54 protein-coding genes, 1 tRNA gene and 1 riboswitch (2 of these 56 cut by a window edge) are annotated in these 56,167 nt (G+C 67.3%); of the genes, 31 read left to right on the top strand and 24 right to left on the bottom strand.

Going from position 1 to position 56,167, the window contains the following annotated elements:
* Nucleotides 1-333: the 3' portion of a MarR family winged helix-turn-helix transcriptional regulator gene (locus tag IU452_RS11215; RefSeq protein ID WP_195108867.1), read on the top strand. 120 nt of this gene lie to the left of the window's left edge; only the last 333 of its 453 coding nucleotides appear in the window; its start codon lies beyond the left edge, outside the window; the stop codon is at nucleotides 331-333.
* Nucleotides 334-342: 9 nt separating this feature from the next.
* Here the strand turns inward: IU452_RS11215 and IU452_RS11220 are convergent, their stop codons facing one another.
* Complete coding sequence (locus IU452_RS11220; protein ID WP_195109030.1) at nucleotides 343-1,101, bottom strand: HAD-IIA family hydrolase; 759 nt, start codon at nucleotides 1,099-1,101, stop codon at nucleotides 343-345.
* Between the two features lie 187 nt (nucleotides 1,102-1,288).
* Between IU452_RS11220 and fgd the strand changes: the two genes are divergently transcribed.
* A complete protein-coding gene (fgd, locus tag IU452_RS11225) occupies nucleotides 1,289-2,326 on the top strand; it encodes a glucose-6-phosphate dehydrogenase (coenzyme-F420) (protein WP_195108868.1) in 1,038 nt (345 codons plus the stop codon).
* Between the two features lie 33 nt (nucleotides 2,327-2,359).
* On the opposite strand, the gene IU452_RS11230 is transcribed toward fgd, so the two are convergent.
* Nucleotides 2,360-3,691, bottom strand: a complete 1,332-nt coding sequence (locus tag IU452_RS11230; protein ID WP_195108869.1) for a lipase family protein — start codon at nucleotides 3,689-3,691, stop codon at nucleotides 2,360-2,362.
* 284 nt (nucleotides 3,692-3,975) lie between these two features.
* Between IU452_RS11230 and IU452_RS11235 the strand changes: the two genes are divergently transcribed.
* Nucleotides 3,976-4,617, top strand: a complete 642-nt coding sequence (locus IU452_RS11235; protein ID WP_195108870.1) for a TetR/AcrR family transcriptional regulator — start codon at nucleotides 3,976-3,978, stop codon at nucleotides 4,615-4,617.
* A gap of 19 nt (nucleotides 4,618-4,636) precedes the next feature.
* Here IU452_RS11235 and IU452_RS11240 read toward each other — a convergent pair whose 3' ends face one another.
* The 3 genes from IU452_RS11240 to IU452_RS11250 are packed head-to-tail and all read right to left on the bottom strand — an operon-like array spanning nucleotide 4,637 to nucleotide 6,198.
* Nucleotides 4,637-5,083, bottom strand: coding sequence for an SgcJ/EcaC family oxidoreductase (locus IU452_RS11240; RefSeq protein WP_195108871.1), 447 nt, complete (start codon nucleotides 5,081-5,083; stop codon nucleotides 4,637-4,639).
* Between the two features lie 34 nt (nucleotides 5,084-5,117).
* On the bottom strand, nucleotides 5,118-5,321 hold the full coding sequence (locus IU452_RS11245) for a DUF397 domain-containing protein (protein ID WP_195108872.1): 204 nt from the start codon (nucleotides 5,319-5,321) through the stop codon (nucleotides 5,118-5,120).
* Nucleotides 5,311-6,198, bottom strand: a complete 888-nt coding sequence (locus tag IU452_RS11250; RefSeq protein ID WP_195108873.1) for a helix-turn-helix domain-containing protein — start codon at nucleotides 6,196-6,198, stop codon at nucleotides 5,311-5,313. Before IU452_RS11250 ends, IU452_RS11245 begins: the two co-directional genes overlap by 11 nt.
* 578 nt (nucleotides 6,199-6,776) lie before the next feature.
* On the opposite strand from IU452_RS11250, the gene IU452_RS11255 reads away from it, so the two are divergent.
* The 6 genes from IU452_RS11255 (at nucleotide 6,777) to IU452_RS11280 (ending at nucleotide 10,752) form a co-directional block, all read left to right on the top strand.
* Entirely contained in the window at nucleotides 6,777-7,043 is a 267-nt protein-coding gene (locus IU452_RS11255; RefSeq protein WP_195108874.1) for a hypothetical protein, read from the top strand.
* A complete protein-coding gene (locus IU452_RS39470; RefSeq protein ID WP_195108875.1) occupies nucleotides 7,040-7,468 on the top strand; it encodes a DUF3558 family protein in 429 nt (142 codons plus the stop codon). The genes IU452_RS11255 and IU452_RS39470 overlap by 4 nt, the downstream gene beginning before the upstream one ends.
* Before the next feature lie 139 nt (nucleotides 7,469-7,607).
* Nucleotides 7,608-8,006 carry a hypothetical protein gene (locus tag IU452_RS11265; RefSeq protein WP_195108876.1) on the top strand — a complete coding sequence of 133 codons (399 nt, stop codon included), beginning with the start codon at nucleotides 7,608-7,610 and terminating at the stop codon, nucleotides 8,004-8,006.
* Complete coding sequence (locus IU452_RS11270; RefSeq protein WP_195108877.1) at nucleotides 8,003-8,665, top strand: DUF3558 domain-containing protein; 663 nt, start codon at nucleotides 8,003-8,005, stop codon at nucleotides 8,663-8,665. Before IU452_RS11265 ends, IU452_RS11270 begins: the two co-directional genes overlap by 4 nt.
* Nucleotides 8,666-8,680: 15 nt before the next feature.
* Entirely contained in the window at nucleotides 8,681-10,036 is a 1,356-nt protein-coding gene (locus tag IU452_RS11275) for a hypothetical protein (RefSeq protein WP_195108878.1), read from the top strand.
* Nucleotides 10,036-10,752: an ESX secretion-associated protein EspG gene (locus tag IU452_RS11280; RefSeq protein WP_195108879.1), complete on the top strand. Its 717-nt coding sequence runs from the start codon at nucleotides 10,036-10,038 to the stop codon at nucleotides 10,750-10,752. Before IU452_RS11275 ends, IU452_RS11280 begins: the two co-directional genes overlap by 1 nt.
* 11 nt (nucleotides 10,753-10,763) lie before the next feature.
* Here IU452_RS11280 and IU452_RS11285 read toward each other — a convergent pair whose 3' ends face one another.
* Entirely contained in the window at nucleotides 10,764-12,035 is a 1,272-nt protein-coding gene (locus IU452_RS11285) for a lipase family protein (protein WP_195108880.1), read from the bottom strand.
* Between the two features lie 97 nt (nucleotides 12,036-12,132).
* Nucleotides 12,133-12,642 carry a nitroreductase family deazaflavin-dependent oxidoreductase gene (locus tag IU452_RS11290; RefSeq protein ID WP_195108881.1) on the bottom strand — a complete coding sequence of 170 codons (510 nt, stop codon included), beginning with the start codon at nucleotides 12,640-12,642 and terminating at the stop codon, nucleotides 12,133-12,135.
* A gap of 108 nt (nucleotides 12,643-12,750) precedes the next feature.
* Here IU452_RS11290 and pta point away from each other — a divergent pair, with 108 nt between their 5' ends.
* Nucleotides 12,751-14,829: a phosphate acetyltransferase gene (gene pta, locus IU452_RS11295; protein WP_195108882.1), complete on the top strand. Its 2,079-nt coding sequence runs from the start codon at nucleotides 12,751-12,753 to the stop codon at nucleotides 14,827-14,829.
* 100 nt (nucleotides 14,830-14,929) lie between these two features.
* A complete protein-coding gene (locus tag IU452_RS11300; RefSeq protein WP_195108883.1) occupies nucleotides 14,930-16,129 on the top strand; it encodes an acetate kinase in 1,200 nt (399 codons plus the stop codon).
* 141 nt (nucleotides 16,130-16,270) lie between these two features.
* Here IU452_RS11300 and IU452_RS38100 read toward each other — a convergent pair whose 3' ends face one another.
* Genes IU452_RS38100 through IU452_RS11320 form a run of 3 tightly spaced genes read right to left on the bottom strand, consistent with a single transcriptional unit; the run spans nucleotide 16,271 to nucleotide 21,026 of the window.
* Entirely contained in the window at nucleotides 16,271-18,712 is a 2,442-nt protein-coding gene (locus IU452_RS38100; protein WP_228817133.1) for a tetratricopeptide repeat protein, read from the bottom strand.
* A 5-nt stretch (nucleotides 18,713-18,717) separates the two neighbouring features.
* On the bottom strand, nucleotides 18,718-19,695 hold the full coding sequence (locus IU452_RS11315) for a glutamate ABC transporter substrate-binding protein (RefSeq protein WP_195108884.1): 978 nt from the start codon (nucleotides 19,693-19,695) through the stop codon (nucleotides 18,718-18,720).
* Entirely contained in the window at nucleotides 19,692-21,026 is a 1,335-nt protein-coding gene (locus IU452_RS11320) for a hypothetical protein (protein ID WP_195108885.1), read from the bottom strand. Before IU452_RS11320 ends, IU452_RS11315 begins: the two co-directional genes overlap by 4 nt.
* A gap of 154 nt (nucleotides 21,027-21,180) precedes the next feature.
* Between IU452_RS11320 and IU452_RS11325 the strand changes: the two genes are divergently transcribed.
* Both IU452_RS11325 and IU452_RS11330 read left to right on the top strand, forming a co-directional pair.
* Nucleotides 21,181-21,843 carry an NUDIX hydrolase gene (locus tag IU452_RS11325; RefSeq protein WP_195108886.1) on the top strand — a complete coding sequence of 221 codons (663 nt, stop codon included), beginning with the start codon at nucleotides 21,181-21,183 and terminating at the stop codon, nucleotides 21,841-21,843.
* 3 nt (nucleotides 21,844-21,846) lie between these two features.
* A complete protein-coding gene (locus IU452_RS11330; RefSeq protein WP_195108887.1) occupies nucleotides 21,847-24,042 on the top strand; it encodes a molybdopterin-dependent oxidoreductase in 2,196 nt (731 codons plus the stop codon).
* 232 nt (nucleotides 24,043-24,274) lie between these two features.
* Here the strand turns inward: IU452_RS11330 and thiE are convergent, their stop codons facing one another.
* A complete protein-coding gene (thiE, locus tag IU452_RS11335) occupies nucleotides 24,275-24,979 on the bottom strand; it encodes a thiamine phosphate synthase (protein WP_195108888.1) in 705 nt (234 codons plus the stop codon).
* 119 nt (nucleotides 24,980-25,098) lie between these two features.
* On the opposite strand from thiE, the gene thiO reads away from it, so the two are divergent.
* From thiO to IU452_RS11365, 6 genes are all read left to right on the top strand, one after another.
* Complete coding sequence (gene thiO, locus IU452_RS11340) at nucleotides 25,099-26,190, top strand: glycine oxidase ThiO (protein ID WP_195108889.1); 1,092 nt, start codon at nucleotides 25,099-25,101, stop codon at nucleotides 26,188-26,190.
* 112 nt (nucleotides 26,191-26,302) lie between these two features.
* On the top strand, nucleotides 26,303-26,515 hold the full coding sequence (thiS, locus tag IU452_RS11345) for a sulfur carrier protein ThiS (protein WP_195108890.1): 213 nt from the start codon (nucleotides 26,303-26,305) through the stop codon (nucleotides 26,513-26,515).
* A gap of 4 nt (nucleotides 26,516-26,519) precedes the next feature.
* Complete coding sequence (locus IU452_RS11350) at nucleotides 26,520-27,272, top strand: thiazole synthase (RefSeq protein WP_195108891.1); 753 nt, start codon at nucleotides 26,520-26,522, stop codon at nucleotides 27,270-27,272.
* 140 nt (nucleotides 27,273-27,412) lie between these two features.
* On the top strand, nucleotides 27,413-28,342 hold the full coding sequence (locus tag IU452_RS11355; RefSeq protein WP_195108892.1) for an ABC transporter ATP-binding protein: 930 nt from the start codon (nucleotides 27,413-27,415) through the stop codon (nucleotides 28,340-28,342).
* Nucleotides 28,342-29,160, top strand: coding sequence for an ABC transporter permease subunit (locus tag IU452_RS11360; protein WP_195108893.1), 819 nt, complete (start codon nucleotides 28,342-28,344; stop codon nucleotides 29,158-29,160). Before IU452_RS11355 ends, IU452_RS11360 begins: the two co-directional genes overlap by 1 nt.
* Before the next feature lie 634 nt (nucleotides 29,161-29,794).
* Complete coding sequence (locus IU452_RS11365) at nucleotides 29,795-30,559, top strand: adenylate/guanylate cyclase domain-containing protein (protein WP_195109032.1); 765 nt, start codon at nucleotides 29,795-29,797, stop codon at nucleotides 30,557-30,559.
* A 3-nt stretch (nucleotides 30,560-30,562) separates the two neighbouring features.
* On the opposite strand, the gene IU452_RS11370 is transcribed toward IU452_RS11365, so the two are convergent.
* Entirely contained in the window at nucleotides 30,563-30,721 is a 159-nt protein-coding gene (locus tag IU452_RS11370) for a hypothetical protein (protein ID WP_195108894.1), read from the bottom strand.
* 178 nt (nucleotides 30,722-30,899) lie between these two features.
* Between IU452_RS11370 and IU452_RS11375 the strand changes: the two genes are divergently transcribed.
* The 8 genes from IU452_RS11375 (at nucleotide 30,900) to IU452_RS11410 (ending at nucleotide 40,114) form a co-directional block, all read left to right on the top strand.
* Nucleotides 30,900-32,615 (top strand): acyclic terpene utilization AtuA family protein, encoded by a 1,716-nt coding sequence (locus IU452_RS11375; protein WP_195108895.1) that lies wholly within the window; start codon nucleotides 30,900-30,902, stop codon nucleotides 32,613-32,615.
* Nucleotides 32,615-33,763 (top strand): acyl-CoA dehydrogenase family protein, encoded by a 1,149-nt coding sequence (locus tag IU452_RS11380; RefSeq protein ID WP_195108896.1) that lies wholly within the window; start codon nucleotides 32,615-32,617, stop codon nucleotides 33,761-33,763. The genes IU452_RS11375 and IU452_RS11380 overlap by 1 nt, the downstream gene beginning before the upstream one ends.
* Nucleotides 33,760-35,364: an acyl-CoA carboxylase subunit beta gene (locus IU452_RS11385; RefSeq protein WP_195108897.1), complete on the top strand. Its 1,605-nt coding sequence runs from the start codon at nucleotides 33,760-33,762 to the stop codon at nucleotides 35,362-35,364. Before IU452_RS11380 ends, IU452_RS11385 begins: the two co-directional genes overlap by 4 nt.
* A gap of 14 nt (nucleotides 35,365-35,378) precedes the next feature.
* A complete protein-coding gene (locus IU452_RS11390; protein ID WP_195108898.1) occupies nucleotides 35,379-37,373 on the top strand; it encodes an acetyl/propionyl/methylcrotonyl-CoA carboxylase subunit alpha in 1,995 nt (664 codons plus the stop codon).
* Between the two features lie 3 nt (nucleotides 37,374-37,376).
* Entirely contained in the window at nucleotides 37,377-38,537 is a 1,161-nt protein-coding gene (locus IU452_RS11395; RefSeq protein ID WP_195108899.1) for an acyl-CoA dehydrogenase family protein, read from the top strand.
* A gap of 16 nt (nucleotides 38,538-38,553) precedes the next feature.
* Complete coding sequence (locus IU452_RS11400) at nucleotides 38,554-39,336, top strand: enoyl-CoA hydratase family protein (RefSeq protein ID WP_195108900.1); 783 nt, start codon at nucleotides 38,554-38,556, stop codon at nucleotides 39,334-39,336.
* Between the two features lie 6 nt (nucleotides 39,337-39,342).
* On the top strand, nucleotides 39,343-39,963 hold the full coding sequence (locus tag IU452_RS11405; RefSeq protein WP_195108901.1) for a TetR/AcrR family transcriptional regulator: 621 nt from the start codon (nucleotides 39,343-39,345) through the stop codon (nucleotides 39,961-39,963).
* Between the two features lie 78 nt (nucleotides 39,964-40,041).
* A tRNA-Glu gene (locus IU452_RS11410) sits at nucleotides 40,042-40,114 on the top strand.
* Nucleotides 40,115-40,144: 30 nt separating this feature from the next.
* On the opposite strand, the gene IU452_RS11415 is transcribed toward IU452_RS11410, so the two are convergent.
* From IU452_RS11415 to IU452_RS11440, 7 genes are all read right to left on the bottom strand, one after another.
* Nucleotides 40,145-40,297 carry a hypothetical protein gene (locus IU452_RS11415; protein WP_195108902.1) on the bottom strand — a complete coding sequence of 51 codons (153 nt, stop codon included), beginning with the start codon at nucleotides 40,295-40,297 and terminating at the stop codon, nucleotides 40,145-40,147.
* Between the two features lie 115 nt (nucleotides 40,298-40,412).
* A complete protein-coding gene (locus IU452_RS11420) occupies nucleotides 40,413-42,311 on the bottom strand; it encodes an ArnT family glycosyltransferase (protein ID WP_195108903.1) in 1,899 nt (632 codons plus the stop codon).
* Nucleotides 42,308-43,555: a bifunctional glycosyltransferase family 2/GtrA family protein gene (locus tag IU452_RS11425; RefSeq protein ID WP_195108904.1), complete on the bottom strand. Its 1,248-nt coding sequence runs from the start codon at nucleotides 43,553-43,555 to the stop codon at nucleotides 42,308-42,310. Before IU452_RS11425 ends, IU452_RS11420 begins: the two co-directional genes overlap by 4 nt.
* A 188-nt stretch (nucleotides 43,556-43,743) precedes the next feature.
* Nucleotides 43,744-44,247, bottom strand: a complete 504-nt coding sequence (locus IU452_RS11430; protein ID WP_195108905.1) for a nitroreductase/quinone reductase family protein — start codon at nucleotides 44,245-44,247, stop codon at nucleotides 43,744-43,746.
* Between the two features lie 34 nt (nucleotides 44,248-44,281).
* Nucleotides 44,282-45,127, bottom strand: coding sequence for a bifunctional hydroxymethylpyrimidine kinase/phosphomethylpyrimidine kinase (gene thiD / locus IU452_RS11435; protein ID WP_195108906.1), 846 nt, complete (start codon nucleotides 45,125-45,127; stop codon nucleotides 44,282-44,284).
* A 103-nt stretch (nucleotides 45,128-45,230) separates the two neighbouring features.
* Nucleotides 45,231-45,515, bottom strand: coding sequence for a hypothetical protein (locus IU452_RS38105; RefSeq protein ID WP_228817135.1), 285 nt, complete (start codon nucleotides 45,513-45,515; stop codon nucleotides 45,231-45,233).
* Nucleotides 45,509-46,315, bottom strand: a complete 807-nt coding sequence (locus IU452_RS11440) for an epoxide hydrolase family protein (RefSeq protein WP_228817137.1) — start codon at nucleotides 46,313-46,315, stop codon at nucleotides 45,509-45,511. The genes IU452_RS38105 and IU452_RS11440 overlap by 7 nt, the downstream gene beginning before the upstream one ends.
* 87 nt (nucleotides 46,316-46,402) lie before the next feature.
* Between IU452_RS11440 and IU452_RS11445 the strand changes: the two genes are divergently transcribed.
* Nucleotides 46,403-47,047, top strand: a complete 645-nt coding sequence (locus IU452_RS11445; RefSeq protein WP_195108907.1) for a TetR/AcrR family transcriptional regulator — start codon at nucleotides 46,403-46,405, stop codon at nucleotides 47,045-47,047.
* 56 nt (nucleotides 47,048-47,103) lie between these two features.
* Nucleotides 47,104-47,511 (top strand): VOC family protein, encoded by a 408-nt coding sequence (locus IU452_RS11450; protein WP_195108908.1) that lies wholly within the window; start codon nucleotides 47,104-47,106, stop codon nucleotides 47,509-47,511.
* Between the two features lie 74 nt (nucleotides 47,512-47,585).
* Here the strand turns inward: IU452_RS11450 and thiC are convergent, their stop codons facing one another.
* Together thiC and IU452_RS11460 are read right to left on the bottom strand one after the other, a co-directional pair.
* On the bottom strand, nucleotides 47,586-49,238 hold the full coding sequence (gene thiC / locus IU452_RS11455) for a phosphomethylpyrimidine synthase ThiC (RefSeq protein WP_195108909.1): 1,653 nt from the start codon (nucleotides 49,236-49,238) through the stop codon (nucleotides 47,586-47,588).
* A riboswitch (TPP riboswitch) is annotated at nucleotides 49,234-49,360 on the bottom strand. Its footprint overlaps the gene before it by 5 nt.
* A gap of 30 nt (nucleotides 49,361-49,390) precedes the next feature.
* Entirely contained in the window at nucleotides 49,391-50,782 is a 1,392-nt protein-coding gene (locus IU452_RS11460) for a lipase family protein (RefSeq protein WP_195108910.1), read from the bottom strand.
* Nucleotides 50,783-50,878: 96 nt separating this feature from the next.
* On the opposite strand from IU452_RS11460, the gene IU452_RS11465 reads away from it, so the two are divergent.
* A complete protein-coding gene (locus IU452_RS11465) occupies nucleotides 50,879-51,562 on the top strand; it encodes a TetR/AcrR family transcriptional regulator (RefSeq protein WP_195108911.1) in 684 nt (227 codons plus the stop codon).
* Here the strand turns inward: IU452_RS11465 and fahA are convergent.
* The 3 genes from fahA to IU452_RS11480 form a co-directional block, all read right to left on the bottom strand.
* Nucleotides 51,517-52,794 (bottom strand): fumarylacetoacetase, encoded by a 1,278-nt coding sequence (gene fahA, locus IU452_RS11470; protein ID WP_195108912.1) that lies wholly within the window; start codon nucleotides 52,792-52,794, stop codon nucleotides 51,517-51,519. The two genes, IU452_RS11465 and fahA, sit on opposite strands and share 46 nt — an antisense overlap.
* Nucleotides 52,791-53,999 carry a homogentisate 1,2-dioxygenase gene (locus IU452_RS11475; protein WP_195108913.1) on the bottom strand — a complete coding sequence of 403 codons (1,209 nt, stop codon included), beginning with the start codon at nucleotides 53,997-53,999 and terminating at the stop codon, nucleotides 52,791-52,793. Before IU452_RS11475 ends, fahA begins: the two co-directional genes overlap by 4 nt.
* Before the next feature lie 255 nt (nucleotides 54,000-54,254).
* Complete coding sequence (locus IU452_RS11480) at nucleotides 54,255-54,881, bottom strand: TetR/AcrR family transcriptional regulator (protein WP_195108914.1); 627 nt, start codon at nucleotides 54,879-54,881, stop codon at nucleotides 54,255-54,257.
* A gap of 295 nt (nucleotides 54,882-55,176) precedes the next feature.
* Here IU452_RS11480 and IU452_RS11485 point away from each other — a divergent pair, with 295 nt between their 5' ends.
* Nucleotides 55,177-56,167: the 5' portion of an acyl-CoA dehydrogenase gene (locus IU452_RS11485; protein WP_195108915.1), read on the top strand. 836 nt of this gene lie beyond the right edge of the window; the window shows 991 of its 1,827 coding nt (coding positions 1-991); it begins with the start codon at nucleotides 55,177-55,179; its stop codon lies off the right edge, out of view.

Consider the following 56,167-nt stretch of genomic DNA (forward strand, 5'->3'; position numbering starts at 1 on the left):
GCCTGGTGGCAGGTGCTCGGCGCGGTCCTGCACGAGCCCCTGCCGGTCGCCGGTATCGCCCGCGAGATGGGCATCACCCGCCAGAGCGTGCAACGCATCGCGGACCTGTTGGTGGACAAGGGATTGGCCGAATACCGCCCGAACCCGGCCCACCGCCGCGCCAAACTAGTCGCCGTCACCGATGCCGGTCTCGCGGCGGTTCGTCGCATCACACCCAGGCACGCGGTGATCGCCGAACGCCTTGCGGCAGAACTGGGTACCGCGAAGCTCGCGCAGATCGTCGACGCTCTGACCACCCTCTCCGCGGCACTCGACGCGATCGACAGCGATTAGGGCCCGTGCTCAGACGGTGAACGGATTGCTGGTCCGGCCCACCAGATCCGCCACCGAATCAATCACCAGCGTGGGCCGATAGGGGTACTGCTCCACCGACGCCCGCGTCGAAATACCCGAGGTGACCAGGATGGTGCGCATCCCCGCCTCGAGCCCGGAGATGACGTCGGTGTCCATGCGGTCACCGATCATCACCGTCGACTGGGAGTGCGCGCCGATCCGGCGCAGCGCCGACCTCATCATCAGCGGGTTCGGCTTGCCGACGTAATACGGATCCTTGCCGGTCGCCCGGGTGATGAGTGCGGCCACCGACCCCGTCGCGGGCAACAGCCCCTCGCGCGAGGGACCGGTCGCATCCGGATTCGTGGCAATGAAGTTGGCCCCCCGATCGACCAGGCGGATGGCGGTGGTGATCGCCTCGAACGAGTAGGTGCGCGTCTCGCCGAGCACCACGTAATCCGGATCGCTGTCGGTGAGCACGTACCCGATCTCGTGCAGGGCGGTGGTGAGGCCGGATTCTCCGACGACGTAGGCGGTCCCGCCCGGCTTCTGGTCGTTCAGGAAGGTTGCCGTCGCCAGCGCCGAGGTCCAGATCGACTCCGGTGGGATGTCCAGTCCGGTGTGTCGCAGGCGAGCCTGCAGGTCGCGTGGGGTGCGGATGGAGTTGTTGGTCAGCACGAGGAACGGGATGTCGTTGGACTGAAGTTCGGCCAGGAATTTGTCGGCCCCCGGCACCAGGTGGTCCTCATGCACCAGCACCCCGTCCATATCGGTCAGGTAGGACAGGATCGGCTCTTCGTCGGCAGTCACCAGCCAATTGTGAGCTATCAGCCTTCCTGATGTGGACAAGTCGGAAGCTTGCTTGCGCGGACTAAGGTCGAAGACGGCCGCAGCGGGGCGAAATACTTGGTCGCCGCCCAGCGCTGCACTCGGTCGACGGGGCACGACCCCCACCATGCAGGCGACAGCGAACAGGAGTGGCGCAGTGAGTGATCTCAAGCTCGGGTACAAGGCGTCGGCGGAGCAGTTCGGGCCTCGTGAGCTCGTCGAGCTCGGGGTCCTCGTCGAGGAGCACGGGCTCGACAGCGCCTCGGTCAGCGATCATTTCCAGCCGTGGCGGCACAAGGGCGGGCATGCGCCGTTCTCCCTGGCGTGGATGACTGCCGTCGGCGAGCGGACCAAGCGAATCCAGCTGGGCACCTCAGTGCTGACGCCCACCTTCCGCTACAACCCGGCCGTGATCGCACAGGCCTTCGCGACCATGGGATTGCTGTATCCCGGCCGGGTCATGCTCGGCGTCGGCACCGGCGAGGCGCTGAACGAGATCGCCACCGGCTACCAGGGCGAATGGCCGGAGTTCAAGGAGCGGTTCGCCCGCCTGCGCGAGGCGGTGGAGCTGATGCGCGCCCTGTGGACCGGTGAGCGCACCGATTTCGACGGGCAGTACTACCACACCGTCGGCGCCTCGATCTACGACGTGCCCAAGGACGGTATCCCGATCTACATCGCCGCCGGCGGTCCGCTGGTGGCCAAGTACGCGGGCCGCGCGGGCGACGGGTTCATCTGTACCTCCGGCAAGGGCATGGACCTGTACACCGAGAAGCTGATGCCCGCGGTGAAGGAGGGCGCGGAGAAGGCGGGCCGCAGCGTCGACGACATCGATCGCATGATCGAGATCAAGATCTCCTACGACACCGATCCCGAACTGGCGCTGGAGAATACGCGCTTCTGGGCGCCGCTGTCGCTGACCCCGGAGCAGAAGCATTCGATCACCGACCCGATCGAGATGGAGGCCGCCGCCGACGCCCTGCCGATCGAGCAGATCGCCAAGCGATGGATCGTGGCCAGCGATCCGGACGAGGCCGTCGCGCAGATCAAGCCCTATATCGACGCGGGCTTGAACCACCTGGTCTTCCACGCTCCCGGCCACGACCAGCGGCGCTTCCTGGATCTGTTCCAGCGCGATCTGGCCCCCCGCCTGCGCGCGCTGTGAGTCGGCGGGCCGCCGCCCATCCCCGGCGGCGGCCTACCGGCCCAGGGATTGGCCGAGCATCATCTGAATAGCGGTCCTGGCGAAGTCGGGCAGTGCCGTCAGGTTGGCGGCATCGGCCAGAGTCGAGGGGACCGTGGTGGTCCGGCACCCTTCGGGCTGTATCGGTTGTCCGGACAGGGCCTTGTCCAGCCAGGCGAACATGCCGCCCGCGCCGGTCAGCATGACGAGAGTGTGGTCACTGAGCAGATCGGGCAGGGCATCGCGGACGTAGGTGATCGACGCCCCGTCGGCGCAGTAGTTGCCGACCATGGCGTCGACCGGGGCGATCGGGCTGACCTCGTCGTTGAGACCGTTGAAGACGTACAGCGGCATGGTCGGGGTGGCGACGGTGCCGCGCGCCCGTTCCGCAATGTGTTCGTGGATGACCGGATCGGCGAGGATCTGCGCCATCGGCACGGTCACCATGTCGTCCACCCGGCGGAACATATTCTTCAGGACGGTCTCACCGACACATTCCCGCCCGGCGCCCGCGACGACGGCCCGCCCGAGCGGAGTCAGATATCCGTCCAACCGGGAGGCGAACTCCTCGGAATCCTTCGCCAGGGCCGCCATGCCGATCGGCAGCAGTCCGCCCAGCAGTCGTCCGTTCGCCGTGTGCAAGGCCGCCGCGAGGTCGGCCACCGGTCCGCCGATCGCCGCGCCGGTGATGTTCAGCTCCGGCGCATACTGCTGCTGCAATTCCGCGGCCCAGTCGGTGGTGATACCGCCGCCGGAGTAACCGCCCATCGCGACTGTGGTTGCGGTGCCGGGCAATCCGAGCGGGGCGAAGTTCTCTGCGGCCCGAATCCCGTCGAGCGCCGTGTAGCCCATCACCCGCGGCGTGAGGAAGTGATTATCGATACCGCTGGCGTCCGGGATCGAGACGGCATAGCCTTTCGCCAGGGCCGAGGCGGTGAGGACGAATTCTATCGACGGAAGCGCCCACGCGGATTCCTTGGCGGCGTTGAAGATATCCATCGGGTTGCTGTTGAGCAGCGAGTAGGACGGCATGCACGCGCGCTGCATGGAGTCGTAGGCCATGTGATACGACAGCAGCGCACGGGATTTCGGCGCACCCTCGGGAATCATGACCGTGGTGACCGAGGCATAGGGCGACCCGTCGGAATCGGTTGTGCGGTACAGCAACTGCCAGCTCTGCGCATGAACCGGAAAGAGGTCCAGCGCTTTGACCACGACCGGTCGGCTCCGCAAAATCGTTCCGGGAGTGGTGTTTTCGTAGCCCTCGGGCGGTGTGTAGAACGGATCGTCGTCGCCCTCGGCGATGGCGGAAGCCGATGGCTCCGCCGAGACCTTCGGCGCCGTCATCCCCCCTGCTACGACGGTCAAACTGAGCGCCAACACCATTGTCACCCAACCCCATCGGCGACCGGATACACCCCTCATTGCCTGTCCCCATCTCTTCCGCTCACCGTTGAACACTCAGTGCGCAAGGCATCGGGTCGAGTCGTGTCCGCCCCCGATTCGTGCAGAACTCCCATCGCCTCGAAGCTTGTGACCCGAGACACATCGACGCTAAGTTCCAAGTCGTTGCACTGTCAAGTCATTGACTTGGTAGTCGGGATGCTGCTACCGGGATTAGCCTGAGCCGCATGGCATCGCAGTCTCCCCGACCGGCGCGGCGCAGCCAGGCAGAACGGCGTGCCGCGACTCGTACGGCACTGCTGGACGCGACCATCACCAGCCTGTGCGAGGTCGGCTACACCGCCACCACCACCCGTGGCGTTGCCGAACGCGCCGGAGTCAGCCAAGGCGCACAGCAACATCATTTCCCGTCCAAGGCCGCGCTGGTCGACGCCGCGCTGGCCCGCTTGGCTCAGCAACTGGCCGAGGATGCCCTGCTGCAACTGACACCCGACGGCGGCACCGAAATCGAGAGATGCCAACAACTCCTGGACTTCCTGTGGCAGTTGCACAACCTGCCGATCGCCCCCGCGGTCATGGAACTGTTCGTACTCACCCGCACCGATCCAGAAATCCGCGACCGCATGTCCACCACCCTCGAAACCGCTTTGAACCTGATGCATTCCGTTGCCGCCCAACGGGTACCGGAGTTGTCGGCTCGACCCGGCTTCCCCCAGTGGCTTCTGCTGGCCGTCGCGGCCATGCGGGGGATGGTGATCCTCGAGCCCGTAGCCCCTTCGAACCCCGGGCTCTCTTGGGAACAGGCACGATCACAACTGATGTCCGCCCTCACGGGCCTGAATGAGAGCCGTCGGTACGAGAGTCGGTAACGCGAGGATCGGTTGCTCGTTACTCGGTGTGGATCGGAGTTGTCTGGGCCAGGGCGATTTTCCAGCCGTCGGGGGTTCGTGTGGTCACGTACGTGAGGGCGCCGGTGGCGGCTGGGAGCGGGTCGGCGTCCGGGCGTCGGTCGTGGACTGTTTTGAGGCAGCTGACGAGGACGGCGTCGGAGGTCAGCGGGCGTATGTCGATGATCTCGACGCTGGTGCGGACATCTCTGAGCGGGCTGCCGAGGGCGGCGCTCATCGCAGACTCGAAGGCATCGCGCCCGAACAGGCGGCGGCCATAGAAGTTCACGATCACCGTCGCCTCGGTGTGCAGGCCCGGGAGTACGGCGGGCTCGGTCTGAGACCGGTCGGCTAAGGCGATCAGGTCACGAATGGCGTGCTCATCCTCGGCCGACAGCAAGGTCTTTCCGTCGGACGCGGCCGTCCCAGGAGTGTTGATCGAAGTCATGCAACGCAGTATTCGACCTGAACCTCAGTCGAGGTCAACACCGCGATGCGAATGCCGTCGCGCTCGCAAGGAAGGCATCCCACTCACCCGGGGTGAAGATCAGCGCGGGACCTGCGGGGTTCTTGGAGTCACGCACGCCAACCATGCCGCGATCGAGGAACGCCACCTCTACACAGTCTTGGCCCCCACCGCTGCGGCTGCTCTTGAACCAGCGAGCTTCGGATAGGTCAACGTTCACGCTCGAACTCCCTTGCTACCTCACGCAACAGGTCCCGGCTCGGCCGAGTATCCAAGGCGGCACGCTGAATTGTCGCGTACGCCTCACGGTACTTGTCTACATCAGCACCGTCCTCGAAGTACATCGCGCCGGTGAAGGCCTCTGCGTAGACCAAGGTCGGCTCCAGAGGTTCGCCCCTCTTGTTCTGGCCGAAGCTCAGGATCGTGAACGGGCCGGTCGACATTCCAACCGGCAGCCCGGCCCGAAAGGGGAGTATTCGTATATCGATGTTGGGCCTCGTGCTCAGGTCGGCAAGGTGGCGATCTTGGGCAGCCATCAACGTCTTCGACCCCACTACGGTCCGAATGGCAGACTCGTGGAAGATGACGGCCAGCGATGCGGGCCGAATCTTGTGCAAGATGACACCCTGTCGCCTCACTCGCAGTTCAACCCGTTTGTCCAACTGCTCCTCCGTGTTGTCCGGAAAGTAGAGCCGGTCGAGGGAGCGGGCGTAGTCGGGTGTCTGCAGTAGGCCGGGTATCGAGCACGGTTGAAATGACGCCAACTCGCGTGCCGACGACTCCAGGCCCATGTAGACATCGAAGTTCGGTGAGATCAACGCACCGTACTTCTGCCACCAGTTCTTCACGGCGGTTTGTTCCGCCAGGGCGATCAGGTCGGCGGTCTCGTCCGGTGGTAGCTGGTAGATCTCGCACAGCACTGCGATGTCATGGGTACGGACGTTCTCGATCTGGCCCTTCTCGAGCCGCTGGAGCGAGGACTTGCTCCATTGCATCAGCCCCGCCGCTTCCACCAGCGTCATCCCGATGGCCAACCGGGCATCTCGCAGGTGCCGACCGAGTTGCCGCCGCGGAAGCGTGCTGTCTCCCTCGGACATCGGTGTTCCCCCTAGCAATAGTTGTGTTTTCCCCAGCTGGGAAATTCTGGCACCGCGAGCGGTACTTGTGCTGGGAAAATCGCGAGATTCTTGGGATTCCCAGTTCTTCCTTCCTTGCTGAGGTCGGTGCGGTCTGCTGTGTACAGGGGTCGAGCGGACAGTAACCATCGCGGCTGCAGCCGGGCGATGCCGTTCCAGAACCGCTGCTGTGCAAGCGGACTCGTACGACATCGCTGTGCTCTGGTCTGTGATGCACTCGGCCGCCGCTCAATCCGATCACTACCGAGAACAGGGAGACGCGGCTATGAACATCAGGAGACCACAAGCGCTGACTCGTGCCGGAGCCGAGATGGCTGTGTTGGTGGTGCTTGCACCGGGTGGGCAGCTTACTGTGCGGCAGTTGGCTGTTCAGGCGGGACTTACCGGGTGGGCTACGCGGGGTGTGATTTCCAGGTTGGAAATTCGTGGGTTGGTGGTTCCCGATCCGCGGCGGGCACGGTGGCGGATCACCGAGCGGGGGATGGCTTTGGTTGCTGCCAAACGTAAGCGGTACGTCTGACGATCTGTGGGGGCTGGAAATGGACGATTTGCGCCGGACCGAGGCCGAGGGGCTCAGGGTGACGTGGCGGCTGGAGGGGCACCATGGGATTCGGATTCTGCAGGTGCGCAAGGTGTCCGACGGCTCGGTGGTGGTGTCTTTCGGGCCGGGCAACCATCCTGACCTGGCCGCGGCACGTGAGTTGCTACCCGATCTGGCCAAGCTCTGGGACGCGGTTCGGCGCGACTTCTGGGCCGTTTTCATTCCGCCACATCCGAATACGCCCAGCGGAGGGGACTCGGCGTGAACGGTAATGCATTGTGGGATCCCTGCGGTCTCGGCGACGAAGTGTGGCGGCAGGTCGGAGTGGATCCGGCGACGCTGCGCTCCGACATAGGCGGAATCGCTCGCATCGAGGGGTTCAAAAGATGTGGCGGCATCGATGTCGAACGGACCTGTGCCGTGGACATCTGGGCACAAATCTATACCGTCGAGGACTTCCGGCGGAAGGAGGTGGGCACGGAATTCATTCCGATCAGCATCGCGGGTCGGGAGGGGCTGCGTTATCGCCCGATTTGTGACCGGACCGGACAACAATGCAGCCTGCTGTTCCCCGCGGCTGTCGGGTCGTTCAGCATCGAGGTGCTGAAGTTGGACCCCCGCGGCCCCGTGGACCCATGTGCCCGCGCTATCGAAGTGGCGACGGTTGTAGTACCACTACTACCCCTATGACCAGCACAGATTGCCCCCTCCAAGCCGCCTTCGGTGTAACCCTCCGGTATCGTCCACATGTCGTAGTTCACTGCTAGGCTTCCACCCAACCGAGGCTGGGTCGGGTCGAAACCAAGACGGACCGAGGGGGTGAGCGGCCATGGCTGAACCGGGTAAGGGGCTACCGGACAAGGGGCAGGGGAACGCCCAGGCGGCGTACGACGCGGCTGTCGCGGGGGAGTTCCGGATGCCCGATGAAGGGGCCGTACGGCTTGCAGCCGCTTGTGACAGGCTGGTTTCAGGGCTGCAGGAAGTGATTCGTCTGGCTGAGCACTTGAACCGGGTATCCGGATTTCCCGCGCTGCCTTCCGGGGAGGGGTTGACGCGGGGCTTCGGAGCAAAGGGGCAGGAGTGTCTCGACACCCTTGTCGCATTTCAGGAGGCTGCGCTCCGCTACAAGGCGGCCTATCTGGCAGCCGGGAAGAAGTTCCCTGAGGCCGAGGCCGCGAACCGCGCCGCGATTCAGCGGGTGGCTCAATATGTGGAGGGAAACAAGTGATCGCGCGCCGTGTCGGCTGGATCCGTTTGGCCGCCTTCTTGGTTGGAGCAGCCGTAACGGCGACGTTGTCCGTCAGCTGTGGATCATCTACCTCGGGCAATCCCACCGGCACGCAGACTTCATCCACGGCCTCCGGTGATGGAAATCTTTCCGGAAAGCCACCGTTTCCGACCCTGACCGCGCCCAGTCTGCAACCGCCCCAACAAGCGAATCGAGGTCGCCCGGACGTCGTGTTCGACCCTTGCACTTGGATCGATGACGACACCATGCGAAAGCTCGGTTACAGCACCGAGTCTCGCAGGCGGCATCCCGTGGCTGACATCCATGGTGAGTACACGTTCCTGTCCTGCCAGTTCACTTCCCCGGACAATGTCTACGGCCTGGCCATCATGTCCGGCAATCGGACTTGGGATGAGGGCCGAGCCAAGTTCACGCAGGACGGCGCGCGTATCGAAGACACCACCATCGATGGCAGACCCGCAATGATCGTCCGCACCAAATCGGCCGATACCTGCGACGTCCTGTTGCAGACGAAGGTGGGGTATGTCGACTTCGTTCGCGACATCGCCGCCTACCTGATCAGTGGACCGGTGCCCGAGAGGTGCTCGGGGATGGTCGATCTGGTGCGAGCAATCATCCCGCGCATCGGAAACAACTAGCGTTTGGAGGGGGCCGTGGGGAGGCGCACCAATAGAGAGATTGCCGGTGATATCAGCCGACAACAGAGCCAGCTTGCTCATACGAGCGGGCTGGGTTCGGCCGGTGTCGATCCAGCCTATGTCCCCGACCGCGAAGTTTTCAATGGGTATACCCACCAACAGATCTGGGATCAGGTACACGAGAAGATCGACATCGGCGCGTTGGGTCAGGTGGCCGACGGCTGGCAGCAGGTCGGGATCAAGCTGTGGGACTTGTTCGATGCGTTCGCCAAGGAGGTTCGGAGCGAATTCGCCTCCTGGTCAGGTGCATTCGCGTCCGCAGCCCAGCAGTCGACCGACGCCTTCGTTCGTGCGGGCAACGAGGCCCACGATACGACGAGGACCGTCTATCAACTGATGTCCTTGAATGCCAGTGCCGCAATGACGGTCAAGAACTCGATTCCGCAACCTCCGGAGCCGTACAAGCCGAGCACGAGTGAGGCATGGGAGGCAGCACATGGCGGAACCGCCCTGCGGCAGTGGCAGGAGCGGGCGGCTGCCCTGGAGGCCGAGGCGCAGGACGCGATGACCTACCTGTACAACCCGACCCTTCCTGCGTCGGGCGACAGCGTGCCGCGATACGTTTCGCCCGCCGCCGGTCCCACACAGCCGGGTGATACCGGTGGTCCGGGATTCGCGTCCGATGGTGACGGTCCGGGAGGAGTCGGCGGGACCGGTGGCCAAGGCGACGGCGTCGCCCAGTCCAAAGACGGACAGTCGGGCGACCAGGGGCAGGCGGGGGAGCATTCTCAGCCAGGGGATCAGCAGCAAGGTGAGGGGGCGCAGTCGACGCAACCCTCGGCAACCGGGGGCGCGGAATCGACCAAGCCTTCCTCGCTGGCGGATGGTGGTAGTGGCGGTGGCTCAGGGGCCGGGGCCACGTCGGGAGAGGCTGCTCGGACCTCACCGGCTGGGGTGGTGGCCGGGGGCTCAGGGCCGGGATATGGGGGTGGTGTCGGTTCTGCCGGTGGTGGGCGTGGTGGCGCCGGTGGGGGTCGTGTTGGTGGGGTGCCGGGCGGGGAAGGTCCGGCCGGGCCGGGGAGATCTGTTCCAGGGCAGCCTCTTTCGACGGCGGCGCAGGCGGCGGCCGTGGCCCGGGGTATGCAGGCGGCGGGGATGGTGGGGGTGCCGATGGGCGCGATGCCGGTTGGGCGTCGGGATGCCGAGGATGAGCAAGAGAAGCAGAGTCCGGATTATTTGCGGCGGCAGTACGAGGAGTTGTCCGAGCTGCCTCCGGCGATGACGCCGGTGATCGGTGCCGATGTCGTCGAAGGTGAAAAGCCCACGTCGTCCTCGAGTGACGGTGCGGAAGGCCCACGAGGGGACAGCTAGTGAGATGGACGTTCACGCCGGATGAGTTCACCCATGTGTGGGCCACCGAGGCCGGGCTGGATCGGCGGCCCTATCCCATCAACCTGGCTCCGCGTGGTGTCGTCACGACCGAAAGTAGAAGGGCCGCTTTGCGGCTCGAGGAGCGCTATCCGTTCAACGGGGATCCCGATCTGACCGGGACGCTGCGGTTCATCGCCCGGACCGACGTCACCACGATCACCGCCTTCGGGGACCGGTTCGTCGACGGGGAACGGCAACCGGACCCGATCCTCGCCCTCGGCGTCGCGTTCTCCGATTGGGGCGCAGCGGTTCTCGCTACCCGCGACACGGTGACCGTCGTATCCTGCCATGCCCGCAATGTCGCCAAACACCTGTTGACGGTGATCGGGTCCGCACCCGCCGGAACCCTCGCACCCATGCGTGAACCTCGGGAGGCGGTCCTGTTCCCCGACCGCGATCGGTGGCAGGAGACCGAGGCCACTCGCCGCGCCAAAGCGATGCGCCGAACCCTGCACCGACCCATCGATGCGCGCGGCTACCTCACCGTCACCGTGCTGCCCGAGGACGAGATGTCGCCGCCTCCACAGCATCGGACCTGGCTGGATTTCACCGGCGACGGCCGCTACGTGCTCGCCGTCGACCACGACATGACCCTTACTCCGGTCAGCGACGATGAGCTGGGCCGGTACATCAACCGCCTGGCTCGAATCGGCTAGGACAGAATCGGCTAGGACAGCTGCGCGACGTCGGTCGTGCTGCAGCCGGTGGGAGCGGGGGCATCGCTGTCGAGGCGTCCCGCGAGCCAGTTGTCCGAGGGAATTCTGCCTCTGTCCCCGATCGAGTAGTGGTCGGCGCCGAGGTCGTGCAGGTAGGTCACCGGAGTGCCTGCGGTGCAATACTGTTCGACCAGCCGATCGGTGGTGGCGACGGGGACGACTTCGTCGCGCATGCCCTGGTACAGGTACAGCGGGGCGGTGGGAGCCGGGGTGCCGAGGGTGATGTCGTCGAGGACGCGGGCGACCTCCGGAAGCGCGAAGAACTGATCCATCGGCAGGTTCAGGTATCGCTGCCAATCGGTGAACATGTACCGGAAGTTGTTGAGGATCAAGCACTGTGACCGCAGCGTGTCCAGTGCGCCGACGCCCTCGGGTGACATGTGTGCGCGCACCGCCGCACCGAAGTCGGGGTAGGCGTCGGCCAGCGACGCCAGGACGGCACCGGCCAGGCCGGAGGAAACCGTGCCGTTGGTGTTCTCGACCGCGAGGGCCGGTTGGGGCACTGGGCTGCCCATCGCGACACCGGCCAGATTGATCTCGGGGGCGTACTGCGGCTGCATCTGCGCGGCCCAGCCGGTCGCCAGACCGCCGCCCGAGTTGCCGAACAGGCCGACCCTGGTGTGCTCGTTCAGACCGAGCGGGGCGAAGTGTTCGGCGGCGCGGATACCGTCCAAAATCATGTAGCCGGGTTCGCGGGCGACCGCGAAATGTCCTTGGCGGCCTTCGAAATCGGCCACCGACACCGCCCAGCCGCGCTGCAATTCCTCGGTGATATCCGGTATTTGCATGGCGGCGGCATTGGCGGGGGTATTCGGCAGCCGGAGTTGATACGACGTCACACACGTCGGACCGGAACTGTTTTCATAGGCCTGATCGGCCACCAGGGGACGATTCTCGCGCGCATCCTTCGGAAGCAGCACCGTCGTCACGGTGGCGTCGGGACGGCCATCGACGTCGGTGGTGCGGTAGAGCAGCTGCCAGGCCGAGGCGGGAACCGGCAGGGTCACCTCGACCGGCCGGGACCGCAGCACGGTTCCGGGCGCGGTGTCGACGAAATCCGCTGGTGGCTGATAGAACGGATCGCTCTGCGGCGCCGGTGGGACTAGGTCTGCCCGGGCCGTTCCCACTCCCGTCCAGGTCAGTGCCAGTGCACCGAACAGGGCCAGCGTGGCGTGCGAGAACCGGCGCAACGCCGACGAGCGCCGCTTGACGGCAGTGCGCATATCCGTGCTCCATGACGTCTACTGAATTCTCTTCCGGACGGAAATAGTAAACGACGCGGCTGTTCGGTCCCCGCCGATGTGGCCGAGGCAACTTTGCTCAGGCGCGGGTCAGGGCGAAGATACGCAGATCACGAGTGGTGCGGTTGCGATAGGCGGCGTATGCCTCGGTGGTTTCGACGAAGCGGGCGAAGATGTCGTCCTTTTTTGCCGGATCCTCGACCAGTTCGGCACGGACGGGAATTCGTTCCCCCGCGATGGTCACCACCGCTTCCGGATTGGCCAGCAAATTCGCTGTCCAGGCCGGGTGGTGGGCCTGGCCGAAATTGCTGCCGATCACGTACAGCACATCGCCGTCGTGCACGTAGAGCAGGGGGCTGGTGCGCGGCTGACCGGATTTGCGGCCGATGGTGGTCAGCAGGATGACCGGCGCGCCGATCGGGCCGAGCACCGTGTAGCGGCCCGCGGTGCGTTCGAGCAGCTTCCGGTCCAGCGGGGTGAGCTTGCGGACGACGAACGAGCCGACCTTGGTCGCCGCGAACGGACTGGCCACCCGCGAGAGCACATTCGTGCGCGAGCCCCACTGGCGATCCGGAAACTGTGCTGTCATGACAGGGATCCTAGGCACGGCGCCGCCTTCCCTCATCCCGGTGTGATTTTCCAGGAAGTTGCCACGCTGGCCACTGATCGGCCGTTTGCTCTCACTAAGCTCGAGATCATGGCCGAACCTGCTCCGTCCACCGTGTACATCGCCTCGCTGGAGGGCGACACCGGCAAGTCGACGGTGGCGCTGGGCATGCTGCATCTGCTGTCCGCGACCACGCCCCGGGTCGGGGTCTTCCGTCCGATCACCCGCTCCACCAGCGGCCCGGACTACATCCTGGAGTTGCTGCTCGAGCACTGCACGGCCGATATCGAGTACGACCAGGCCGTCGGCGTCAGCTACGAGCAGGTGCACGCCGATCCGGACGCGGCGATCAGCGAGATCGTGATGCGGTTCCACGAGGTCGCCAAGGTGTGCGATGCGGTCGTCATCGTCGGCAGCGACTACACCGACGTCGCCGGCCCCAGCGAACTGCGCTACAACGCGCGCATCGCGGTCAACCTCGGCGCCCCGGTGCTGCTGGTGCTGCGCGGCGCCGATCGCACGCCCGCCGAGATCGAGCAGGTCGCCGAGCTGTGCCAGAACGAACTCGCCCAGGAGCACGCCAAGGCGATGGCCATCATCGTCAACCGCTGCGATCCCGAGGCGCTCGATGAGGTCGCCAAGTCGTTGCAGGGTGCCGGGGTGCCGTCCTGGACGCTGCCGGAGGTGCCGCTGCTCACCGCGCCCACGATGACCGAGCTGTGCGATGCCATCCACGGCGAGATGTACTCCGGCGATCCTGAGCTGATGCAGCGCGAGGCGTTGTCGGTGATGGTCGGCGGGATGACCGCCGAACACATTCTCGAGCGGTTGAGCGACGGCGTGGCCGTCATCGTCCCCGGTGACCGGTCCGACGCGCTGCTCGCACTGGTGAATGCCCATGAGGCCGAAGGCTTTCCGTCGATGTCCGGCATCATCATGAACGGCGGGATGCTGCCGAATCCGGCCATCGCGCGACTCATCGAGGGCCTGAAACCCAAGCTGCCCATTCTCACCACTCAGTTGGGCACCTTCGACACCGCCAACGCCGCCGCGCACACCCGCGGGCGGGTGTCGCTGTCGAGCATCCGCAAGGTCGACACGGCGCTGGCGGTGATGGAGCAGCGGGTCGACGGGCGCAAGCTGATCGAGCTCATCGAGGTTCCGGTGCAGTCCGTGGTGACCCCGCAGATGTTCGAATATCAGCTGGTCGAGCGGGCCCGCGCGGACCGGCGGCGGATCGTGCTGCCCGAGGGCGACGACGATCGCATCCTGCGCGCGGCCGGGCGGGTGCTGCAGCGCAAGATCGCCGACCTCACCATTCTCGGTGACGAGGCGGCGGTGCGGGGACGGGCCGCGGAGCTGGGACTCGATATCGACGCGGCACAGGTGCTCGACCCGCGCACCTGTGACCTGCGCGAGGAATTCGCCGAGAAGTACGCGAGCCTGCGCGCGCACAAGGGTATGACCGTGGAGCGGGCGCGCGAATTCATGGGCGACATCTCCTATTTCGGCACCATGATGGTGAACGAGGGGATTGCCGACGGCATGGTGTCGGGCGCCGCGCACACCACCGCGCACACCATCCGGCCCGCGTTCGAGATCATCAAGACCCAGCCGGGTGTGTCGACTGTCTCCAGCGTATTCCTGATGTGTCTGGCCGACCGGGTGCTGGCCTACGGCGATTGCGCGGTGGTGCCGGATCCGACCGCCGAGCAGCTGGCCGATATCGCGATCTCCTCGGCCCGCACGGCGGCGCAGTTCGGTATCGATCCACGGGTGGCGCTGCTGTCGTATTCGACGGGCGAGTCCGGGAGCGGCGCCGATGTCGACAAGGTGCGCGAGGCCACCAAGCTCGTGCACGAACGGGCTCCGGAGCTGCTGGCCGAGGGGCCGATCCAGTACGACGCGGCGATCGAGCCGTCGGTGGCCAGCGCCAAACTGCCGAATTCGCAGGTGGCAGGGCGGGCGACCGTGTTCATTTTCCCCGACCTGAATACGGGTAACAACACGTATAAGGCGGTGCAGCGCAGCGCGGGTGCGGTGGCCATCGGGCCGGTGCTGCAGGGTCTGCGGAAACCGGTCAACGACCTGTCCCGCGGGGCGCTGGTCGCCGACATCGTCAATACCGTGGCCATTACCGCGATTCAGGCGCAGGCGGAGCCGGAATGAGCAGCGCCACACGGTCACCTCGGAAGGTGGGAAGGCCGTGTGGAGTTGCACCGAATACCGGTTCCGGTACCAGCCGGAATGAGACGTCCGAGGAGGCGTGATGCAGGTCCTGGTGATCAACTCCGGCTCGTCGTCGATCAAATACCAACTGCTGGATCCGATGTCGGGCACGGTCGCGGCGTCCGGGCAGGTGACGCGGATCGGGGAACCGGTCGCGCAGGGTGCTCCCACCGTCGAACATCACAGCGAGGGGCGGACTCTCGAACACGACGGCGCGATTCCCGACCATGCCGCGGGGCTGCGTGTGGTGTTCGACCTGTTCGCCCGCAGTGGGCACGATCTGGCCGGTGCGGGGCTCGCCGCGGTGGGGCATCGGGTGGTGCACGGCGGGGAGGTGTTCTATCGGCCGACGCTCATCACCGACGCGGTGGTCAAGTCCATCGATGAGTTGTCTTCGCTTGCGCCGCTGCACAATCCGGCGAATGTGACCGGGATCCGGTCGGCGCGCGAGCTGCTGCCCGAGGTGCCGCAGGTGGCCGTCTTCGATACCGCGTTCTTCCACGGGCTGCCCCCCGCCGCCAAAACCTATGCCATCGACGCGAAAGTGGCGGCGGCCCATGGTATTCGGCGTTACGGGTTCCACGGGACCTCGCACGAGTACGTGTCCGAGCAGGTCGCCGAGTTGCTGGGACGCGATCCCGCGTCGGTGAACCAGATCGTGTTGCACCTGGGCAACGGGGCGTCGGCCTCGGCGATCCGGGGCGGCCGCGCGATCGACACCACCATGGGCCTCACGCCGCTGGAGGGGCTGGTGATGGGCACCCGGTCGGGCGATATCGATCCGGGAATCATCCCGCACCTGGCCCGCACGGCCGGTCTCGACATCGACGGCATCGATGAACTGCTGAACCGGAATTCGGGCATCAAGGGACTGTCCGGGGTGAACGACTTCCGGGCGCTGTTCGAGCTGATCGACTCCGGCGATGCGGCCGCCCGCCTCGCCTACGACGTCTACGTGCACCGGCTGCGCCGCTACATCGGCGCCTACCTGGTGGAACTGGGTCGAGTGGATGCGATCACCTTCACCGCCGGTGTCGGCGAAAACAACGCCCAGGTTCGCGCCGACGCCCTGGCGGGCCTCACCCGCTTCGGCATCACCGTCGACCCGGTGCTCAACACGGCCAAAGACCGTGCGGCCCGCTACATCTCACCCCCCGAAGCCGAAGTCGCGGCCCTCGTAGTCCCCACCAACGAGGAACTCGCCATCGCCCGAGCCGCCGCCCGCCTGGTACGCCAGTAACGGTTCCCCGGCCACGTCACCGATAGCGCCGTGCGGGGCCGCACTGGTCTCCGGTGAGCCTGTCGCATACCGCCGCACCCCTTGTGGTGCTTCGCACCGGTTGTAGCGGGTGCGAAGGGCAAGAAAGGGTGCGGCTGGGGATTAGAACCAGGTTTTGGCGCGGATGGAGTTGGCCAGGTCGACAAGGGCGTAGCGGTGGGTGCGGCCGGGGGCGGAGCGGGCGAGGGTGCGGAGGGTGGACTCGGCGCCGTGGCGGAGGTCGCGTTCGGTGAAAGGGTCGTCGAAGAGGGTGGCGTCGGGGAGTTTGGGGGTGCGGCCGGCTTGGAGCCAGGCCAAGGCGGCGCCGAGGACGAGGGCGCGCATCTGTGGGACGCGGTGCTCGCCCGGTGGGAGGGATTGCACTCGGGCGGCGGCGATGTGGAGGGTGGATTCCTCCAGGTCGGCGACCGGGACCGCGGTGAGCAGCAGCAGGACCGCGGTCATGCGGGCCTCGCAGTAGTGGCGGGAGGCCGCGGGGACCTCGTCCAGGGCTCGCACGGCCTCGGTGATGCGTCCGGCCGCGGCGAGCTGCCGGGCCAGGCCGAAGGCCGCGCTCACCACGCCGCGATCGGTTCGCCATACCGTGGCGTAGAACTTTTCCGCATAGGCCCGCCACTGTTCCGGATCGGGTGAATCCCAGTGCTGCAGCACCAATTCCGCGGTCGCGGCCAAGGCCAGCTTGGGTGCGATCTCGCCGGGCAGCGCCTGCAGCACGGCATCGAAGTGGGCGAAGGCCTGCTCGAAGTCCTGCTCCAGCAGGGCAGCCAGGCCGAGGTACCACTCGACGCGCCAGTCCCAGCCAAAAGCATGCTGGGAACCTGGGAGAGCGGACGCATGCTGGGAACCTGGGGGAGCTGGCGCATGCTGGGAACCTGGGGGAGCTGGCGCATGCTGGGAACCTGGGGGAGCGGGCGTGTGCTGGGAGCCTGGGGTAGCGGGCGCGTGCTGGGAACCGGGGGAAGCGGGCGCGTGCTGGGAACCTGGAGGAGCGGACGCAGGCTCGGCTGCCGGAGAAGCCTTGCGCAACACGTCACGCGCGGCTGCCGGCTGTCCCAGGTCCAGATGGATTCTGGCCTCGGCGAAAGTACATTCGGTTTCGAAGCTTTCGGGGGCTCCGCCCGGTTCGGCCGCGGCGCGCTGCCGGGCGGTGCGTACCGCGTCCAGCGCGTGCTGAGGTTCCGGATGCGCGGTCCCGGCCAGCAGCGCCGCCGAGGGGTCGGCCGGATCGATGAGCGGGACCGGCAGGGCGGCAGCGACATCGCGGGCATTCAGATTCCTGCTGCGGGCGATCCCGTCGGCGTACGCATCGGTCTGCGCGACCAGCTCCTCGGTGCCGAAGCTGGTGCGGGTGGGGCTGAACAACGTCGACAGCTGGGGATGTTCGGTGCCGGTATCGGTGGCCAGAATCTCGCGCAGCACACCGGCCAGCTGGGTGGCCATCAGGCGGGCCGAGGAGAAGCGCCGCTGCGGGTCCGGATCGGTGGCGCACAGCAGCAGCCGATGGAAGAACTCGTGCCGGGCCAGCACGGGTTGGGTTGCCGGATCCGGGATTCCGTCGAGGAAGCGGCCCTTCTCCATCGGCATGTTCAACGTCAGCACGGCCAGCGTGCGGCCCACCGAATAGATGTCGGTGGCCGCGGTGGGACCGGTCCTGGCAATCTCGGGCGCCTGAAACCCCCTGGTGCCGTAAAGATTTCCGTACGACTCGAAGACCGTCACGGCACCCAGGTCGATCAGCTTCACCTGATCCTCGGTGACCATGATGTTGTCGGGCTTGAGATCGTTGTAGGCCAGTTCCAGCGAATGCAGATATTCCAGTGCCGGAAGGATTTCCAGGACGTAGGCGATGGCCTCCGCGACCGGCATCCGCTCCGGCGGCTCATAGCAGTCGACCATGCCGCGCAGCGATTTACCGCCCACGTATTCCATGACGATGTAGCCGACCGGAACACCCTCCGGGTTGGGGTGTTCGACGAAATTGTGGATCTTGACGATGCTGGGGTGCGCCAATTCGGCGAGGTACTGCCGCTCGGCGACGGCCACGGCCTGCGCATCGGCATCGCCGCCGTGCAGCAGGCCCTTGAGCACCACCCACCGGTCGCTCACATTGCGGTCGATGGCCAGATAGATCCAGCCCATCCCACCGTGCGCGATACAGCCCTGAATCTCATACTGCCGGGCCACCATATCGCCCGGCTGCAGATAGGGGCGGAAATCATAAGGCGCACCACAGGTTTCGCAATTCCCGACCGTGGTCGAGGGCCGCGCGGCGCTCGCCCGGCCCACCGGCTTACCGCATCGCCAGCAGAACCGGCGATTCTCCGCCACCACCGGATTCTCGAGCACCGCCCGCCGCGGATCCACCGGCGGCACAGTGGGAATCGGCACCAGCCCGGCGCCGAGCCGACGCACCGTCGGCCGCGTGCGAGCCGTACGCCCGCTCCGCCCGGACGGCTGCGTGAACGCCTGGGTCGGTTGCTCCGTGGACTCGGATCGCTGCGTGTGCTCGCCGGTCTCGTCAGGGTTTTCGTCAGCCGCGGCCATGGTGATCAGTCCTGGTAGGTGGGCTGGGGTGGGCCGGAGGACGGACCCAGCACCGAGAGCAGCCACCGTTGATACAGCCTGCTCCAGGTGCCGTCGGCGCGGATGCGTTCCAGCGTGGCGTTGACGAAACGGACCATATCGTCGTTGCCCTTGGGGATTCCGACACCGTACGGTTCGTCGCTGAGATTGTCGCCGACCATTTCGGTGTAGTACTGGTCCTGGATCGCCAACCCGGCCAGTAGCGCATCGTCGGTGCTGACCGCGTCGACCTGACGCTGCTGCAGCACCACCAGGCAGTCAGCCCAGGCGGGCACGGTCAGGATGGAGGCGGCGGGCTGTTTGCGCCGGATCAGATTCAGCGAGGTGGTGCCCGCGGCCACGCACACGCGCTTACCCGCCAAGTCGGCCAATCCGGTGATACCGGAGTTCTTCACGGCCAGAACCCGTTGGTGCGACAGGAAATACGGGGTGGAGAAGTCCACGCGCTGACGCCTGTCGCAGGTGATGGTCATGGTCTTCACCACCACGTCGACGGTGTGCTCCTGCAGCGCGCGTTCGCGTTCGGCCGAGCTGAGCATCCGATACTCCACCCGCTCCGGGTCGCCGAACAGATCGCGGGCGATCTCCTTGGCGATGTCGACGTCGAAACCGGCCAGGGTGCCGGTGATCGGGTCGCGGAAGCTGAACAGGTTGCTGCCCGGGTCGAGGCCGACCAGCAACCGGCCGCGGGCGCGGATGGCGTCGAGGGCGGGCCCGTTCTCGGCGCCGGTCGGGCGCAGGCTCGCCGTCGGGTTCGGGCACGACTGATCGATATTCGGCGGTGGCGATGTCATCGTCGGCGCCGCAGTGGCTTTGGCAGGCAACGGCAGCTCGGTGTAGGCGGCCGAACGTTCGGTTCGCGACGCGGTGGGTTGGTCCTGACAACCCGTCACCAGCAGCGCGATCGCGGCCAGGACGGGGACCAGGGTTCGGCGTGCGATCATCGGTACTCCCGCAGTCGCGGCCACAGGCCCGCCAAGACGAACACGGCGGCCAGCACGGACAGGATCAGCGCACCCGGAGCCAGGACATCCAGGCTGCGGGCGGCGTCGGATACATTGTCCCGCAAGGTTTTCCGGGTCTCGGTGAGACCCTCGCCGAGAGCGCTGTCGAGGGCGACCACCGACGCGGTGGCCTCGGTGGAGCCCGGGCCGATCGCGACCGCGCCCGCTCCGGGGAAGTCGCCGCGGGCGAGGGCGTCGTTCATGCGCTGATGCGCCTCGCGCCACTGGTCCAGCGCCGCCTTGGCGGAGGCGACGTCGCCGGATCCCGGTGCATGCTTCGGGTAGCGGGTGAGTAGGGAGGTCACCTTCGCGGTCGCGTTGTCGTAGGTGTGGTCGTAGTCGCCGCTGGCGTCGCGGCGGACCAGTTTCAGGGTCTCGGCGGCCCGTGCCTGCTGGACCAGGATGCGGCTCTCGGTCAGATCCGAGGTCGGCACGGTGCCGTCGTCGCGGCCGTGGGTGGTCGACACCGCCGAGATAGCCCCGGCCGTCACCGTCCACGCCAGCAGGATCACCAGGGTGCCCGAGGCCAGCAGCAGGCCGGGGTTCAGCACCCGATGCCAGCGCCGGGCCAGATACAGCTGGGCGGCGATCAGGGCCGCCAGCGCCAGGACGGGCAGGATGATCGCCGACCACGGCGGCCGCACGTGGTGGCGCTGGGTGGCCTCGATCGCCGCCGACCGATGCTCCTGCAGCTCCCGCGCCATGGGCAGCACCTTGGTCTGCATCAGATTGGACGCTTCGCTGAGGTAGGCGGCGCCCACGGGGTGGCCGTCGCGGTTGTTGGCGCGGGCGGTTTCGATCAGGCCGGTGTAGACGGGGAGCTGGGTGGCGATGCCGGTGCGGAGCTGGCCGTCCGGGTCGGCGCCGCCGGTGCTGCTGGACTGGGTCACCAGTTCGGCCGACGCCTCGCCGATCGCCTGGTCGTAACGGTCACGCACCGGTTTGGGCTCCAGGCCCCCGGAGATGAAGGCGGTGCCGGCGGCGGCGTCGGCCACCGACAGCGAGGTGTAGAGGTGCTGGGCGGAATTCGCATCCGGTTCGGCCTGGTCCAGCAGGTAGTCCAGGGCGTGCTGGCGGCTGCTCACCACCGAGGCGGTCACCACGCCCGCGACCAGGCATGAGCCCAGCAGCAGCAATCCGATGGCAATCAATTTGGCGGGGGAGGACCGGAGGAAGGCGCGCAGGTCGGTGGCGTCGAGCTGCCGGCGCATGGCGGCGGCAGCGGCCCGCGGCGACAGCTCGTCGAGCCGGGGTTGCCCCGTCCGAGCCATATCCACCTCCATCCGTTCACCGGCCGATGCCGTGTGGACTGAGCTTATTGTGGTCGTATCGGCGCCGCTTCGGGTGTCGCCCGGGCAAGCTGACCCGGTCGGATCGGGTTCGGGCGGTGTGAACAGCGCTGGCGTGGATGGGACGAGGGCGAGCATGCGTGGTGACGGAGACGGCTTTGTGGTGAACCCCGACGGGACGCGGAACTGGGGTCGGTTCGGGGCAGCCGGACTGTTGCTGCGGGCGCCGCGAGCCGGCGGCGGGGCCATGGTGCTGTTGCAGCATCGGGCGCCGTGGAGCCATCAGGGCGGCACCTGGGCGCTGCCCGGTGGTGCCCGCGACAGCCACGAGACCAGCGTGCACGCGGCCGTGCGGGAGGCGCAGGAGGAAACCGGGATCGAGCCCGCCGCGGTCCGGGTGCGCGGTTGCCGGGTGACCGCGACCATGCCCAGCGGCTGGACCTACACCACCGTCGTCGCCGATGCCGCCGAACCCCTGCCGACCACGGCCAACAAGGAGAGCGCGGAACTGGCCTGGGTGCCCGAGGAAGAGGTGGAACAGCGGCCGCTGCATCCGGGTTTCGCGGCATCCTGGCCGTTGCTGCGGGCCGAGTCGGCCCGGATCAGCCTGGACGGGGTGGCCGATGCGGCGGCGGTGGCCGCGGTGCTGCCGCGCACGGTGGATCTGGCCGAGCGCGGATTCGTGTGGCTGCATGCCAACGGGCAGGCGGGGCGCACCGCACGGATCACCGAGGGCCGGAAAGCGGTGGATTTGGCCGGAAATGTGTTGGTGCTCACTCTGGAGCAGGTGTTGTCTTGAGGCATGACCGCACGCGAGGTGCCGACATATTGCCGGATCTGTGAACCACTCTGCGGATTGATCGCCACGGTCGAGGACGGCCGGGTGGTGCAGTTGCGGCCCGACCGCGAGCATCCGCTGTCGCGGGGTTTCGCCTGCCCGAAGGGGATCGCGTTCACCGAGATCCAGAACGATCCGGATCGGGTGCTGTATCCGTTGCGGCGCACCGCGGGCGGTGAATTCGAGCGGGTGTCGTGGGAGACGGCGCTCGACGAGATCGGGGCGCGGCTGCGGGCCATCGTGGGTGCCCACGGCCGGGAAAGTCTGGGATGGTATTTCGGTAACCCGTCGTCGTTCTCGTATTCGCATGCGTTGTGGCTGATCGGATTTCAGCTTGCCGCCGGGATACGGCACATGTATTCGGCGGGGTCGCAGGATGTGAACAATCGGTTCGTGGCCAGTCATCTGCTGTACGGGTCGCTGACCAGTGTGCCCGTGCCGGATCTGGACCGGACCGAGTTCCTGTTGATGGTAGGTGCGAATCCGGTTGTCTCGCACGGGAGTGTGGTGAGTGCGCCGCGCATTCGGGACAAGCTCACCGGTATCACCAAGCGGGGCGGGCGCGTGGTGGTCGTGGATCCGCGGCGTTCGGAGACCGCGCGGTTGTTCGAGCACGTGGGGGTGCGGGCCGACACCGATGCGTGGCTGCTGGCCTCGATGGTGCAGGTGATCTTCGCCGAAGGACTCGAGGATGCGGCGGCGCTGCGCGAGCAGGCGAGCGGAGTGGCCGAATTGCGTCATGCGGTGGCCCGATTCACGCCCGAAGCCACTGCCGCGGTGACCGGTGTGGACCCGCAGACCGTGCGCGCGCTGGCCCGCGATCTGGCGCGGGCGCCCCGGGCGGCCGTGTACGGGCGGACCGGTTCGTGTCTGGGTCGCCATGCCACGCTGGTGGCCTTCCTCATCGATGTGCTCGCCGCCGTGACCGGCAATCTCGACCGGCCGGGCGGTTCGGTGTTCGGTAAGGAGCTGGTGGCGGTGTCGCAGCTCAATGCGCGGCTCGGGCTGGTCGGCTACGACAAGCGGCGTTCGCGCATCGGCGGCTTTCCGGATGTGCTGGGGACGTTTCCGGCGGCGATCATGGCCAAGGAGATCACCACGCCCGGGCCGGGTCGGCTGCGCGCGCTGTTCACCTCGGCCGGTAATCCGGTGCTGTCGGTGCCCAACGGTGACGAACTCGCCTCGGCGCTACGGGAACTCGATCTGTTCGTCTCGATCGACCTGTATGTCAACGACTCCAACCGGATGGCCGACTACATCCTTCCGGCCACCACATTCCTCGAACGAGACGATGCCCCGCTGCCCTTCACCGCGCTCGCGCCGACGCCGTACACGCAGTACACCGAGCGGGTGGTGGAGCCGTACGGCGAGGCCCGGGAGGAATGGGAGATCATCGATGAGATCGCTCGGCGAATCGGGGTGCAGCCGTTCACCTTCGGGCCTGCGCGGCCGGTCGGGAAGCTATTGAGCGCGGTACGACAGCGAATTCCGGGTGGCGCTGCGCTGCGGGTACCGCCGCGGCTGCTGCTCGATATGGCATTGCGTACCGGCCCCTACGGTGATCTGTTCGGTCTGCGGCGGGGCGGGGTGAGCCTGCGGATGCTGCGTCGGCATCCGCACGGTGTGGTGTTGGCCGAGCACATCACCACCGGTGTGCTGCGACATGTGGTGCGGCACAAGGGGCACCGCGTCCAACTGGCGCCGCCGGAAATCATCGCCGAGCTGAACCACCTGACCCAGCCGGCCACCGACCCCGCCTTCCCCCTGCGAGTCATCAGCATGCGCGAGTTGAAATCCCACAACTCCTGGATGCACAACGCCGAGGCCCTGATCGCCCGCCGCCAACACGCCGCCCGCATCCACCCCAAGGACGCCGCCGTGGCCGGTATCACCGACGGCGAACGCTGCCGGGTGACCTCCCCCCACGGCTCGATCGAGCTGACCGCCCACCTCACCGAGGACATGACCGAGGGCACCGTCGCCATCCCCCACGGCTGGGGCCACACCGGCGGCTGGCGCCGGGCCACCGCCGCAGGCGGCGCCAACGTCAACCTCCTCATGTCCACAGCCATCACCGACGTAGAACCCCTAGCAGGCATGGCCCACCTCAACGGCGTCCCCGCCCGCCTGGACCCGGCGAAAACCACGCCGAGTCAATAGGAAACGAACCACGCCGAGTCAATAGGAAACGAACCACGCCGGGTCAATAGGAAACGAAGCCGGGCCATAGGAAAGAAGCACGCCGGAAACGAGTTTCCTCTTACCTCGGCGGCGAGTCTTCGCGTTACCCCGGCGGTGAGCCCTCTCATTACCCGGCGGTGAGCCTTCTCATTACCCCGCCCCGACGCCCCCTAGGGCGTCGGGGCGGGGTCCTGGTGAGATTTCAGCAACCTCAGCGCGCGGCGTTCTCCAGCAGTCGTTGCTTCAGCGCACGGGCGGCGGCCTCGGGGTCGCGGGCCTCGGTGATTGCGCGGACCACCACGACTCTGCTGGCGCCCGCGGTCAACACCTCGTCGAGACGCTCGTGGTCGATGCCGCCGATGGCGAACCACGGGCGGGTGGGGTGGGAGTCGGCGGTGGAGCGGACCAGGTCGAGGCCTGCGGGGGTGCGGCCGGGTTTGGTGGGGGTGGTCCAGACCGGGCCGGTGCAGAAGTAGTCGATGTGTTCGTCGATGGCGGCCAGGCCCGCCTGGTTGCGGTTGTGGGTGGAGCGGCCGATCACCACATCGGGGCCGACGATCTTGCGGGCATACCAGGGCGGCAGATCGCCCTGGCCGAGATGCAGGACATCGGCCCCGGCGGCCAAGGCGATATCGGCGCGGTCGTTCACCGCGAACAATGCACCGTGTCGGCGCGCGGCCGCCTTCAGTTCGGCGAGGGCGCCCAGTTCCGCGCGGGCCTCCAGCGGTCCGAACTCGGCCTCACCGGGTGAACCCTTGTCGCGCAGCTGGATGATGTCGACCCCGCCGGCCAGCGCCGCCTCGGCGAACTGGGCCAGGTCGCCCTTGTCACGGCGGGCGTCTGTGCACAGGTACAGCCGCGCGGTGGCGAGGCGGTCCCGGGGTGCGACGGGTCGGTTCGGAAGGGACGGTTGCACGCCCTCGACCGTAACCGCGCTAACGTGGGTAGGCGAAACGAGTAAGCATCCCTGACGCGAAGGCGGCCGCGCGGGGAGGCCGTGCCCGGATATATCGGGACCGAGCGAGGTGGAAGGTAATGCGGACTCTGGCCGTCGTGGGTGGGGGCGTGATCGGACTGGCGGTGGCGTGGCGCGCCGCCGAATCGGGGTGGGCGGTCACGGTATTCGATCCCGCCGTCGCCACCGGCGCATCCTGGGTCGCGGGCGGCATGCTCGCACCGCTGTCGGAGGGCTGGCCCGGTGAGGAGGCCGCCCTCGAGTTCGGGGCTGCGTCGCTGGGCCGCTGGCCGGAATTCGGCGCCCGACTCGAGGAGGCGACCGGGACCTCGGTCTTCGTCGCCGCGCAGACCCTGACCGTCGCCTTGGACGCGGCCGACGCCGCCGACCTGCGCACGATCGCCGAATTCGTCGGCAGCCGAGGTCACGAGATGCAACTGCTCGACCGCGCCGGGGTGCGGGAGAAGGAACCCGCTCTCGCGCGCACCGTGCGGGCCGGTCTGCTCGCGCCCACGGAACCGGCTGTGGACAACAGGCTGTTGCTCGAGGCCCTGCGCCGCTGCTGTGAACAGGCCGGTGTCCACATCCAGGCGACCTCCGTCGAGGCCGTGGACGACCTCGACCACGACCAGATCGTGCTCGCCGCCGGGGCCGCCTCTGCGCGCCTGTGGCCGAGCCTGCCGGTCCGCCCGGTGAAGGGTGAGATCCTGCGTCTGCGCCATCGGCCCGGCGCACCCCCGCCACCGCGGCGCGTGGTCCGTGCGCGGGTGCACGGCCACCCGATCTATATGGTGCCGCGCGCCGACGGCATCGTCCTCGGCGCCACCCAGTACGAGGCCGGTTTCGACACCGCCGTGACCGTCGCCGGCGTGCGCGACCTGATCGCCGACGCCGAGGAGGTCCTGCCCGCCCTCGGCGAATACGAACTGGCCGAGGCGAGTGCGGGCTCGCGCCCCGGCACTCCCGACAACCTGCCGCTGATCGGCCGCCTCACCGACCGCGTCATCGCCGCCACCGGCCACGGTCGCAACGGCATGCTGGGCGTGCCGATCACCGCCGACGCCGTGGCGGCCGTGCTCGACGGCGATGTGCTGCCCGAGGCGAAAGCCGCGCAGCCGCAACGTTTCGCGCGGTCGGCGGCGGTCTCCGGGATCAACGAGGGCTCTCGGTGACACCCACTGCCAGGCGGCTCGACCGCCGTGACGGTGCCCGAGGCCACCACAGCTCACACAGTGCTGTGCACCGCGAAATCGCCGGTGCGGCACCATTATCAGGAGGTATGCGATGACGGCAATCCCCGTCGGAGTCACCGTGAACGGTCAGGACCACGAGTTCGCCGAGCCACCGACCGTGCGGGAACTATTGCAACAGCTGGGCCTGCCCTGCCAGGGCGTCGCCTTGGCGGTCGACGGTGCGGTGTTCCCCAAGTCGCGCTGGGACGAACCGGTCGGCCGGGGCTGGGACATCGAGGTGCTGACGGCGGTGCAAGGTGGATAGCGTCATGGAACCTTTGCAGATCGCGGATCGGAAATTCGGCTCGCGGCTGATCATGGGCACCGGCGGTGCCGACAATCTGGCCGTGCTGGAGGAGGCGCTGATCGCCTCGGGCACCGAGTTGACCACGGTCGCCATGCGCCGGGTGGATGCGGCGGGCGGCACGGGCGTGCTGGATCTGCTGAAGCGCCTGGACATCGCCCCGCTACCCAATACCGCCGGATGTCGCACGGCGGCAGAGGCCGTGCTCACCGCCCGGCTGGCGCGTGAGGCGCTGGACACCGACTGGGTGAAGCTCGAGGTCATCGCCGACGAGCGCACCCTGCTGCCCGACGCCATCGAGTTGGTCGGCGCGGCAGAGCAGTTGGTCGACGACGGCTTCGTCGTCCTGCCCTACACCACCGACGACCCGGCGCTGGCCAAGCGCCTCGAGGACGTCGGCTGTGCCGCCGTCATGCCCCTGGGCTCGCCCATCGGCACCGGACTGGGCATCGGCAATCCGCACAATATCGAGATGATCGTGGCCGCCGCCGGTGTGCCGGTCATCCTCGATGCGGGCATCGGCACCGCCAGCGACGCCGCCCTGGCCATGGAACTCGGCTGCTCGGCGGTCCTGCTGGCCACCGCCGTCACCCGTGCCCGCCGACCGGCCGTGATGGCCGCGGCCATGGCGGACGCGGTCAAGGCCGGTTACCTGGCCCGCGAGGCGGGGCGGATTCCCAAGCGCTTCTGGGCGCAGGCGTCCTCGCCCGCGTTGTGACCGGACAGCTCACGGCCCCGATCCTCCGATCAGGGGATCCCTCGGGGCCTCGCTCAGGGTCCGGCTCATCCTGAAGGATGATCGCGGACGCGACCTCTGAGCGATAGTGCTGTGGACGTTTCTCCGCAAGACTGGGTGCCATGATCGAAGTGAGAGGCCTGACCAAGCGGTTCGGTGCGACCGTCGCGGTCGACGACCTGTCGTTCACGGTCAAGCCCGGTCAGGTGACCGGGTTCCTCGGGCCCAACGGTGCCGGTAAGTCGACCACCATGCGCATGATCCTCGGTCTCGATCAGCCCACCGCCGGTGAGGCCATGATCGGCGGGGTGCCGTATCAGCAGCTCGACCATCCGCTGCGGCTGGTCGGCGCGCTACTGGACGCCAAGTGGGTGCATCCGAACCGGTCGGCCCGCGCGCACCTGCGCTGGCTGGCGGCCGCCAACGATCTGCCCGCGGCGCGGGTCGACGAGGTGCTGCGGTTGGTCGGCCTCAGCGAGGTCGCCGACAAGAAGGCCGGCGGCTTCTCCCTCGGCATGTCGCAGCGGCTGGGCCTGGCCGGGGCGCTGCTCGGCGACCCGCCGGTGCTGCTGTTCGATGAGCCGGTCAACGGCCTGGACCCGGAGGGCATCCTGTGGATCCGCCGGTTCATGCAGCGACTGGCCGCCGAGGGCCGCACGGTGCTGGTCTCCAGCCATCTGCTGTCGGAGATGGCCCAGACCGCGGATCATCTGATCGTCATCGGCCGCGGCAAGCTGATCGCCGACACCAGCACCAAGGACTTCATCGAACGCGCCTCGGAAGCGACGGTGCGCGTGCGCAGCCCGCAGCTGGATCAGTTGCGCAGCCTGCTCACCTCCAACGGTATGACCGTCCGCGAGGACGAGGGCGCCCTGCTGGTAGTGGGCGAAACCAGCGACGCCGTCGGCAAATTGGCCGGCGCCAACAGCATCACGCTGTACGAGCTTGCGCCGCAGCGGGCCTCGCTCGAGGAGGCGTTCATGCGGATGACCGGTGGTGCGGTGGAGTACCACGGCGAAGGTATCGAACAGGTGATGGGAGGTGCGCTCTGATGGGCGTGTTGGCTGCGGAACGGATCAAGCTGACCTCGACCAAGTCTCCCCTGTGGTGCACCGCCCTGACCGTGGTGTTCGCCCTGGGTATCGCGGCGCTGTTCAGCCTGCTGATCAATGTCAGCGTCCGCGAGTACAACAAGGAGATCGCCGCCGGGCACCAGACGATGACCGAGGCGCCCTACCCGGACAACGCGATCGCCGCGCTGGGCATCACCGGTGCGTCCCAGGGCATTCCGGGCTTCGGCTACATCATGATCATGATCCTGGCCGCGCTGGCGATCACCAGCGAATACCGGTTCGGGACCATCAAGGCCACCTTCATGGCGGTGCCCAATCGCACCTCCGTGCTGCTGGCCAAGGCGGGGCTGATCGCCGTCGCGGCGGCCGCACTGTCGGCGGTGCTCACCTTCGTGAGTTTCTTCATCTTCAAGGCGATCGTGTCCGCCGACGGAGGGCGCAACCTGAGCCTGACCCATGGTGATCCGCGGGTCTTCTACTCGGTGCCGATCTTCATCGCCCTGGTGGTGTTCCTGGCCGTCGGTATCGGCGCACTGATCCGGCAATCGGCGGGCGCACTGACGCTGCTGATCGTCTGGCCGGTGCTGATCGAGCCGATCATCGGAGCGTTCGGCAAGGTCGGCCGCAATATCCAGGTGCTGCTGCCGTTCCAGAACGCCGGCCGCTTCCTCGGTACCGCAGGGGGCGATGGCCTGCCCTGGCACTGGGGTGCGTGGGGTGGCCTGCTCTACTTCGCGGCCTTCGTCGCGATCGTCTATGGCGCCGCGCTGTTCGTGGTGAACAAGCGCGACGCGTAAGACCTGCCCGAGCTCCGGGGCGACCTTCCCTCGCCGCCCCGGGGATGGGAGAGCGGTCCTGTCGGGGGACCGCTGCGCCCGGTCACGTCGGTCACTGCCCGTCCGACGTGACGAACACCGGCCCGATGCGAGTCTTCGCATCGGGCCGGTGCTGTGTTGTCGTGCGGGCAGGCGCTCGAGCGTCGACCAGCCTGTTCGACGGCCAGTTTGGAAACATTCAGTTAATTGCGGGGAACGTCACTTCCACCTAGAAATATGCATAGGTAGCATCGGCCTCAGCAAACAACGCGCTATCTGTCGGCGGACCCATCGATGTGTTCGCTCCGTCGAATCGAAGAGGTGGCACGTGACGATCATGGGTAACCCGCCCGCCGAGCAGCCGCTGAGATACGCTCGGGACGTGAGCGAAAAACCCTCCGGTGACGGCGAAAACGCGCGTCGGACGGACGGTTCGGGGACGGGGTCGGAGAAGGACTCCTCCGCGCGCGGCTTGGGCGGTCGCCGCCGTCGGCTCGACGACGGCGAAGGCGATCGCGCGCGATCCGACCTCGTCATACCGCTCACCCCCGTCGACGGCGAGGATGCGGTCCGCCGCCCCGGCGTCCGGCTGCGCCCGGGCCAGTGGTCGGCATTGATGTCGGCGGCCAATACCCGGCCGGACCTGATCGGCGTGATTCGCAAGGCCCGTCAGAACCTGCCCGGCGATCCCGCCTTCGGTGATCCCCTGTCGCTGTCGGGCCCCGGAGGCCCACGGGCCGTGGCGCGGGCGGCGGACAAACTGGTCGGCGACACACCCAGTGCGGCCAAGGAGATCGGCCTGGGCGCCCTGCAGGTCTGGCAGGCGATGCTGGAGCGGGTGGGCCGTGGCAAGGGCACTCAGGAAGTGACCGTCATGTTCACCGATCTGGTGGCCTTCTCGAGTTGGTCGCTGTCGGCCGGGGACGAGGCCACGCTGGAGCTGTTGCGGCGGGTCGCCAAGGCCATCGAGCCGCCGATCGTGGATCGGGGCGGCCAGGTGGTCAAGCGCATGGGTGACGGGGTGATGGCGGTGTTCGGATCGCCGGATCGCGCTCTGCGGGCCGCGGTGGCCGCCAAGGAGAACCTGGAGCACGTGGAGGTGCAGGGCTATCGGCCGCAGATGCGCATCGGCCTGCACACCGGGACCCCGCGGGAATTCGGCGGGGACTGGTTGGGTGTGGACGTCACGATCGCGGCCCGCGTGATGGAGGCGGGCGGCAACGGCAACACCATGCTCTCGGAGTCCACGCTGCAGGCGCTGAGCTCGGAGACGCTGGCCGAGCTGGGCTACGCCGCCCGGCCGTATCGGCGGAGCTTCTTCGCCGCTCCGTTGAGCGGTGTGCCAGAGGACTTGCGGATATTCCGGCTGGACGGAGAGTAGGGGCTACTGCCACCAGACGGCCGCGCCCGCGGCGGCCAAGACCGCGCATGCGCCGAGTGCGACCGCGAGCACTCGGTTGCTGTTCTTCCAGGTGCTGATGGCTCCGCCGATCAGGAATCCGGCCAGGGCCAACAGGAAGACGACGATCACGGAATGGGACACGCGCCCATCATGCCTGTTCGAGATCCAACCGGGCCTCGCGGCCTTGCACAGCCCTCTTGACCTGGAACTTTGATAATTAACAAGCACGCAGGCTTGATTTTTTCTGACCTCGATGTGACCCTGTAACCGACGCGGCGACGGCGCTGCGCAGGCTCAGGTCGCAGGAGGGTCGCTCACCATGACCACCAGTCTGGGGGCCGATGGGGAGGTTCTCCGCATCGGCAACTGCTCCGGGTTCTACGGCGACCGGTTCAGTGCGATGCGCGAGATGCTCGAGGGTGGGCAGCTCGATGTGCTGACCGGGGACTATCTCGCCGAACTCACCATGTTGATCCTCGGCCGGGATCGGATGAAGGATCCGAGCCTCGGCTATGCCAAGACCTTCGTCCGGCAGCTCGAGGACTGTCTGGGGCTGGCGCTGGAGCGCGGGGTGCGGATCGTGGCCAACGCCGGTGGCCTGAATCCTGCCGGACTCGCGCAGCGGCTGCGGGAGGTCGCCGAAAAGCTCGGTGTCACAGCCGCGGTCGCCCATGTGGAGGGCGACGACCTGATGCCCCGCGCGGCCGAGCTGGGGCTCGGCACTCCGCTGGCGGCCAATGCCTACCTCGGTGCCTGGGGCATCGCCGAATGCCTGAAGGCCGGCGCCGATGTGGTGGTGACCGGCCGGGTCACCGACGCCTCGCTGGTCGTCGGCCCGGCGGCAGCCCACTTCGGCTGGGGTCGTACCGATTTCGACGCACTGGCGGGTGCGGTGGTGGCCGGTCACGTCATCGAGTGCAGCACCCAGGCCACCGGCGGCAACTTCTCGTTCTTCACCGAGATCGATGACCTGGACCGCCCCGGCTTCCCGATCGCCGAGGTGCGCCGCGACGGCAGCAGCGTGATCACCAAGCACGAGAACACCGGCGGCACGGTCACGGTCGATACCGTCGAGGCGCAGCTGATGTACGAGATCCAGGGCGCGCGCTACGCCGGGCCGGACGTGACCACCCGGCTCGACACCATCCGGCTCGGCCAGGAAGGGCCGGATCGAGTACTCATCAGCGGGGTCGCCGGTGAGGCACCGCCGCCGCGGCTGAAGGTGTCGCTGAACACCCTGGGTGGATTCCGCAACGAAATGACCTTCGTGCTGACCGGCCTGGACATCGACGCCAAGGCCCAGCTGGCGAGGCGGCAGCTGGAGACCTGGTTGCCGACCCGGCCCGCAGAGCTGGACTGGACGCTGGCCCGGCTGGATCACCCCGACGCCGAGACCGAGGAGCAGGCCAGCGCGCTGCTGCGCTGTGTGGTGCGGGATCCGGATCCGAACAAGGTGGGGCGCGCCTTCTCCAATGTGGCCGTGGAGCTGGCGCTGGCCAGCTACCCGGGTTTCACACTGACCTCACCGCCCGGAAACGGTTCGCCCTACGGCGTTTTCACTCCCGGCTATGTCGATGCCGACGCGGTCGCGCAGGCGGCTGTGCTGGCCGACGGCACACGGATCGAGATCGCCGCCTCACCCACCACCCGGGAACTCGCCGAGGTCGACGAGCCCGCCCTGCCGGAACCGTTGCCGCACAGCGCTACTCGCCGCGTTCCGCTCGGCACGATCGCGCTGGCGCGCAGCGGCGACAAGGGCGGTAACGCCAATATCGGTGTGTGGGTGCGGACCGACGAGCAGTGGCGCTGGCTGGTGCACGCGCTCACCGTCGGCGAACTGCGGCTGCTGCTGCCGGAAACCGCCAAGCTGCCGATCACCCGGCACGTCCTGCCGAATCTGCGGGCACTCAACTTCATTGTCGAGGGTCTGCTCGGACAGGGCGTGGCCTATCAGGCGCGATTCGATCCACAGGCCAAGGGGCTCGGCGAATGGCTGCGCTCCCGCCATGTCGACATCCCCGTGGAGTTGTTGTGATGAATATGTGGGAAACGCCGGAGCGACGTGAACTGCGGGCGACCGTCCGGGGCTTCGTCGAGCGCGAAATCCTTCCCTCCCTGGGCGATTGGGAGCGTGCGGGTGAGATTCCGCGCGAATTACACAAGAAGGCAGGGGCTTTGGGATTGCTGGGGATCCAGTTTCCCGAGTCCACAGGAGGTTCGGGCGGGGACGGCATCGACGCGGCGATCGTCTGCGAGGAGATGCATCAGGCGGGTGCCTCGGGCGGGCTGTTCGCCTCGCTGTTCACCTGTGGAATCGCCGTGCCGCACATCATCGCGTCGGGTAACAGCGAGCACATCGAACGCTGGGCGAAGCCGACGCTGGCAGGGGAGAAGATCGGCTCGCTGGCCATCACCGAACCCGGTGGCGGCTCCGATGTCGGGCATCTGACGACCAGCGCCGCGCGCGACGGTGATCACTTCATCGTCAACGGCGCCAAGACCTACATCACCTCCGGTGTGCGGGCGGACTTCGTCGTCACCGCCGTGCGCACGGGTGGGCCCGGTGCGGGCGGGGTGTCGCTGCTGGTGGTGGAGAAGGGCACACCAGGATTCACCGTGAGCCGCAAGCTGGAGAAGATGGGCTGGCTGGCCTCCGACACCGCCGAGCTGTCCTATGTGGACGTGCGGGTGCCCGTGGAGAATCTGGTCGGCCCGGAGAACAGCGGCTTCGCCCAGATCGCCATGGCTTTCGTCAGCGAGCGGGTCGGGCTGGCCACGCAGGCCTACTCTCAGGCGCAGCGCTGCCTCGACCTGACGCTGCAGTGGTGCCGGGACCGGGAAACCTTCGGCCGCCCGCTGATCAGCCGCCAGGCCGTGCAGAACACCCTCGCCGAGATGGCGCGGCGCATCGACGTGGCCCGGGTCTACACCCGCAAGATCGTCGAACGCGCCGCCGAGGGCGAGACCGATCTGATCGCCGAGGTGTGTTTCGCCAAGAACACCGCCGTGGAGGCGGCCGAATGGGTGGCCCACCAGTCGGTGCAGCTGTTCGGCGGCCTGGGCTACATGCGCGAATCCGAGGTGGAGCGGCAGTACCGTGATATTCGCATCCTCGGCATCGGCGGTGGCACCACCGAGATCCTGACCGCCTTGGCAGCAAAACGATTGGGGTACCAATCTTGACCATCCTGCGCACTTCCGTAGATCCGAAAGCGCCGGACTATCGGGCCGCCGCCGAGGCGATGCAGGCCAAACTCGCCGAGATCGAGGCCGAATTCGCCAAGGCCGTGGCCGGTGGCGGCCCGGACAAGCTGGCCCGCCATCGCAAGCGCGGCAAGCTGACCGCGCGCGAGCGCATCGAACTGCTCATCGACGAGGATTCGCCGTTTCTGGAGCTGTGCCCGCTGGCCGCGTGGGGCAGCGAATTCCACGTGGGTGCGAGCCTGGTCGCCGGTATCGGCATCGTCGAGGGCGTCGAAACCATGATCGTCGCGCCGGATCCGACCGTGCGCGGTGGCACCTCGAATCCGTGGACGCTGCGCAAGAACCTGCGCATGAACGACATCGTCATGCAGAACCGGCTGCCGATCATCGGCCTGGTCGAATCCGGCGGCGCCGACCTGCCCACGCAGAAGGAGGTCTTCGTTCCCGGCGGGCGGATGTTCCGCGACCTCACGCAGGCGTCGGCGGCCGGAATCCCCACCATCGCACTGGTTTTCGGCAACTCCACCGCGGGCGGCGCCTACATTCCGGGCATGTCGGACTATGTGGTGATGATCAAGGAGCGCTCCAAGGTGTTCCTGGGCGGTCCGCCGCTGGTGAAGATGGCCACCGGTGAGGAATCCGACGACGAGTCGCTGGGCGGCGCCGAGATGCACGCGCGGATGTCGGGCCTGGCCGACTACCTGGCCGTGGACGAGCAGGATGCGATCCGGCTGGGCAGATCGATTGTGCGCCGGTTGAACTGGAAGAAACAGGGACCCGCGCCGCGTCCGCGCGAGGAAGTGATCGAGCCGCTCTACGACGCCGAGGAGCTGCTCGGCATCGTGCCGACCGATCTGAAGATCCCGTTCGACCCGCGCGAAGTGATCGCGCGCATCGTCGACGGCTCCGACTTCGACGAGTTCAAACCGCTCTACGGCGCCAGCCTGGTCACCGGATGGGCGGAACTGCACGGCTATCCGGTCGGTATTCTGGCCAACGCCCGGGGCGTGCTGTTCTCCGAGGAATCACAGAAGGCCACGCAGTTCATCCAGCTGGCCAACCAGTCGAACACCCCGTTGCTGTTCCTGCACAACACGACCGGCTACATGGTCGGCAAGGAGTACGAGCAGAAGGGCATCATCAAGCACGGCGCGATGATGATCAATGCGGTGTCCAACTCCAAGGTGCCGCACATCTCGGTACTGATGGGCGCCTCCTACGGGGCCGGGCATTACGGCATGTGCGGGCGCGCATACGATCCGCGGTTCGTCTTCGCCTGGCCCAGTGCGAAATCCGCGGTGATGGGCGGCGCCCAGCTGGCGGGTGTCATCTCGATCGTGGGCCGGGCCGCCGCCGAATCGAAGGGCCTGCCCTTCGACGAGGAGGCCGACGCCAATATGCGCGCGATGATCGAGGCGCAGATCGAGGCGGAATCGCTGCCGATGTTCATGTCCGGGCGCCTCTACGACGACGGCGTCATCGACCCCCGCGATACCCGAACGGTGTTGGGAATGGCGTTGTCGGCCATCCACAACGCCCCGATCGAGGGCGCCGACGGCTTCGGCGTCTTCCGGATGTGAGAGGGGCCCAGTCGATGGTCACCACTGTCCTGGTCGCCAATCGGGGCGAGATCGCGCGGCGCATATTCGCCACCTGCCGCCGCATGGGTATCGGCACCGTCGCGGTGTACTCGGATGCCGATGCGCAATCCCCGCACGTCGCCGAGGCCGATGCCGCAATCCGCCTGCCCGGCAACACTCCTGGCGAGACGTATCTGCGTGGCGATCTGATCATCGAGGCGGCATTGGCCGCCGGTGCGGATGCGATTCATCCCGGATACGGATTCCTGTCCGAGAACGCCGATTTCGCGCGCGCCGCGATCGAGGCCGGACTGGTGTGGGTGGGACCGCCGGTCAGCGCCATCGAGCAGATGGGCTCGAAGGTGGAGTCCAAGAAGATGATGGACGCCGCCGGAGTGCCGGTGCTGGCCGAGCTGAATCCGGCCGAGGTCACCGCCGAGATGCTGCCGGTGCTGATCAAGGCGTCCGCCGGTGGCGGGGGGCGCGGCATGCGCGTGGTGCGCTCGCTCGACGACCTTCCGGCGCAGCTGGAAGCCGCGCAGCGCGAGGCGGCGTCGGCCTTCGGTGATCCGACGGTGTTCTGCGAGCGCTACCTCGAGACCGGCAGGCATATCGAGGTGCAGGTGATGGCCGACACCCACGGCACCGTGTGGGCGGTCGGCGAGCGCGAATGTTCGATTCAGCGCCGCCATCAGAAGGTGGTCGAGGAGGCGCCCTCGCCGCTGGTGGAGAAGATCGACGGCATGCGCGAGCGGCTGTTCGAGGCGGCGCGGCTGGCGGCCGCGGCGATCGGATACGAGGGCGCGGGCACCGTCGAGTTCCTGGCCGATGACAAGGGGGAGTTCTTCTTCCTGGAGATGAACACCCGGCTGCAGGTGGAGCATCCGGTCACCGAGTGCACCACGGGCCTGGACCTGGTGCGGTGTCAGCTGCAGGTGGCGCAAGGGCAGCGGTTGGCGGCGACGCTGCCGCCGCTGCGCGGGCACTCCATCGAGGTGCGGCTGTACGCCGAGGATCCCGCGCACGATTGGCAGCCGCAGAGCGGGACCGTGCACAAGCTCGAAATATCCGGCACCGTCGAGGAGTTCGGCATTCTCGATCGGCCCGGCATTCGGCTGGATTCCGGCGTCGTCGACGGTTCGGTGGTCGGTGTGTACTACGACCCGATGCTGGCGAAGGTCATCTCCTACGCCGACACGCGCGATGAGGCGGCACGGTTGCTGGCGGCAGCCCTGCAGCGGGCCAGGATTCACGGCTTGGTCACCAACCGTGATCTGCTGGTCCGGGTTCTGCGGCATCCTGCCTTTCTGGCTGGTGAGACCGATACCGCCTTCTTCGACCGGCACGGGCTGGAAAACCTCTCCGCACCGGTGGTTTCCGAGGCAGACGAGCGGTTGTCGATCGTCGCGGCGGCGCTGGCCGAGGCCGCGGCCAACCGAGCCCGAGCACGTGTGGGCGGCGGCCTGCCCAGCGGCTGGCGCAATCTGCCCTCCCAGCCGCAGTCGAAGCGCTACGAGAGCCGTACCACCGGCACGCACGAGATTCGCTACCGGATCACGCGTACCGGCCTCGAGGTCGAGGGCCTCGACGGGCTCGAATTGGTCGAAGCCACACCGGATTCGGTGACTCTGCTGGTACCCGGGGAGCGGGGGCCGGTGCGGCGACGCTTCGAGATCACCCGCTACGGCGATCCCGGGTGGGTGTATATCGACTCGCCGCTCGGCCCGGTCGCCGTGCGGCGCCTGCCGCGCTTCGAGGATCCGTCAGAGCATGTGGCCGAGGGGTCGCTGCTGGCGCCCATGCCGGGTGCGGTGATCCGCCTCGGCGCCGAGGTCGGCGGTCGGGTGGAGAAGGGCCAGCCGATTCTGTGGCTGGAGGCGATGAAGATGGAGCACACGATCGCCGCCCCGGCCGACGGTGTGCTCACCGAACTGAATGTGACTGCGGGACAACAGGTCGACGTCGGCGCGGTGCTGGCGGTCGTGCAGGCAAGCGACACTCAGGAGTAAGCCATGAGTTTCATCGAGACCGACGAACAGAAGCAACTGCGTGCCGCGGTCGCCAAGCTCGCCGCCAAATACAACTTCCGCGACTACGTCGCCCCCAAGGCCCGCAAGAACGAGCCGCTGAGCGAATTGTGGGACGAGGCGGGCAAACTCGGCTTCCTGGGGGTGAACCTGCCCGAGGAGTACGGCGGCGGTGGCGCCGGCATCTACGAGCTGTCGCTGGTGATGGAGGAGCTGTCGGCGCACGGTGCGGGGCTGCTGCTGATGGTGGTCTCACCGGCCATCTGCGGCACCATCATCACCAAATACGGCACCGAGGAACAGAAACGGCACTGGCTGCCGAGACTGGCCGACGGCTCGTCGAAGATGGTGTTCGGCATCACCGAGCCCGACGCCGGATCCAACTCGCACCACATCACCACCACCGCGCGGCGCGACGGCGGTGACTGGATCCTCAACGGGCGCAAGATCTTCATCTCCGGCGTGGACCAGGCCGAGGCGGTGCTGATCGTGTCGCGCACCGAGGACGCCAAGACCGGCAAGCTCGAGCCCGCGCTGTTCATCGTGCCCACCGACGCCCCTGGTTTCGAGAAGACGCGGCAGGAGATGGACATCATCGAGCCGGACAGCCAGTTCACGCTGTTCCTCGACGATGTGCGGCTGCCCGCCGACGCCCTGGTCGGGCAGGAGGACGCGGCGCTGGCCCAGCTGTTTGCGGGGCTCAACCCGGAGCGCATCATGGGCGCCGCGATGGCCGTGGGCATGGGCCGCTACGCCATCGACCGGGCCGTGGAATACGCCAGGGAACGCCAGGTGTGGAAGGCGCCGATCGGCGCCCACCAGGGCATCGCCCATCCGCTGGCGCAGGTGAAGATCGAGTTGGAGCTGTCCAAGCTGATGATGCAGAAGGCGGCCGTGCTCTACGACTCCGGCGACGATTTCGGCGCCGCCGAGGCCGCGAATATGGCGAAATACGCGGCGGCCGAGGCCAGTATCAAGGCCCTCGATCAGGCCATCCAGACCCACGGCGGATCGGGGCTCACCCGCGATGTGGGTCTGGCGGGCATGCTCGCCGCCGCGCGCATCGGCCGGATCGCGCCGGTCAGCCGGGAAATGGTGCTCAACTTCGTCGCGCAGCATTCCCTGGGACTGCCGAAGTCGTACTGACCCGGAAGGAGGGTTCATGGGCGAGACTCCCGACGCGCCGTTCGTGCGCTACGACGTTCAGGACGGCTTTGCGGTGCTGACTCTGGACTCCCCACACAACCGCAACGCACTGTCGTCGCGGCTGGTGACCGAACTGCTGACGGGTTTGCAGCAGGCGGCCGCGGACGCTCGGGTGCGCGGGGTGGTGCTCACCCACACCGGCAACACCTTCTGCGCGGGTGCGGATCTGAAGGAGGCGCTGGACGCCGATCCGGCGGTCGCCGCGGATATCCGCACCCAATGGATGGTCTCGGTGCTGCGCACGATCCTCGAGCTGCCCAAACCCGTTGTCGCGCAGATAGACGGCAACGTCCGGGCCGGTGGGATGGGGATCGTCGCGGCCTGCGATATCGTCGTCGCCGGGCCCGGCAGCAGTTTCGCGCTCACCGAGGCGCGAATCGGATTGGCGCCCTTCATTATTTCGCTCACGCTACTGCCGCGGATGACCTCGCGGTCGGCCGCGCGGTACTTCCAGACCGGTGAGAGCTTCGATGCGGCCGAGGCGCAGCGGATCGGATTGATCACCGTGGCGGCCGACGATCCGGCGGCCGAGGTGACGCGGCTGCGTGCGGAGCTGCGGCTGGGATCGCCGCAGGGGCTGGCCGAAAGTAAGCGGCTGGTGAATGCGGGGATTCTCGCCGAACTCGAGAGATCCGCCGACGACCTGGCGAAACGCTCCGCCGGCTGCTTCGGCACCGCCGAGGTCATCGAGGGTATGACGGCCTTCTTTCAGCGTCGCCCACCGAGCTGGGCACAATAACCGATCATGGCGACCCCGCACGAACCGAAGCAGGACCGCAGCCGAGCCACTCGGCAGCGGCTGCTCGAGGCGACCATCGACTGCCTGGCCGAGATGGGCTGGGCGGCCGCCACCGTGGCCGTGGTCGCCGAACGGGCCGGGGTCTCGCGCGGCGCGGCGCAGCACCACTTCCCGACCCGGGAGGATCTGATCACCGCCGCGCTCGAGTACATGTTCGACACCCGGATGGCGCAGGCCAAGTCGGAGGCGCTGGCGTTCGCCGATATCGCCCAGGGCGTCACGCGGACCGAGGCGGTCGTCTCCGGTCTCGTGGAGTCCTACACCAGCCCGCTGTTCAAGGCTGCCCTGCAGGTGTGGACGCATGCGGCCGCCGACCCCGTGCTGCGCGAGCGCATCGTCCCCCTCGAGGCCCGCTTCGGCCGCATCGCCCACCGCATGGCGGTCGAGGCCCTCGGCGTCGACGACACCGATCCGGTCACCCACCATCTCGTACAGGCAACCCTCGACCTGGCTCGCGGGCTGGGACTGGCGGATGTGCTGACCGACGATTCGGCCCGCCGCAAGGAAATCGTGCAACAGTGGTCGGCGACCTTGCACGAGGCTTTGAAGGGTGCCGGAATCTCGTGAGCTGGATTACGGGATTTGGTCACCCGGTTGGTTCGGGTTTAAGCTGACTGAGCTTTGCTGACCAACGCAGCAAGTTCTGGCCCCGTCGTCTAGCGGCCTAGGACGCCGCCCTCTCAAGGCGGTAGCGCGGGTTCAAATCCCGTCGGGGCTACGTCGTTCGTCCCGCCCGATCCGGGCGGGTCTACCAGCCGAAAATCTCGGCCATCTCGATGGATTCGTCATCCCACCGGTCCTCGATGGCCCGGCGTTCCTGTTCCGGCAGGTCCGGAGACCAGCCCACGCGGCGCCAGAACGCTTCTCGGTGTTCGTCGCTGAGTGGATAGGGGGTGTTCATGGGATGCGTTCCTGATGCTCCCAGCATGCTTTCGGATATCCCAGGGTAGAGCCCGCGCACACCCGCCCGGGCCCACTTCGCAGGAAGTGGACCCGGGGCCGAGATCATCTGCGGCTCAGCGCTGTTGGGTCAGGTCGTACACCGTGACGCCGTCGACCTCTCGCGCGGTGAAATTCGCCTTCACCCACTCGGTGATCCGGACTCCGGAGGTATCCGACCGACGATGTCGGCGCTCGTCACCGGCGATGAAGTAGTGGATCCTGCCCTGGGATACATACCGCTGGAACTGCCCGAGTGTCGGCGCCGGGTCGCTGCCGTTGAAGCCGCCGATCGGCATTACGGGCAGTTCGGTGGCGAGCTGATAACCGGCCGCCGGCATCGAGCTGACGGTCGCCGCCGCCCAGGTGTAGGCGTCGGCATTGTCTTCCAGCAGCGCCAACAGCTGCTCGCCGGGATGGCTGGGCGCCATGAAGTTGCCGCCCCGGCCGCCTTCCGGCCCGCGCTCGCCCCGGGCGTGCTCCTGGGCCCACGGCGGCATGTCATGCATCGGCAACCTCGGGCCCGCACTGGGAAGCGGTCCGGCGTGCGCGGTGGCGATGGTGTCGACGGTGTAGGCGAGCGGCCCCGCAAGCGCGACGACCACGGCAGTCAGCGCGGTCACCACGGCTATTCGCCGCGGCGTGGGGATCAGGAGCAGAACCGCGACCACGATGCCGACGCTCAGTACCACCCATCGCAGCCATGGCAGGAACGAGGCGCTGCGCGACAACAGCATCCATGCCGTGGCGATGGTCAGGCCGAGTGTCAGCACGGCCGCACACCGCACCCATAGCCGTTCCCGATGCCGCCACAGCAGTACCGCACCCGCCCCGGTGAGCGCTGCGATCGCGGGCGAGAGTGCCACGGTGTAGTACTGGTGGAAGATCCCTTTCATGAGGCTGAACACCAGCCCGGTCACGATCAGCCAGCCACCCCACAGCACGAATGCGGCGCGGCGACGATCGGTGCGAGCGGCCTTGCCGCACAGAATAATTCCCGCGACCGACAACGCCAGTGCCGCCGGGAGCAGCCACGCGATCTGGCCACCCTGAGCGGGTTCGAACAGGCGAGTGATGCCCGCGCTGCCCCAGAACCCGGCGCCGCCGTGCGGCAGTTCACCACCCGGCCCCACGCTGCCGAACTCGTCGCCGTTGAGCCGCCCCAGCCCGTTGTAGCCCAGCGTCAGCTCCAGGATCGAATTATGCGGCGAGCCACCGAAATACGGCCGCGAGCCGGTCGGCCACACCTCGGCGATCAACACCCACCAGCCCGCGCCGACCAGCACCCCGACCAGCGCCGCGAACAATTGCGCGATCCGCACCGGCAGCCGCGGCGGCCCGGCGATCAGATAGGTGAGCGCCAAAGCGGGGACGACCAGCGTCACCTGCAATTGCTTTGCCAGGAAACCCAGACCGATGAACACTCCGCACAGGACGAGCCAGCGCGTGCGGCCGTCCTCGACCGCGCGGGTCAGCGCCCACGCCGCCGCGACCATGAGCAGCACCAGCAGCGCGTCCGGATTGTCGAACCGGAACATCAGGGCGGCAACGGGAGTGACGGCCAGCACCAGCCCGGCCAGCAGGCCCGCCGCGGCACCGAAGCTGCGCCGCACGGTGGCCCACAGCAATGCCACCGCACCCACGCCCATGAGCACCTGCGGGAACAGCAGGCTCCAACTGCTCAGCCCGAAGACCCGAATCGACAGCGCCATCGGCCACAGCGCGGCCGGTGTCTTGTCGACGGTGATCGAATTACCGGCGTCGGAGGAGCCGAAGAAGAACGCCTTCCACGACACCGAACCGGCCTGTGCCGCCGCGGCATAGAACGAATTGGCCCAGCCGTTGGCGTCCAGATTGCACAGATACGCGATCGCAGTGCCGCAGAGCAGCACCGCCAGAGCCGAATACTCCCAGCGGCGCACGCGAACCGAGGGCCCGTCCACCGAGGTCGACGGGCCGGACAATGCTGTTGTCATCGGTCGGCGACTCGCTCCGCCGAACCGGTGACCGCATTGCGGAACACCCAGCGCAGACCCACGAATCGGGTCAGGGTGGCGAGCAGGTTCGCCACCACCAGGACGAACAGCTCCAGATGCACAGCGGCATCCGGCGCCCAGCGGTGCAGCACGAACAGCGAACCGCTGGTGAGCAGCCAGGCGAAACCGAAGATCAGCAGGCCCTGGAAATGGTGCGAGACCACGCGGGTGGCCCCGCGCACGCCGAAGGTGAAGGCGCGGTTGGCCGCCGTATTGGCGATGGCGGTGATCAGCAGCGCCGCGAAGTTGGCCGGCTGCGCGCCGATCACGCCCTGCAGCAGCACATACAGCAGCATGTAGGACAGCGTCGAGATCACGCCGATGATGCCGAACCGGACCAGTTGGCCCACCATGCCCAGCGGCACGCCGTCGACCAGCGGTTCCCGGCCGACGGCCACGCGCAGTTCATTGACCGGCAGCGCACCCGTCGTCAGGCCCTTGCCGACCCGCCACACGCCCAGCAGGTCCTTGCGGGCGGTGTCGACGATGTCGACGCGGCTGTCCGGATCGTCGATCCAGTCGACCGGCACCTCGTGGATGCGCAGGCCGGCGCGTTCGGCGATCACCAGCAGTTCGGTATCGAAGAACCATTCCCCGTCCTGCACCAGCGGCAGGATGCGGCGGGCGACCTCGGTGCGCATGGCCTTGAAGCCGCACTGGGCATCGGAGAACCGAGCCTGCAGCGAGCATCTGAGGATGAAGTTGTAGCTGCGGGAGATGAACTCCCGTTTGGGTCCGCGCACCACCCGCGACGATTTGGACAGGCGGGTGCCGATGGCCAGATCCGAATGACCCGAGACCAGCGGGGCGACCAGCGGCAGCAGCGCGTTCAGATCCGTCGACAGATCCACGTCCATATAGGCCACGACCTCGGCGTCGGAGGCCTCCCAGACGGTGCGCAGGGCGCGGCCGCGCCCCTTGCGGTCCAGGTGCACCACGCGCACGCCCGCCAGTTCGTCGGCCATGCCGCGCGCCACCTGCAGCGTGCTGTCGGTGGAGGCGTTGTCGGCAATGGTGATGCGGGCCGAGAACGGAAACCCTTCGCCGAGGAACGCATGCAGGCGCCGCACGCACCCCGCCAGATCGCGCTCCTCGTTGTAGACCGGGATAACCACATCCAGAATCGGAGTGCGCACCGCGTCGGTGGTGGGTGTCGCCTGAACGGCCGTCACTGTCTCGGACATGGCTCTAACCTCGGTGATCAGCCTTGGGTACCGCTGCGCCCACGCTGGGAGATTCCTGGGAGGGCCGGGAAAACCTTCCGGTCGGAAGTAGCTGTGGGTGCGCCGAGGTTAACAGCGCGACGCGGGCTCGGCCATTCGAAAAGCCGGTTCTGTTACCGACTCAACGCCGATGTTCGAGCTTCAACGGGCTACGCCGGGTCGCCGAGCTCCAGCACCACCAGTGGAATCGGCATCGTGATCCGCGATTGGAAATCGGCCAGCAACGGATTGTTCACCTTGATCCACTCGGCGAACTCGCGGTACTCCGCACCCTCGAGGACGCGGCCGCGCCCGCGGTAGGTCTTGTCCCCGAGTTCGACCGTGATGTCCGGATTCGCCTTGATGTTGTACCACCACGCCGGATAGCGGTCCTCGATGAACGAGCTGACGTACAAGGTGTCGCCGCGATACAGGGCGCCCAGGGGGACCGTGCGCGGCTTGCCGCTCTTGGCGCCGGTGGTGGTGAGCAGCAGCAGTGTGCCGCCCTCGTAGGCGCCGCCGACCTTGCCGCCGTTGGCGCGGAACTCGGCCACCACGCCGCCGTTCCAGTTGGCCATCTCCGCCTCGGAGAACTGCTGGTTCCAGGGGGCATCCGGATCGTCGTAGGAGGTGATGTCGCGGCGATCATCCTGTGCCGCACCCGATTCGCTCATGAGGGCAGTATGCCCGCGGGCACCGACAAGTTCGTCAGTTTTGTCCGAGTCGCCACAGCGGTGAGACGGGGCCGTGGCCCGCGCCGAGATCGTAGGAGGCCTTCAGGCAGCGGGTGGTCCATTCCTTGGCGAAGGCGACGGCATCGGGGACGTCGTAACCGTGGGCGAGGGCGCAGGCCGTCGCGGCGGCCAGGGTATCGCCCCCGCCGTGATCGTTGCCGGTGGCGATGCGCGGGGCCGACAGCTCGTGGAAGCGGTCGCCGTCGTAGAGCAGATCGGTGCTGAAGTCGGACGAGCGCAGATGCCCGCCCTTGACGATCGCCCAGCGCGGGCCGAGTTTGTGCAGCGCCTCGGCGGCCCGGCGGGCGCTGCGGTCGTCGGTGACCTCGATGCCGGTGAGCAGCCGGACCTCGTCCAGGTTCGGGGTCACCACGGTCGCCAGCGGAATCAGCGTGTGCCGCAGGGCATCCAGCGCGGAGGCGTGCAACAGCGGATCGCCGTGCATCGAGGCCGCGACCGGGTCCACGACGAAGGGGATCTCGCCGTCCCGCCCGATGCCGACCTCCCGGCAGACCTGCGCGACCGCCTCGATGATGGCCGTCGACGCCAACATGCCGGTCTTGGCCGCGCCGACGCCGATATCGCCCACCACGACCCGCACCTGATCGGCCACGGTCTGCGGCGGAATCTCGTGAAATCCGCTGACGCCGAGGGTGTTCTGCACCGTCACCGCGGCGACGGCCACACATGCGTGCACGCCCAGCAGCGCCATCGTGCGGGAATCGGCCTGGATGCCCGCACCACCGCCGGAATCCGTCCCGGCGATGGTGAGGACGCGGACGGGCGTCCGGCCTTCGGGGGTCAACGGCAAAAGCTTCACGAGACAGACCCTACGACGCGGCTGGGCGGCCGGGGTGCGGGATGCACGCGAGCCGCCCTCCCCGCGGGGTCTCCGGCGGGAAGGGCGGCGGTCCGTGCGGCGATCAGCGCACCTTGGCGAAGAATTCGGTGATCTCGGTGGCCATCAGCTCGGGGGCGACGTGGTGCAGGTAGTGGGTGTACACGTCGTGGGTCTTCCATTCGACGATATTGCCGTGGTCGCGGTCGGCGAACCGGCGGATGCCGTGGAAGTCGCCGCTGGAGCCGACCAGCGACAGCGGCACCGTGGTCGGTTCGGTGGGCTGTTCGGCCTTGGCCTTCTCGAAGTAGTGCCGGATGGCCGAGCCGGCGCTGCCGCTGAACCAGTGGATCGCGATATTGGTCAGCACGAATTCGTCGTCCAGATCCGGGCCGAGCAGCTGGGAGTTCCAGCCGACCAGGCCCGCGGGGGATCCATGATCGCGTGGGCCAGCGTCTGCGGCTGCTGCGACTGCAGGATGTTGAAGCCCATCTTGTTCTTGACGAACCAGTCCAGGGTCGCCAGCGACTGCTGCTCGTCCTCGGTCAGGTTCGTCAGCTCCGCCGGATCGCCCGTGGGGAACGAGTACACCTGCGAAATCTGCACGCCCACCACGTTTTCCGGCGCCACCCGGCCGAGTTCGGGGGAGATCTGTGCGCCACCGTCGTTGCCGACCGCGCCGTAGCGGGTGTACCCGAGCCGCTGCATCAGCTCCGCCCAGGCGCGGGCGATGCGCTGATCGTTCCAGCCGGCCTCGGTGGTCGGGCCGGAGAACGCGTATCCGGGCACCGACGGGATCACCAGGTCGAATCCGGCCGCGGTGAGGGGTTCGATCACGCCGAGGAATTCGACGAAGGTGCCCGGCCAGCCGTGGGTCAGGATCAGCGGAAAGCTGTTGTCCCGCTCCGAGGTCACGTGCAGGAAGTGGATGTCCTGGCCGTCGATCTCGGTGATGAACTGCGGGTAGGCGTTCAGCCGCTGCTCGACCTCGCGCCAGTCGAATCCGTCGCGCCAGTAGTTCACCAGGTGACGCACCCGGTCGACGCTCACGCCGTACGTGTCGCCCGAGCCGGGGATCTGGTCGGCCCACCGGGTGCGGGCCAGCCGCTCCTGCAGATCGTCGAGGTCGGCCTGGGGGATCTCGATGCGGAAGGGGCGGATGGCGTTCATTGGTCTCTCCTTGTTGGAACGGAATGTTTCGTTCTGATTGAACTGTAACAGAACGGATCATTCCGTTTCAAGTGCTACTCTGAAGTCATGCCGAAAACAGCCGAAACACCAGCTCGCAAGGGTCTGCCGGGCCGCAAGGCGCAGGCCGCCCGCAACGATGGGATCATCCTGGACGCTGCCCGGGAGGTATTCCTCGCCGATCCGAGCGCCCCGATCGCCGCGGTCGCCGAACGGGCCGGAGTGGGGATCAGTGCCCTGTATCGCCGCTACGCCTCGAAGGAGGTGCTGCTGCGCACGCTGTGCTACGACGGCCTGCGCCGCTACAACGCCGAAGCCGAAGCGGCGCTGGAGAATCCGGATGACTGGCAGGTGCTGGTGGAGTTCCTGCAGCGGGTGGTCGACGCCGATGTGCACTCGCTGACCGTGCGATTGGCGGGGACGTTCACTCCCGATGCCGAGATTGTCCCCGACCTGCAGCGGGCCGGGGAACTGAACGAGGAGATCATGCGTCGGGCGCACCGGTCCGGGCGACTGCGCGCCGATGTCACCGCCCACGACCTCGGGCTGATCCTGGAGTCGTGCGCCGCGATCTCGCTGCCGGACTCGGCCCGCACCGCTCAGCTGCGCCGCCGTATGTTGGCCCTGCTGATCGACGGTCTGACGGTGGAGGGTGGGCTGCCGGGTCCACCACCGGGGCCGAACGAATTCGCCCACCGCTGGCAGCGGCGATGAATTTCACGCGAGTACGTCGTCCAAAGACAGTACCTACGCTCTGAGAGGATCCCCCGGTGAACTGGACTCTGGAAGTGGTGATCGTTCCGGTCTCGGACGTCGACCGCGCCAAGGACTTCTACAGCAGGCAACTCGGCTTCGCCGTCGACCACGACACGGAGATCGGCGAGGACATCCGCATCGTTCAGCTCACCCCGCCGGGCTCGGGGTGCTCGATCGTCATCGGCAAAGGGGCGGTGCCGAAGATGGAGCCCGGGTCGTTGAAGGGGCTGCAATTGGTCGTGCCCGATATCCGCCGCGCCCGTGCGGAACTCGCCGAACGCGGCGTGACCGTCAGCGAGGTCCAGGTGATCGGCGAGAACCCGCGCCCGGTCCCGGACCCGCTCGACAATGTCGGCTTCTGCTTCTTCGACGATCCGGACGGCAACAGCTGGGCGGTTCAACAGATTTCCAGCCGCGCCTGAACCCCCGTCGACCCAGCGGAAGCCGGGGCCAGGCGGGACCCCGACCTCCGCCGGGACGACGGGGGTGGGGAGTGTTACGACACGACCGGCAGGTAGACCTTCCCGCCCGCCTCGGCGAACTCTGCGGACTTCTCCGCCATGCCTGCTTCGATGGCCTCCACATCGGTGAGGCCCTGCTTGGCCGCGTATTCACGGACGTCGGCCGAGATGCGCATGGAGCAGAACTTCGGGCCGCACATGGAGCAGAAGTGGGCGGTCTTGGCGGGTTCCGCGGGCAGGGTCTCGTCGTGGAATTCGCGGGCCGTGTCCGGGTCGAGCGACAGCGCGAACTGGTCGTGCCAGCGGAATTCGAAGCGCGCCTTGGACAGTGCGTCGTCGCGCTCCTGGGCGCGCGGATGGCCCTTGGCCAGATCGGCGGAGTGCGCGGCGATCTTGTAGGTGATCACGCCGGTCTTCACGTCGTCGCGGTTGGGCAGGCCCAGATGCTCCTTCGGCGTGACGTAGCACAGCATGGCCGTACCCGCCTGGGCGATGATCGCCGCACCGATCGCCGAGGTGATGTGGTCGTAGGCGGGGGCGATATCGGTGGCGAGCGGGCCGAGGGTGTAGAACGGCGCCTCCTCGCACAGCTCCTCTTCCAGCCGCACGTTCTCCACTATCTTGTGCATCGGCACGTGGCCGGGGCCCTCGATCATCACCTGCACGCCATGGGATTTCGCGATCTTCGTCAGCTCCCCGAGGGTGCGCAGCTCGGCGAACTGGGCCTCGTCGTTGGCGTCGGCGATCGAACCCGGGCGCAGGCCGTCACCGAGGGAGAAGGTGATGTCGTATTTCGCGAGGATCTCGCAGAGTTCTTCGAAGTGGGTGTACAGGAACGATTCCTGATGATGCGCCAGACACCATGCGGCCATGATGGATCCGCCGCGCGAGACGATGCCGGTGACCCGCTTGGCGGTCAGGGGCACATAGCGCAGCAGCACGCCCGCGTGGACGGTCATATAGTCGACGCCCTGCTCGGCCTGTTCGATCACCGTGTCGCGGTAGATCTCCCAGGTGAGTTTGGTCGGATCGCCGTTGACCTTCTCGAGGGCCTGATAGATCGGCACGGTTCCGACCGGCACCGGCGAATTGCGCAGGATCCATTCGCGGGTCTCATGAATGTTCTTGCCGGTGGACAGGTCCATGATGGTGTCGGCGCCCCAGCGGGTGGCCCACACCATCTTCTCCACCTCTTCGGCGATGGAGGAGGTGACGGCCGAGTTGCCGATATTCGCGTTGATCTTCACCGCGAACTTCTTGCCGATGATCATCGGCTCGGACTCGGGGTGGTTGTGGTTGGCGGGGATCACCGCGCGACCGGCGGCGACCTCGTCGCGGACGAGTTCGGGGGAAACCCCCTCGCGGGCCGCGATGAACCGCATTTCGGTGGTGATGATGCCCTGGCGCGCCCACGCCAATTGGGTGCGCGGACCGGGCACATCGGGTTTGGCCCAGCCGTCGCGCAGCTTCGGCAGACCCGCCTCGACATCGATGGTCGCGGCGGCATCGGTGTACGGGCCCGAGGTGTCGTAGACGTCGAAGTGCTCGCCATTGGTCAGGTTGATCCGGCGCACCGGAATGCGCAGCGTGGTGCCCTCGGCATCGATCTGCTCGTAGTGCTTGACGCTGCCCGCGATGGGCCCGGTGGTCACGGTGTCGACAGTGGTCGAGGCGTGCGTCGATGACATCTGTATGAATCCTCCCTACGCCGGCATTACCCGGTCAGGTTCGAACGGTCGACGGCCCTGATCCGCCCGGAAGGGCTAGCCGTCCTCTCAGCCCGCTGGTGCGAGCCCCCGTTGGCACTGTGTGGTTGTCCTCGGCCGAGGTTACCCGACTGTCACCTCTCGTTCGGCCCGATCGGCCAACCGAGGGCTCCGGCCAGCGCATTCAGGTTGATGATGATCTGCTGGACGAAGGCGTCCGGATTGGCGTACATCGAGATCACGTTCTCGGTGCGGCAGCCGACCTGATCGGGCGCATTCGGCGCGAGCCGGCCCTTGATCCAATTGAACGCATCGGCCAGCCCGAGCGTAGTCAGGGTCAGGTGCTCGCTGAGGTGATCACGCTTGTAGACGACGGAGGTGCCGCCATCACACCACTGCTTCACCATCCGATCGTTGGACCACACCGGCACCGCCTCGTCGAAGACGGCCTGATAGACGAATGTCGGCGCGGTGGGCGGGTTATGGCCGAGCACCGTGGAGTCGAACACCTCCCGGATCTCCGGCAAGGCCAGGAAATCGGCGATCGGGATGGTCAGGTACCGCTGATAGTCGACGAACATCTGGGTGAGCGCATTGCGCGGCAGGCACTGGCGGGCGATGGTGTCCATCAATGCCCGGCCCTCCGGGGTCAGGTAGCGGTCGGTGGTCTCGCCGAATTTCGGGTAGGCCTTGCGCAGCGAGGCCATGCCGATGCCGACCAGGCTGGAGAACATCGAGCCGTTCACGTGCAGCAGCGACTGCACATCCGAGGTCGGTGCGCCCATGGCCACGGCCTTGATATTGAGTTCGGGGGCGTAGGTGGGCTGCATTTCCGCTGCCCAACCGGTGCCCATACCGCCGCCCGAATAACCCCACAGCGCGACCGGGGTGTTCGCGCCGTCCAGGCCCAGCGGCTCGAACCGTTCGGCGGCGCGCACGCCGTCGAGAACCATGTAGCCGGGCTCCTTGGCGACGGCCAGATGTCCGTCCAGACCCTCGAAGTCCGGGATCGAGACCGCGTACCCCTCGCTGATCGCGGCCGCCAGCGCCAGATATTCGCTATTGGAGTGGATGCCCTCCAGCCCCGCGAGGCCGGTACCGAGCTGCAGCACATACGAGGGAGCGCATTGGGGCGCGGTGCTGTCGTAGTAGAACTGGCTCGACAGCAGCGGGCGGTGATTGCGGGGATTGGCGCCCATCGGCAGCGCGACGGTGGTGACCGCGACGGTGGGCTGGTCGTTCAGGTCGGTCGTGCGATACAGCAGCTGCCAGGATTTGACGCGCACCGGCAGGATGGTCGCCACCGCCAGCTGGACCGGCCGCGACCGCAGAATCGTGCCTGGTTCGGTGGCCTCGAATCCCTCCGGTGGCTGATAGAACGGGTCCACCTGTGGCGCAAGCGGTTCCGCCGCGGCGGGCGCGGCCGTGACATTTCCGAGCAGGGCTGCGGTGGCGATGGTGAGCAGCATGGTCAGCACGGCGGCCAGTACCCGTCGGCTGCGGCGATCCCCGTTGATCACAGACACGTCCTGTCCTTCCCTCATCAGGTGACAGGAATTACAGCACGACACCCACTTGCCAACAAGAGTTCTTTTTGGAACTCGTCCTACTATGGTCGGAATATGACCCGCAGCAACTCCGCCGCGCGGCCCTCACCGGTCCCGCCGCGGCGCCGAATCCGCGGTCTCGACGCCGAGGAGCGCAGCGCTCAGCGTCGTCGGCAGCTTCTGGATTCGGCCACCGAACTGTTTGCCCGGCAGAGCTTTTCGGGCACCTCGATCGAGCAGATCTGTCAGCACGCCTATGTGGGTACGAAGGGGTTCTACGACCACTTCGAGAGCAAGGAGGCGTGCTACATCGCATTGTTGCAGCAAATCACCGAGCACATTCAGCAAAAGGTGATCGAGGTGGCGGTCGAGGTGGCCGAGCGGCCGTGGCCGGAGCGCACGGCGGCGGTGATCAAGGCCTTCGTGCACGCCTTCGCCGACGATCCTCGATTGGCGAAGGTCAGCTTCGGTGAGGCGGGCGGCATCTCGCCGACCGTGGAGCAGCAGCGTCGGAGAAACCGGCGCTGGTCGGCGGCATTCCTGGACTCGCAGTGGGCCGGGGAGCCCGACGCGGACCCCGAGGTGCAGCGGCGGCGCCTCGCGCTGGCACTGGCCACCATCGGTGGCATGTTCGAACTGGTCGCCGATTGGCTGCACCATCACGACGACGGCGGGTCACCGGATGCGGTCGAGACGCTGATCGACGATCTCATTCATTTCTTCCGGGCGGTGGACGCCGGTCGGCAGGCGGTGGGGTGAGGCCGGTCCTGCCGACGCGGTCCCTCGTCACCGTGCAGGATCCGGCCTCTTACCTCGCCCAGGGCAATGCGCGAGCCACCGGCACCCGGTGCGGTGGCGGTGATCACCACCTCGTCGCCGTCCTCCAGGAAGGTGCGCTTGGCGCCACCGATGTCGAGGGGTTCGCTACCGCCCCAGGACAATTCGATGAACGAGCCGCGCTGATCGCGTTCCGGGCCGGAGATGGTGCCGGAGGCGTAGAGGTCGCCGGGGCGGGTCGAGGCGCCGTTGACCGTCAGATGCGCCAGCATCTGCGCCGGGGACCAGTACATGCGCCGGTACGGCGGGGTGGCGACGAGCTCGCCGTTCCAGTGCACCGCCAATTCCAGGTCCAGGCCCCAGTTTTCGCGTTCGTGCAGATACGGCAGCGGTTCGGGATCCTGGCCGGGCAGCGGGACGCGCGCGGACTGCAGCGCGGCCAGCGGGGTGATCCAGGCCGATATCGAGGTGGCGAAGGATTTGCCGAGGAACGGGCCGAGCGGCTGGTACTCCCACGCCTGGATGTCGCGGGCGGACCAGTCGTTGACCAGCGCCACCCCGAAGACGTGGTCGGCGAACGCGTCGACCGGAATCGGCTGTCCCAGTGCCGATCCCGAGCCGACGACGAAGCCGAGTTCGGCCTCGATGTCCAGTCGCTGCGACGGCCCGAAATCCGGTCGGCCCGACGGTGTCCGGCGCTGGCCGCACGGCCGGGTGATCTCCGTGCCCGAGGCGATCACGGTTCCGGCGCGGCCGTGATAGCCGACCGGGAGATGTCGCCAATTCGGCAGCAGCGGTTCGCTGTCCGGGCGGAAGAGCCGGCCCAGATTGGTGGCGTGGTCGATGCTGGCGTAGAAGTCGACGTAATCGCCGATGGCGACGGGCAGCGTCAACCGGACCGACGAGACCGGATGGACCGCCGCGGCGGGCAGCTCGGCGGCGATCAGCTCCTGCACGCGTTCGCGCACCTCCCGCCAGCGGGTCGGTCCCTGTGCCAGGAAGGCGTTCAGGCTTGGCCGTGCGAAGGTCGAATCCTCCAGTACCGCAGCCAGATCCAGCACATGGTCGCCGATCCGGACGCCGACCCGGAAGTCACTACCACCGGCTGCGGGGGCGAAGACGCCGTAGGGCAGATTGTCGGGGCCGAACGGGGAGTCGGCCGGAACCTCGAGGCGCACCGTCTTTTCGCTCATGCCTGCTGTCTGTTCGCTCATTCCTGCTCCGTAGCGGGGCCGCGGCCCGTCCAGGTCCATGCGTAGTTCGGATCCTCGCAGGCCAGCGCGCCCTCGCCGAGGCCCAGTGGCCGGAAGGTGTCGACCATGACCGCCAACTCGTCGAAGAATTCCACGCCGATGCTGCGCTCGTAGGCGCCCGGCTGCGGGCCGTGCGCATATCCGCCCGGATGCACCGACACCGAACCCTGTCCGATGCCGGATCCCTTGCGCGCCTCGTAATTTCCGCCGCAGTAGAACATGATCTCGTCGGAGTCGACGTTGGAGTGGTAATAGGGCACCGGAATCGACAGCGGGTGGTAATCCACCTTGCGGGGAACGAAGTTGCAGATCACGAAGTTGGTGCCCTCGAATGCCTGGTGCACCGGCGGTGGCTGGTGGACGCGCCCGGTGATCGGCTCGAAGTTCTCGATGTTGAACGCGTACGGATACAGGTAGCCGTCCCAGCCGACCACATCGAACGGATGTGTGGCATAAACGAGGCGGGTGCCCACGATCTCGCCGCCCGGGCGATGTTTGACCAGGACCTCCACCTCCGTCCCGGCCTCGGTCAGCAGTTCGGTCGGACCGTGCAGGTCGCGTTCGCAGTAGGGCGAATGCTCCAGGAACTGTCCGTATTTCGACAGGTAACGCTTGGGCGGGGCGATGTGGCCGGTCGCCTCGATCACGTACGCGCGCAGTGGTTCCCCGCCCGCGGGACGCCAGCGGTGGGTGGTCGCACGCGGCAGCAGCACCTGATCGCCCTGGCGGACCGGCAGCGCGCCGAACACCGTATCGACGGTGCCCGAGCCGGACTCGATGTACGCCAGCTCGTCGCCGATCGCATTGCGATACAGCGGGGATTCCCGCTGCGCGGCGACATAGGAGATGCGCACATCGTCGTTGCCGAGAATGAGCCGGCGGCCCGTCACCACGTCGGTATCGGCGGCGGCATCACCCGGGAACAGGTCGTGTAGTCGCAGATGTCGGTGGCGCAGTGGATGATTCGGCACCGTCCGCTGATTCGGCGGCTCCCAGGGGGTGGAGTCCACGATCGCCGGTGGTAGTGCGCGGTGATACAGCAGCGAGGAGTCGCCGGAGAAGCCCTCCTCTCCCATCAGCTCCTCGTAATAGAGCTGCCCCTGCTCGTCGCGATGTTGGGTGTGCCGCTTCGGAGGCACCGACCCCAGTTGCCGATAGAACGCCATGCCCGGTCTCCCGCCAGGTTGCTGGTCGGATGGTTCGCTTTTTTGCATCCTATCTAGGCTGATTGCTCGCGTGGAGGCTGTTTCGCCAACAATCTGACTCAGACCTGATTCAATCCTGCCCGGATCATGAGATGCACCCTGTCGACCACTGGCTGATTCGGATCCCTGTCGCCCGCTGGCTGATTCTCATCCCTGTCGCCCGCGAGCCGGTTCTCATCCCTGTCGGCCGGCCGCCAGGCCGGGCGACAGGGCACCTCACGCGCTACGCAGGGCTCGATAGACAGCCGCGCCGACGAAGGCGCCCAGGCTCTCCGGGGTCCAATCGCCCTCGCCCGACAGCAGCGTGCGCACGGCGCCCTCGCCCGCGGACACCCACTGTTCCACCAGCACAGGGAGTTTGCGTTCGGCGTCGACGGTTCCCCAGGCCTCGAGAGTGGGGCGCAGGCGGCGGGTGCAGCGTTCGATGGCGAAGCGGCGGCCGCGGCCGAAAGAGTTCACCACGGCCGGATCGGGATTGCCGTACAACAGCTTCCAGGTGTCGGGGCGGGCGGCGACGGTTTCCAGCAGCGCCCGGAAACCCTCGACGAACACCTCCTCGTCGGCCTCCACGCGGCGACGCGGCAGCGTATCGATGATGCCGTCGAGCAGATAGCGCTCCTCGCGCCGGATCAACGCGTCGATGAGTTCCACGCGGTCGGCATAGCAGGCGTAGACGACCGGGCGGGTGACGTTCATGCGTTCGGCGACGGCGGCGATGGTGACCGCGGCGATCCCGTCCTCGACGGCGATCCGCAGGGCCGTATCGAGGACCTGTGGGCGGCGGCGTTCGGGGCCGAGATGCGGGGCGCGCTGTCGTGGCCGCACGGCAGATTCCGAACCCATGCGACCAACATATCAGCGGCCCCTCGACCGCGCTGGGCGCTAATTCCCGGCAAATTACTGAGGTGTGATTCGGTCACGGGAGAACTAGCAGGTATTCGTCCTGCGTGCCTAATTTGTACGAGGTACGAAGAGTTCTCCTGGCGTTTTACAGCCTACGGTTGCGTAACCGAACAGCCGTACGGCAACCTCCAAATACAACATCAACTCAGCGTGTGCGTCAGCCCGGAGCGGTCCGCGTCGCCACCGGGGCACCCGCACGCTGGCCGTGAATGAATACAGCCGAGGAGGCCGGTCCGTGTCGCACTACAAGGCGAACCTTCGTGACATCGAGTTCAACTTGTTCGAGGTGCTGGGAATCGGGGCGCTGCTGGACGGCGGCGCGTACGGCGATCTGGATACGGAGACCGCCCGCGGCATGCTGAGCGAGGTCCTGCGTCTCGCGGAGGGGCCGGTTGCCGCCTCGTTCGCCGACGCCGATCGCAACCCGATCCAGTTCGACACCGCCAACCACTGCGTCGTCGTCCCGGAACTACTGCGCAAGACGGTGGCCGCGGTGAACGAGGCGGGCTGGTCCGCGCTCGGCATGCCCGAGGCGATGGGCGGCGTCGACTCGCCCGCCCCGCTCAACTGGGCGACGCAGGAAATGATTGTGGCGGCGAACAATTCGGCCGCCTTCTTCAATATGGGCCCGCTCATGCACCACGTGCTCTTCATGGAGGGCACCGAGGAGCAGAAGCGCTGGGCCCAACACGCCTGGGAAAACCGTTGGGGCGGAACGATGGTGCTCACCGAGCCGGACGCCGGGTCGGACGTGGGCATGGGCCGCACCAAGGCCACCCAGCAGCCCGACGGCACCTGGCACATCGAGGGCGTCAAGCGGTTCATCTCCGGCGGTGATGTCGGTGAGACCGCCGACAACATCTTCCATCTGACGCTGGCGCGACCCGAGGGCGCGGGACCGGGCACCAAGGGACTGTCGCTGTTCGTGGTGCCGAAGTACCTGTTCGACCGGGAGACAATGGAACTCGGCGAGCGCAACGGCGTCCTGGTCACCAACCTCGAGCACAAGATGGGCATCAAGTCCTCGCCCACCTGTGAGTTGACCTACGGCGGCGACAAGCCGGCCGTCGGCTACCTGGTCGGCGATGTGCACAACGGAATCGCCCAGATGTTCAAGGTGATCGAGCACGCCCGCATGATGGTCGGCGTGCTGTCGGCGGGCACGCTGTCGACCGGTTATCTGAATGCGTTGGAGTACGCCAAGTCTCGTGTGCAGGGCGCGGATC

Source organism: Nocardia transvalensis (assembly GCF_015477765.1).
GTDB lineage: Bacteria > Actinomycetota > Actinomycetes > Mycobacteriales > Mycobacteriaceae > Nocardia > Nocardia transvalensis_A.

What these genes read in the sequence shown, in the direction of transcription:
- IU452_RS11220 (WP_195109030.1), bottom strand. Translation starts at nt 1,101, where the DNA reads ATGGACGGGGTGCTGGTGCATGAGGACCACCTGGTGCCGGGGGCCGAC.
- fgd (WP_195108868.1), top strand. Translation starts at nt 1,289, where the DNA reads ATGCAGGCGACAGCGAACAGGAGTGGCGCAGTGAGTGATCTCAAGCTC.
- IU452_RS11230 (WP_195108869.1), bottom strand. Translation starts at nt 3,691, where the DNA reads ATGACGGCGCCGAAGGTCTCGGCGGAGCCATCGGCTTCCGCCATCGCC.
- IU452_RS11235 (WP_195108870.1), top strand. Translation starts at nt 3,976, where the DNA reads ATGGCATCGCAGTCTCCCCGACCGGCGCGGCGCAGCCAGGCAGAACGG.
- IU452_RS11240 (WP_195108871.1), bottom strand. Translation starts at nt 5,083, where the DNA reads ATGACTTCGATCAACACTCCTGGGACGGCCGCGTCCGACGGAAAGACC.
- IU452_RS11250 (WP_195108873.1), bottom strand. Translation starts at nt 6,198, where the DNA reads ATGTCCGAGGGAGACAGCACGCTTCCGCGGCGGCAACTCGGTCGGCAC.
- IU452_RS11255 (WP_195108874.1), top strand. Translation starts at nt 6,777, where the DNA reads ATGGACGATTTGCGCCGGACCGAGGCCGAGGGGCTCAGGGTGACGTGG.
- IU452_RS11265 (WP_195108876.1), top strand. Translation starts at nt 7,608, where the DNA reads ATGGCTGAACCGGGTAAGGGGCTACCGGACAAGGGGCAGGGGAACGCC.
- IU452_RS11285 (WP_195108880.1), bottom strand. Translation starts at nt 12,035, where the DNA reads ATGCGCACTGCCGTCAAGCGGCGCTCGTCGGCGTTGCGCCGGTTCTCG.
- IU452_RS11290 (WP_195108881.1), bottom strand. Translation starts at nt 12,642, where the DNA reads ATGACAGCACAGTTTCCGGATCGCCAGTGGGGCTCGCGCACGAATGTG.
- pta (WP_195108882.1), top strand. Translation starts at nt 12,751, where the DNA reads ATGGCCGAACCTGCTCCGTCCACCGTGTACATCGCCTCGCTGGAGGGC.
- IU452_RS11300 (WP_195108883.1), top strand. Translation starts at nt 14,930, where the DNA reads ATGCAGGTCCTGGTGATCAACTCCGGCTCGTCGTCGATCAAATACCAA.
- IU452_RS38100 (WP_228817133.1), bottom strand. Translation starts at nt 18,712, where the DNA reads ATGGCCGCGGCTGACGAAAACCCTGACGAGACCGGCGAGCACACGCAG.
- IU452_RS11315 (WP_195108884.1), bottom strand. Translation starts at nt 19,695, where the DNA reads ATGATCGCACGCCGAACCCTGGTCCCCGTCCTGGCCGCGATCGCGCTG.
- IU452_RS11320 (WP_195108885.1), bottom strand. Translation starts at nt 21,026, where the DNA reads ATGGCTCGGACGGGGCAACCCCGGCTCGACGAGCTGTCGCCGCGGGCC.
- IU452_RS11325 (WP_195108886.1), top strand. Translation starts at nt 21,181, where the DNA reads ATGCGTGGTGACGGAGACGGCTTTGTGGTGAACCCCGACGGGACGCGG.
- IU452_RS11330 (WP_195108887.1), top strand. Translation starts at nt 21,847, where the DNA reads ATGACCGCACGCGAGGTGCCGACATATTGCCGGATCTGTGAACCACTC.
- thiO (WP_195108889.1), top strand. Translation starts at nt 25,099, where the DNA reads ATGCGGACTCTGGCCGTCGTGGGTGGGGGCGTGATCGGACTGGCGGTG.
- thiS (WP_195108890.1), top strand. Translation starts at nt 26,303, where the DNA reads ATGACGGCAATCCCCGTCGGAGTCACCGTGAACGGTCAGGACCACGAG.
- IU452_RS11350 (WP_195108891.1), top strand. Translation starts at nt 26,520, where the DNA reads ATGGAACCTTTGCAGATCGCGGATCGGAAATTCGGCTCGCGGCTGATC.
- IU452_RS11355 (WP_195108892.1), top strand. Translation starts at nt 27,413, where the DNA reads ATGATCGAAGTGAGAGGCCTGACCAAGCGGTTCGGTGCGACCGTCGCG.
- IU452_RS11360 (WP_195108893.1), top strand. Translation starts at nt 28,342, where the DNA reads ATGGGCGTGTTGGCTGCGGAACGGATCAAGCTGACCTCGACCAAGTCT.
- IU452_RS11365 (WP_195109032.1), top strand. Translation starts at nt 29,795, where the DNA reads ATGTCGGCGGCCAATACCCGGCCGGACCTGATCGGCGTGATTCGCAAG.
- IU452_RS11375 (WP_195108895.1), top strand. Translation starts at nt 30,900, where the DNA reads ATGACCACCAGTCTGGGGGCCGATGGGGAGGTTCTCCGCATCGGCAAC.
- IU452_RS11380 (WP_195108896.1), top strand. Translation starts at nt 32,615, where the DNA reads ATGAATATGTGGGAAACGCCGGAGCGACGTGAACTGCGGGCGACCGTC.
- IU452_RS11390 (WP_195108898.1), top strand. Translation starts at nt 35,379, where the DNA reads ATGGTCACCACTGTCCTGGTCGCCAATCGGGGCGAGATCGCGCGGCGC.
- IU452_RS11395 (WP_195108899.1), top strand. Translation starts at nt 37,377, where the DNA reads ATGAGTTTCATCGAGACCGACGAACAGAAGCAACTGCGTGCCGCGGTC.
- IU452_RS11400 (WP_195108900.1), top strand. Translation starts at nt 38,554, where the DNA reads ATGGGCGAGACTCCCGACGCGCCGTTCGTGCGCTACGACGTTCAGGAC.
- IU452_RS11405 (WP_195108901.1), top strand. Translation starts at nt 39,343, where the DNA reads ATGGCGACCCCGCACGAACCGAAGCAGGACCGCAGCCGAGCCACTCGG.
- IU452_RS11415 (WP_195108902.1), bottom strand. Translation starts at nt 40,297, where the DNA reads ATGAACACCCCCTATCCACTCAGCGACGAACACCGAGAAGCGTTCTGG.
- IU452_RS11420 (WP_195108903.1), bottom strand. Translation starts at nt 42,311, where the DNA reads ATGACAACAGCATTGTCCGGCCCGTCGACCTCGGTGGACGGGCCCTCG.
- IU452_RS11425 (WP_195108904.1), bottom strand. Translation starts at nt 43,555, where the DNA reads ATGTCCGAGACAGTGACGGCCGTTCAGGCGACACCCACCACCGACGCG.
- IU452_RS11430 (WP_195108905.1), bottom strand. Translation starts at nt 44,247, where the DNA reads ATGAGCGAATCGGGTGCGGCACAGGATGATCGCCGCGACATCACCTCC.
- IU452_RS11440 (WP_228817137.1), bottom strand. Translation starts at nt 46,315, where the DNA reads ATGAACGCCATCCGCCCCTTCCGCATCGAGATCCCCCAGGCCGACCTC.
- IU452_RS11445 (WP_195108907.1), top strand. Translation starts at nt 46,403, where the DNA reads ATGCCGAAAACAGCCGAAACACCAGCTCGCAAGGGTCTGCCGGGCCGC.
- thiC (WP_195108909.1), bottom strand. Translation starts at nt 49,238, where the DNA reads ATGTCATCGACGCACGCCTCGACCACTGTCGACACCGTGACCACCGGG.
- IU452_RS11465 (WP_195108911.1), top strand. Translation starts at nt 50,879, where the DNA reads ATGACCCGCAGCAACTCCGCCGCGCGGCCCTCACCGGTCCCGCCGCGG.
- fahA (WP_195108912.1), bottom strand. Translation starts at nt 52,794, where the DNA reads ATGAGCGAACAGACAGCAGGCATGAGCGAAAAGACGGTGCGCCTCGAG.
- IU452_RS11475 (WP_195108913.1), bottom strand. Translation starts at nt 53,999, where the DNA reads ATGGCGTTCTATCGGCAACTGGGGTCGGTGCCTCCGAAGCGGCACACC.
- IU452_RS11480 (WP_195108914.1), bottom strand. Translation starts at nt 54,881, where the DNA reads ATGGGTTCGGAATCTGCCGTGCGGCCACGACAGCGCGCCCCGCATCTC.